General features: G+C 69.1%; 53 protein-coding genes and 1 pseudogene (2 of these 54 running past the window's edge). 29 read left to right on the forward strand and 25 right to left on the reverse strand.

Translation table 11 applies throughout. The annotated features are described in order from the left end of the window. On the forward strand, window positions 1-290 hold the final stretch of the coding sequence (locus tag ACM26Y_RS01060) for a crotonase/enoyl-CoA hydratase family protein (protein ID WP_010596001.1). Its footprint begins 472 nt before the window's first position; the window shows 290 of its 762 coding nt (coding positions 473-762); the start codon falls outside the window, past its left edge; the stop codon is at window positions 288-290. 73 nt (window positions 291-363) lie between these two features. Here ACM26Y_RS01060 and ACM26Y_RS01065 read toward each other — a convergent pair whose 3' ends face one another. Next, entirely contained in the window at window positions 364-759 is a 396-nt protein-coding gene (locus tag ACM26Y_RS01065) for a DUF1269 domain-containing protein (RefSeq protein ID WP_248957582.1), read from the reverse strand. A 276-nt stretch (window positions 760-1,035) separates the two neighbouring features. Between ACM26Y_RS01065 and ACM26Y_RS01070 the strand changes: the two genes are divergently transcribed. Genes ACM26Y_RS01070 through ACM26Y_RS01080 form a run of 3 tightly spaced genes read left to right on the forward strand, consistent with a single transcriptional unit; the run spans window position 1,036 to window position 3,442 of the window. After that, entirely contained in the window at window positions 1,036-1,440 is a 405-nt protein-coding gene (locus tag ACM26Y_RS01070; protein ID WP_416062428.1) for a hypothetical protein, read from the forward strand. A 30-nt stretch (window positions 1,441-1,470) separates the two neighbouring features. Next, entirely contained in the window at window positions 1,471-2,010 is a 540-nt protein-coding gene (locus ACM26Y_RS01075) for a potassium channel family protein (RefSeq protein ID WP_416062429.1), read from the forward strand. Between the two features lie 13 nt (window positions 2,011-2,023). Beyond that, window positions 2,024-3,442 carry a DUF2252 domain-containing protein gene (locus tag ACM26Y_RS01080; protein WP_416062430.1) on the forward strand — a complete coding sequence of 473 codons (1,419 nt, stop codon included), beginning with the start codon at window positions 2,024-2,026 and terminating at the stop codon, window positions 3,440-3,442. Window positions 3,443-3,517: 75 nt separating this feature from the next. On the opposite strand, the gene ACM26Y_RS01085 is transcribed toward ACM26Y_RS01080, so the two are convergent. The 3 genes from ACM26Y_RS01085 to ACM26Y_RS01095 all read right to left on the reverse strand — a co-directional run bounded on the left by ACM26Y_RS01085 (window position 3,518) and on the right by ACM26Y_RS01095 (window position 6,021). Further along, window positions 3,518-3,790, reverse strand: coding sequence for a hypothetical protein (locus ACM26Y_RS01085; protein WP_102031848.1), 273 nt, complete (start codon window positions 3,788-3,790; stop codon window positions 3,518-3,520). Between the two features lie 223 nt (window positions 3,791-4,013). Beyond that, a complete protein-coding gene (locus ACM26Y_RS01090; RefSeq protein WP_102031849.1) occupies window positions 4,014-4,484 on the reverse strand; it encodes a DUF6325 family protein in 471 nt (156 codons plus the stop codon). A 301-nt stretch (window positions 4,485-4,785) separates the two neighbouring features. Next, window positions 4,786-6,021, reverse strand: coding sequence for a cation:proton antiporter (locus tag ACM26Y_RS01095; protein ID WP_416062431.1), 1,236 nt, complete (start codon window positions 6,019-6,021; stop codon window positions 4,786-4,788). Between the two features lie 332 nt (window positions 6,022-6,353). Here ACM26Y_RS01095 and ACM26Y_RS01100 point away from each other — a divergent pair, with 332 nt between their 5' ends. Continuing rightward, on the forward strand, window positions 6,354-8,708 hold the full coding sequence (locus tag ACM26Y_RS01100; protein ID WP_416062432.1) for an arylsulfatase: 2,355 nt from the start codon (window positions 6,354-6,356) through the stop codon (window positions 8,706-8,708). A gap of 354 nt (window positions 8,709-9,062) precedes the next feature. Here ACM26Y_RS01100 and ACM26Y_RS01105 read toward each other — a convergent pair whose 3' ends face one another. After that, entirely contained in the window at window positions 9,063-9,476 is a 414-nt protein-coding gene (locus ACM26Y_RS01105; protein ID WP_054373417.1) for an SHOCT domain-containing protein, read from the reverse strand. A gap of 240 nt (window positions 9,477-9,716) precedes the next feature. On the opposite strand from ACM26Y_RS01105, the gene ACM26Y_RS01110 reads away from it, so the two are divergent. The 5 genes from ACM26Y_RS01110 (at window position 9,717) to ACM26Y_RS01130 (ending at window position 14,154) form a co-directional block, all read left to right on the forward strand. Further along, the gene (locus ACM26Y_RS01110; protein ID WP_416062433.1) at window positions 9,717-10,334 is read left to right on the forward strand and encodes a hypothetical protein; all 618 of its coding nucleotides are present in this window, start codon (window positions 9,717-9,719) and stop codon (window positions 10,332-10,334) included. Between the two features lie 76 nt (window positions 10,335-10,410). Next, entirely contained in the window at window positions 10,411-10,638 is a 228-nt protein-coding gene (locus ACM26Y_RS01115) for a hypothetical protein (RefSeq protein WP_054373396.1), read from the forward strand. A 71-nt stretch (window positions 10,639-10,709) separates the two neighbouring features. After that, a complete protein-coding gene (locus tag ACM26Y_RS01120; RefSeq protein ID WP_416062434.1) occupies window positions 10,710-11,171 on the forward strand; it encodes a hypothetical protein in 462 nt (153 codons plus the stop codon). Between the two features lie 131 nt (window positions 11,172-11,302). Next, a complete protein-coding gene (locus tag ACM26Y_RS01125; protein ID WP_203011346.1) occupies window positions 11,303-12,802 on the forward strand; it encodes a hypothetical protein in 1,500 nt (499 codons plus the stop codon). Next, complete coding sequence (locus tag ACM26Y_RS01130) at window positions 12,799-14,154, forward strand: diacylglycerol/lipid kinase family protein (protein WP_416062435.1); 1,356 nt, start codon at window positions 12,799-12,801, stop codon at window positions 14,152-14,154. Before ACM26Y_RS01125 ends, ACM26Y_RS01130 begins: the two co-directional genes overlap by 4 nt. Here the strand turns inward: ACM26Y_RS01130 and ACM26Y_RS01135 are convergent. Together ACM26Y_RS01135 and ACM26Y_RS01140 are read right to left on the reverse strand one after the other, a co-directional pair. After that, window positions 14,115-15,776 carry an MFS transporter gene (locus tag ACM26Y_RS01135; RefSeq protein WP_416062436.1) on the reverse strand — a complete coding sequence of 554 codons (1,662 nt, stop codon included), beginning with the start codon at window positions 15,774-15,776 and terminating at the stop codon, window positions 14,115-14,117. The two genes, ACM26Y_RS01130 and ACM26Y_RS01135, sit on opposite strands and share 40 nt — an antisense overlap. Window positions 15,777-15,878: 102 nt before the next feature. After that, window positions 15,879-16,700 carry a class II glutamine amidotransferase gene (locus ACM26Y_RS01140; protein ID WP_059174816.1) on the reverse strand — a complete coding sequence of 274 codons (822 nt, stop codon included), beginning with the start codon at window positions 16,698-16,700 and terminating at the stop codon, window positions 15,879-15,881. A gap of 499 nt (window positions 16,701-17,199) precedes the next feature. On the opposite strand from ACM26Y_RS01140, the gene ACM26Y_RS01145 reads away from it, so the two are divergent. Next, window positions 17,200-18,330, forward strand: coding sequence for an LLM class flavin-dependent oxidoreductase (locus ACM26Y_RS01145; protein WP_416062437.1), 1,131 nt, complete (start codon window positions 17,200-17,202; stop codon window positions 18,328-18,330). A 152-nt stretch (window positions 18,331-18,482) separates the two neighbouring features. On the opposite strand, the gene ACM26Y_RS01150 is transcribed toward ACM26Y_RS01145, so the two are convergent. Then, complete coding sequence (locus ACM26Y_RS01150; RefSeq protein WP_416062438.1) at window positions 18,483-19,241, reverse strand: SDR family oxidoreductase; 759 nt, start codon at window positions 19,239-19,241, stop codon at window positions 18,483-18,485. Next, window positions 19,238-20,125, reverse strand: a complete 888-nt coding sequence (locus ACM26Y_RS01155; protein ID WP_003939451.1) for a slipin family protein — start codon at window positions 20,123-20,125, stop codon at window positions 19,238-19,240. Before ACM26Y_RS01155 ends, ACM26Y_RS01150 begins: the two co-directional genes overlap by 4 nt. Before the next feature lie 182 nt (window positions 20,126-20,307). On the opposite strand from ACM26Y_RS01155, the gene ACM26Y_RS01160 reads away from it, so the two are divergent. Next, window positions 20,308-20,682 carry a glutaredoxin domain-containing protein gene (locus tag ACM26Y_RS01160; protein ID WP_416062439.1) on the forward strand — a complete coding sequence of 125 codons (375 nt, stop codon included), beginning with the start codon at window positions 20,308-20,310 and terminating at the stop codon, window positions 20,680-20,682. After that, entirely contained in the window at window positions 20,682-21,314 is a 633-nt protein-coding gene (locus ACM26Y_RS01165; protein WP_003939453.1) for a class I SAM-dependent methyltransferase, read from the forward strand. The genes ACM26Y_RS01160 and ACM26Y_RS01165 overlap by 1 nt, the downstream gene beginning before the upstream one ends. Window positions 21,315-21,437: 123 nt before the next feature. Here ACM26Y_RS01165 and ACM26Y_RS01170 read toward each other — a convergent pair whose 3' ends face one another. Further along, window positions 21,438-21,740, reverse strand: a complete 303-nt coding sequence (locus ACM26Y_RS01170; protein ID WP_003939454.1) for a metal-sensitive transcriptional regulator — start codon at window positions 21,738-21,740, stop codon at window positions 21,438-21,440. A 128-nt stretch (window positions 21,741-21,868) separates the two neighbouring features. Here ACM26Y_RS01170 and ACM26Y_RS01175 point away from each other — a divergent pair. Continuing rightward, a pseudogene (locus tag ACM26Y_RS01175) lies at window positions 21,869-23,246 on the forward strand (MBL fold metallo-hydrolase). Window positions 23,247-23,382: 136 nt separating this feature from the next. After that, window positions 23,383-24,153 (forward strand): thioesterase family protein, encoded by a 771-nt coding sequence (locus ACM26Y_RS01180; RefSeq protein WP_416063758.1) that lies wholly within the window; start codon window positions 23,383-23,385, stop codon window positions 24,151-24,153. Between the two features lie 39 nt (window positions 24,154-24,192). Here ACM26Y_RS01180 and ACM26Y_RS01185 read toward each other — a convergent pair whose 3' ends face one another. Beyond that, the gene (locus ACM26Y_RS01185) at window positions 24,193-26,586 is read right to left on the reverse strand and encodes an ATP-binding cassette domain-containing protein (protein WP_416062440.1); all 2,394 of its coding nucleotides are present in this window, start codon (window positions 26,584-26,586) and stop codon (window positions 24,193-24,195) included. Between the two features lie 55 nt (window positions 26,587-26,641). Continuing rightward, a complete protein-coding gene (locus ACM26Y_RS01190) occupies window positions 26,642-27,091 on the reverse strand; it encodes a helix-turn-helix transcriptional regulator (RefSeq protein ID WP_003937200.1) in 450 nt (149 codons plus the stop codon). A 188-nt stretch (window positions 27,092-27,279) separates the two neighbouring features. Between ACM26Y_RS01190 and ACM26Y_RS01195 the strand changes: the two genes are divergently transcribed. Together ACM26Y_RS01195 and ACM26Y_RS01200 are read left to right on the forward strand one after the other, a co-directional pair. Continuing rightward, complete coding sequence (locus ACM26Y_RS01195; protein ID WP_407040535.1) at window positions 27,280-29,070, forward strand: glycoside hydrolase family 15 protein; 1,791 nt, start codon at window positions 27,280-27,282, stop codon at window positions 29,068-29,070. Between the two features lie 95 nt (window positions 29,071-29,165). Next, complete coding sequence (locus ACM26Y_RS01200) at window positions 29,166-29,576, forward strand: VOC family protein (RefSeq protein WP_407040536.1); 411 nt, start codon at window positions 29,166-29,168, stop codon at window positions 29,574-29,576. 222 nt (window positions 29,577-29,798) lie between these two features. Here ACM26Y_RS01200 and ACM26Y_RS01205 read toward each other — a convergent pair whose 3' ends face one another. Together ACM26Y_RS01205 and mihF are read right to left on the reverse strand one after the other, a co-directional pair. Beyond that, entirely contained in the window at window positions 29,799-30,707 is a 909-nt protein-coding gene (locus ACM26Y_RS01205) for a cation diffusion facilitator family transporter (RefSeq protein ID WP_416062441.1), read from the reverse strand. 113 nt (window positions 30,708-30,820) lie between these two features. Next, complete coding sequence (gene mihF / locus ACM26Y_RS01210) at window positions 30,821-31,138, reverse strand: integration host factor, actinobacterial type (RefSeq protein ID WP_003937196.1); 318 nt, start codon at window positions 31,136-31,138, stop codon at window positions 30,821-30,823. 198 nt (window positions 31,139-31,336) lie between these two features. Here mihF and ACM26Y_RS01215 point away from each other — a divergent pair, with 198 nt between their 5' ends. The 3 genes from ACM26Y_RS01215 to ACM26Y_RS01225 all read left to right on the forward strand — a co-directional run bounded on the left by ACM26Y_RS01215 (window position 31,337) and on the right by ACM26Y_RS01225 (window position 34,456). Then, entirely contained in the window at window positions 31,337-31,966 is a 630-nt protein-coding gene (locus tag ACM26Y_RS01215) for a TetR/AcrR family transcriptional regulator (protein WP_248957412.1), read from the forward strand. 174 nt (window positions 31,967-32,140) lie between these two features. Beyond that, complete coding sequence (locus tag ACM26Y_RS01220; protein ID WP_416062442.1) at window positions 32,141-33,202, forward strand: phosphotransferase family protein; 1,062 nt, start codon at window positions 32,141-32,143, stop codon at window positions 33,200-33,202. Window positions 33,203-33,226: 24 nt separating this feature from the next. Then, entirely contained in the window at window positions 33,227-34,456 is a 1,230-nt protein-coding gene (locus tag ACM26Y_RS01225) for an acyl-CoA dehydrogenase family protein (RefSeq protein WP_416062443.1), read from the forward strand. 264 nt (window positions 34,457-34,720) lie between these two features. On the opposite strand, the gene ACM26Y_RS01230 is transcribed toward ACM26Y_RS01225, so the two are convergent. The 4 genes from ACM26Y_RS01230 to ACM26Y_RS01245 form a co-directional block, all read right to left on the reverse strand. Continuing rightward, the gene (locus ACM26Y_RS01230) at window positions 34,721-34,894 is read right to left on the reverse strand and encodes a hypothetical protein (protein ID WP_161628485.1); all 174 of its coding nucleotides are present in this window, start codon (window positions 34,892-34,894) and stop codon (window positions 34,721-34,723) included. 31 nt (window positions 34,895-34,925) lie between these two features. Then, window positions 34,926-36,467, reverse strand: coding sequence for an acyl-CoA synthetase (locus ACM26Y_RS01235; protein ID WP_416062444.1), 1,542 nt, complete (start codon window positions 36,465-36,467; stop codon window positions 34,926-34,928). 79 nt (window positions 36,468-36,546) lie between these two features. Continuing rightward, window positions 36,547-37,893 (reverse strand): MFS transporter, encoded by a 1,347-nt coding sequence (locus ACM26Y_RS01240; RefSeq protein WP_003937191.1) that lies wholly within the window; start codon window positions 37,891-37,893, stop codon window positions 36,547-36,549. 459 nt (window positions 37,894-38,352) lie between these two features. Then, complete coding sequence (locus ACM26Y_RS01245; protein WP_003937190.1) at window positions 38,353-39,276, reverse strand: AEC family transporter; 924 nt, start codon at window positions 39,274-39,276, stop codon at window positions 38,353-38,355. Window positions 39,277-39,301: 25 nt separating this feature from the next. On the opposite strand from ACM26Y_RS01245, the gene ACM26Y_RS01250 reads away from it, so the two are divergent. After that, window positions 39,302-39,829: a CGNR zinc finger domain-containing protein gene (locus ACM26Y_RS01250; RefSeq protein ID WP_416062445.1), complete on the forward strand. Its 528-nt coding sequence runs from the start codon at window positions 39,302-39,304 to the stop codon at window positions 39,827-39,829. Window positions 39,830-40,017: 188 nt separating this feature from the next. Here ACM26Y_RS01250 and ACM26Y_RS01255 read toward each other — a convergent pair whose 3' ends face one another. Then, on the reverse strand, window positions 40,018-40,143 hold the full coding sequence (locus tag ACM26Y_RS01255; RefSeq protein ID WP_416062446.1) for a hypothetical protein: 126 nt from the start codon (window positions 40,141-40,143) through the stop codon (window positions 40,018-40,020). 31 nt (window positions 40,144-40,174) lie between these two features. Further along, window positions 40,175-40,954: an acetoin reductase gene (locus tag ACM26Y_RS01260; protein ID WP_010596221.1), complete on the reverse strand. Its 780-nt coding sequence runs from the start codon at window positions 40,952-40,954 to the stop codon at window positions 40,175-40,177. 135 nt (window positions 40,955-41,089) lie between these two features. Here ACM26Y_RS01260 and ACM26Y_RS01265 point away from each other — a divergent pair, with 135 nt between their 5' ends. From ACM26Y_RS01265 to ACM26Y_RS01280, 4 genes are all read left to right on the forward strand, one after another. Then, window positions 41,090-41,761 carry an IclR family transcriptional regulator gene (locus ACM26Y_RS01265; protein WP_003937187.1) on the forward strand — a complete coding sequence of 224 codons (672 nt, stop codon included), beginning with the start codon at window positions 41,090-41,092 and terminating at the stop codon, window positions 41,759-41,761. Window positions 41,762-42,085: 324 nt separating this feature from the next. Further along, window positions 42,086-43,513, forward strand: coding sequence for a rifampin monooxygenase (gene rox, locus ACM26Y_RS01270; protein WP_416062447.1), 1,428 nt, complete (start codon window positions 42,086-42,088; stop codon window positions 43,511-43,513). 249 nt (window positions 43,514-43,762) lie between these two features. After that, window positions 43,763-46,084 (forward strand): cytochrome P450/oxidoreductase, encoded by a 2,322-nt coding sequence (locus tag ACM26Y_RS01275; protein WP_416062448.1) that lies wholly within the window; start codon window positions 43,763-43,765, stop codon window positions 46,082-46,084. Between the two features lie 26 nt (window positions 46,085-46,110). Beyond that, window positions 46,111-47,439 (forward strand): MFS transporter, encoded by a 1,329-nt coding sequence (locus ACM26Y_RS01280; protein ID WP_416062449.1) that lies wholly within the window; start codon window positions 46,111-46,113, stop codon window positions 47,437-47,439. 262 nt (window positions 47,440-47,701) lie between these two features. Here ACM26Y_RS01280 and ACM26Y_RS01285 read toward each other — a convergent pair whose 3' ends face one another. Both ACM26Y_RS01285 and ACM26Y_RS01290 read right to left on the reverse strand, forming a co-directional pair. After that, window positions 47,702-48,040 (reverse strand): metallopeptidase family protein, encoded by a 339-nt coding sequence (locus ACM26Y_RS01285; RefSeq protein WP_017681155.1) that lies wholly within the window; start codon window positions 48,038-48,040, stop codon window positions 47,702-47,704. 13 nt (window positions 48,041-48,053) lie between these two features. Then, the gene (locus ACM26Y_RS01290) at window positions 48,054-49,130 is read right to left on the reverse strand and encodes a septum formation family protein (protein ID WP_003937183.1); all 1,077 of its coding nucleotides are present in this window, start codon (window positions 49,128-49,130) and stop codon (window positions 48,054-48,056) included. A 48-nt stretch (window positions 49,131-49,178) separates the two neighbouring features. On the opposite strand from ACM26Y_RS01290, the gene ACM26Y_RS01295 reads away from it, so the two are divergent. Next, a complete protein-coding gene (locus ACM26Y_RS01295; RefSeq protein WP_407040540.1) occupies window positions 49,179-49,568 on the forward strand; it encodes an ankyrin repeat domain-containing protein in 390 nt (129 codons plus the stop codon). A 42-nt stretch (window positions 49,569-49,610) separates the two neighbouring features. Further along, entirely contained in the window at window positions 49,611-50,873 is a 1,263-nt protein-coding gene (gene serS / locus ACM26Y_RS01300; RefSeq protein ID WP_416062450.1) for a serine--tRNA ligase, read from the forward strand. A gap of 137 nt (window positions 50,874-51,010) precedes the next feature. On the opposite strand, the gene ACM26Y_RS01305 is transcribed toward serS, so the two are convergent. Beyond that, the gene (locus ACM26Y_RS01305) at window positions 51,011-51,403 is read right to left on the reverse strand and encodes a hypothetical protein (protein ID WP_040782735.1); all 393 of its coding nucleotides are present in this window, start codon (window positions 51,401-51,403) and stop codon (window positions 51,011-51,013) included. A gap of 31 nt (window positions 51,404-51,434) precedes the next feature. Next, window positions 51,435-51,854 (reverse strand): PaaI family thioesterase, encoded by a 420-nt coding sequence (locus ACM26Y_RS01310; RefSeq protein ID WP_371384623.1) that lies wholly within the window; start codon window positions 51,852-51,854, stop codon window positions 51,435-51,437. A 168-nt stretch (window positions 51,855-52,022) separates the two neighbouring features. Between ACM26Y_RS01310 and ACM26Y_RS01315 the strand changes: the two genes are divergently transcribed. Further along, a complete protein-coding gene (locus ACM26Y_RS01315) occupies window positions 52,023-53,201 on the forward strand; it encodes an MFS transporter (protein WP_416062451.1) in 1,179 nt (392 codons plus the stop codon). 11 nt (window positions 53,202-53,212) lie between these two features. Beyond that, window positions 53,213-54,184: a hypothetical protein gene (locus tag ACM26Y_RS01320; RefSeq protein ID WP_416062452.1), complete on the forward strand. Its 972-nt coding sequence runs from the start codon at window positions 53,213-53,215 to the stop codon at window positions 54,182-54,184. A gap of 29 nt (window positions 54,185-54,213) precedes the next feature. Here the strand turns inward: ACM26Y_RS01320 and ACM26Y_RS01325 are convergent, their stop codons facing one another. Beyond that, window positions 54,214-55,566 carry the 3' portion of an MBL fold metallo-hydrolase gene (locus ACM26Y_RS01325; RefSeq protein WP_003937176.1) on the reverse strand. 198 nt of this gene lie beyond the right edge of the window, so 1,353 of the gene's 1,551 nt are visible here — the last part of the coding sequence; the start codon falls outside the window, past its right edge; the stop codon is at window positions 54,214-54,216.

Raw genomic sequence — 55,566 nt, forward strand, 5'->3', positions numbered from 1 at the left:
GCGACCCGCTCACCGCCGAGGTGGCGCACGCGCACGGTCTGGTCAACACCCTCACCGAGCCGGGTGCGGCGCTGGACGGGGCGCGGGCGCTCGCCGCCCGCATCAGCGGCAACGGGCCGCTCGCCGTCCGGGCGTCCAAGCAGATCATGTCCTCGGCGGTGCAGTACACCGATGCGGAGGCGTTCGCGTCGCAGCGGGCGCTCGTCGAGCCCGTGTTCGCCTCCGCGGACGCACAGGAAGGCGCCCGCGCGTTCGCCGAGAAGCGCGCGCCGGTATGGCGCGCGGAGTAGAGAACTCCCGGAAACCGCTACGAGCCGAGGTCCGAGTTCTCGGCCTCGAGCTCGGTCAGTGCTCCCTGGCACTTCAGGTCTGGTCTTCGAGCACCTCGAGTGAGGCGACGAGTCGGGTGCCGTTGGGGCGCACGGTGGCCGCGAAGGGTGCGGCCCTGGTGTTCTCGTAGACGACGATCGCCGCCGAGCACCCGAGGTCCGCACCGGCCTCACCGACGTCGGTGTCGTCGACCAAGCAGGTGGCCGCCCCGGCGAAGAGGATCACGTCGATATCGTCCGCGAGCCCGATCTCGGAGACGTCGATCCCGCCCAGGGAGCCGTCGGTGTCCTGGCGGACGAAGGCGAGGTCCGGCACCGCGATGATCCCGCGCGCGACGAGGTCGTACGGCAACGGCAGGGCCGAGCCGTCGGTCTGCGGGAACTGGACGACGAGATGGTCGACGGGACTCAGGATGTCGGCATCGCTGATGAGATTTCTCTTTCCACTGTGCCGGGAACGGGTGGCCGGGCCGTGTCCGGCTGTGTCGATGCGGTGACTGGTGCGCACGACCGGCAGTGGCCGTTGTTCTCCGCTCGGCCGCAGACGACTCGCCCTTCGGTGGATGTGGTGACCGAAGACCTTTCGGATCCCTCCCGCGCAGCCATGCGGTCGTGATCGCACGAAGATCGTCAACTCGATGCGGGGCGACCGGTGGCGCGCGCACAATACCGTACGTCGGGCCGGATCGAAGGGAAGGCGAGTGGCATGTCCCAGGACACGAGTGTCAAACAGGGTGTGGCGGCCGGTACGTCCATCGGTGCCGCGATCATCCTCACCACGATCGGTATCCTGCAGATCTTCCAAGGGATCGCCGCAGTGGCCGAGGACGAGTTGTTCGTCGTCGGGATCGAGTACACGTACAAGTTCGACTTCACCACCTGGGGATGGATCCACATCGTGCTCGGTGCGGTGATCGCACTGGTCGGCCTTGCGCTCTTCACCGGCGCGACGTGGGCGAGGGTTGCGGCCATCGTGCTTGCGGCACTCTCGATTCTCGCCAACTTCATGTGGCTGCCGTACTACCCGTGGTGGTCGATCCTCATCATCGCGCTCGATGTAGTCGTCATCTGGGCGGTGTCGACGTGGAACCCGCGCCGGGACTCCTACTGACGGCACCGCCGGCAGGCCGGGACGTCGCCGATGACCGACGGTGACGCCCCGTCCGGCCTGCCGGACGTAGGAGGCCGACGGCTGCTCTGGCTGGCGGTGCTGCGGCCGCTGCTCACCACGGTGTTGCTGGTGATCGCGTACTTCGTGCTGCCGCTCGAGGACATCGACGATGTCTCCACCCTGACGGTGCTGATCGGCGGGACCCTCCTGGTGTGTGCAGTGTGCGCCTGGCAGATCCGGCAGGTGCTGCGGTCCCCGTACCCGGCCGTGCAGGCGATCGAGGCGCTGCTGCTGTCGGTCGCCGTCTACCTCGTCGGGTACTCGACGGTGTATCACGTCCTGTCGTACAACTATCCGGAAGCGTTCGACGAACCGCTCTCGCGGATCGACGCGCTGTACTTCTGCATGACCGTCTTTGCGACGGTGGGCTTCGGCGACATCGTCGCGACCACCGAGGGCGCGCGGGCGCTCGTCACGGCGCAGATGGTCGGCAACCTTGTCCTCATCGCGCTCGGCCTCCGGTTCCTGACCGCGGCCGTGAAGTGGCGCCAGCAGCAGAAGAAGACGTGAGAGGAAGATTCCGATGGCCGAGACCTCGAGAAGCGCAACCGCAGTCGAACACCTCACCAGAGAGGAGCGGGCGGAACGCGGCCGGGCCGCCCGCGCCCGGACCCCGCTCTCCGCGCTCGCCGAGTTCGAGACGAGCGGTCGGCCCGATCCACTCGACCTGCTGGAGCGGCAGGCGACGTCCCGGGTGCCGGAGCTGGTCCCCGTGCGGTACGGCCGCATGGCAGAAACTCCGTTTTCGTTCTACCGGGGTGCAGCGCTGGTGATGGCCGACGATCTGTCCCGCGGACCGACCACGACCGTCCTCACTCAGCTGTGCGGGGACGCGCATCTGAGCAACTTCGGTATCTTCGCCACCCCGGAACGCAAGCTGACCTTCGACATCAACGACTTCGACGAGACGTATCCCGGGCCGTTCGAGTGGGACGTCAAGCGGCTCGTCGCCAGTCTCGTGATCGCCGCGCAGGACAACGGTTTCACGAGCAAGCAGCAGGCGCGCATCGCCCGCGCCTGTGCCGCCGAATACCGCGAGACGATCGCCCGGCAGGCGGAGCGTGGGAATCTGGCGGTCTGGTATTCGCACATCGAAGCCGGCGCGGAACTCGCGGAGCTGCGCGACGAACTCGACTCGTCCATGAAGAAGCGCCTGCGCAAGACTCTCGAGAAGTCCCGGCACCGGGACAGCGTCCAGGCGCTGGCCAAGTTGACCGAGGTGGTCGACGGCCGGCGCCGGATCATCAGCAACCCGCCGCTCATCGTCCCCATCGAGGAGGTGCTGCCCGACGCGGACGCGGACGAACTCTACGCCGACCTGCACCAGCGCCTCCGCCAGTACCGCTCGACCCTCCAGTGGGACCGGCGGGTATTGCTCGAGCAGTTCGAGTTCGTGCAGGCGGCGCGCAAGGTGGTCGGTGTCGGTAGCGTCGGGACCCGGGCGTGGATCTTCCTGCTGCGCGGCACGGGTGACGACGACCCGCTCTTCCTGCAAGCCAAGGAGGCGCAACGGTCCGTGCTCTCGTACTACGTGGACGGACCGACGTTCGCCAACGAGGGCGAACGGGTGGTCAACGGCCAGCGGCTGATGCAGGCGGCCAGTGACATCTTCCTCGGCTGGCAGCAGGGCCCCGGCCCGGACGGGATCCGGCGCGACTTCTACCTGCGGCAGCTGCGCGACGGCAAGGGCTCGGCGGTCGTCGAGGCGATGACTCCCACCGGCATGACGCTGTACGGGCGGCTGTGCGGACGGGTGCTGGCGTACGGGCACGCCCGATCCGGCGACCGCATCGCGATCGCCGCATACCTCGGGTCCGGAACCGAATTCGACGACGCCATAGCGGCTTTCGCGGTCGCCTACGCCGAGCAGAACGTCCGGGACCACGCTGCGCTCGTCGATGCGATCGCCGCGGGGCGGATCACCGCTCAGCGCGGTCTCTGATCCGAGAGAGCGCCGCCCGCCCCGTCCCGGCGTTGCTGTTCGGACGCCTGCCGGACCGCCTCGCCGAGCTGGAGCTCAGGCTTCCTCCAACGCCTCGCCGATTCCCTGGAGCAGGCGGTGGTGGTGCGCCTCGGCCAGGAGGTGACCCGCGGTGATGGCAACCGCCACCGGCCACTCGAGGAGCTCGAGGGCCACCAGGGTGCCGACGCCTGCGAGGTATGCGAGCTGCTCGGGCGGCGGGAGGCTGATGTGGCCCATGACAGGCAGTTCCAGGACGAGGTGTTCGGCCTCACGCAATCGTTCGAGGGCGGGCCGGCGCGGCGACACCGCTGACGTCGTGACAGCCATGGCAGTCCCTTCCACTGTCGGGCTTACGGACGAGCCGGCCGTGTTCCGGCCGTCGGGTCAGCGCCGGTCTCTGCGGTCTTCTCGCCGATCTTCCCGGCGGTCGGAACGCCGGCGGACGCCGTGAGCGACCACCGCTGCGGTTGCGACAGTCGTGGCCGTACGAGCCACGGGCGCGGGCCCGATCACTGCGGCGCGGCGCATGCGCCTGGCTGCGAGAGGCATGTCAGTCTCCTTCCGATTCGTCGGCTTCGATCGCGGCCAGCAGGGCCTGCACGGGAATGCGGCCGCTGGCCACCAGCTGTCCCCCGGCACGGCGTACCGCCGATGCGAACGGTGCGGCCCACAGGTTCTCCCACACGAGCAAGGCCGCGGTGCTGCCGGGCTCGACGGCCGCGGCGACCGCCTCGACGTCCTCCTCGCTGAGCAGCATCGCCAGCTCGGCTTCGTAGGAGCGCAGCGCGCCGATCTCGGCTTCGTCCAGGTCGGCGAGCTCGAACGCTTCGAGTGATCCGTCGGTGTCCTTCTTCAGCAACAGCAGATCCAGGACGCGTACTGTTCCGCGTTCGACGAGTTCGTGGAGGGCGGGCGCGATCTCGCCCCTGAACCTGCTGCCCGGGAACTCCACTACGATCCAGTCCACCGGACCGAGTTCGTCGATGTCACTGTCGATTTGTCGTTCGACCTGTTCGGTCATCGCGTCGTCTCCTTTGCCGAGTTGCCGTCGATGGAGTGGCAAGGCCACGTACCCGTGGCGGGTTCCACGTCCGGTTCGGCGGCGTCCACGTGCCGCCTCGTCCCGGACGGCCGGCTTGTCGGAGAGTCCGATGACGACCTGGCAAGTCGGTCTGCCGGTGAATTCTACGCAATCGACGGTAGACCTGATGGCTGCGCCCGGAAAGGAGCTCGGTGAAGACCGCTCGATCCGGTGACCTACGGCGCCTGAAATGGACCCGAGCAGGACAGATCGGATATTCCGGACGCAGGTGCCGCGGCGTCTACGCCTCGTGTGCCGGCTTCCGTTCGGGTCGGGGGTGGCGGCGGAACCATGCGGCGTACCGGTCGGCGAGGGGGGCGGCGGTGACTCCGTGGGCGAGGACCGACAGGCCCACGGTGACGACAGCGGTGAGCAGTAGCAGGTCTTCGTGGGGCAGGGTACCGGGTTCTTCGAGAATCAGGATGACGAAGACGATGGTGGCCAGTCCGCGGGGGCCGAACCAGCCGAGGAAGGCGAGGGTGGGGGTGCGGGCATGGGTGCCGAGCAGCGACAGTGCGACGGGGACCATGCGCACGACGGTCAGGCTCAGCGCGGCGTACGCGAGTACCGGCCACGACAGGTGTTCGAGAGCCGGGCCGAGCAACACCGCCCCGAGGACGACGAACGTCACGGCGTTGAACACATCCCCGGCCTCGTCGATCAGTTGGGAGACCTCCCCGTCGGCGCGGCGCCGGATCGTCCCGAAGGTCAGCCCACCGACGAACGCGGCGATGAATCCCGAGCCGCCGAGGGGCAGGGCGACGGTGTAGGCCAGCGTGGCTGCGGCCACCGGCACGATCTGAACCCATAGGGGGTCGATCGTGCGGTGCCGGCCGGCGAGGATCAGTACCGCCGCCGCGACCGCCCCGGCACCTACCCCGGCGAGGATGCCGTAGCCGATCTGCTCGGTGACCAACCGTACGGCTGCACCGCCGCCGATTGCCCCGGACTCGGCGCGTGCGATCGCCAGTACGATCAGGAACAGCGGTACGCAGATGCCGTCATTGAGGCCGCTTTCGACGTTGAGTCCCTGGCGCACCCGCGTCGGCAGGATCGGCAGGGTGACCACCGCCTGCCCGAGAGCGGCGTCGGTGGGCGCGAGGAGCACGGCGAGCAGCAGCGCCTCGGGCCAGGAGAGGTCGCCCAGCACGAGTACCGCGGCGGCGAAGCCGGCCGCGATGGTCAGCGGTAGCCCTATACCGAGAAGTCGTGCAGGAAGCGAGATCTCGGACCGTAGAGCGGTCGGGTCCACACCAGCGGCGTCGGAGAACAGCACGAGGGCAAGGGTGACCTCGGCGAGGAGTTTCACCGTTTCGCTGGTCGCCTCGATGTCGATCAGCCCGGCAGCCTGTGCGCCCAGCACGAGGCCGCCGACGGTGAAGACCATCGGAGCCGTGACGGAAGTGCCCGCAACCCGTCCGGAGATCGCCGCGAAGACGAGCAAGATGCCGGCGATCGCCGGGAGTGCCCAGGTCATGCTGCCCCCTCCGCGGGCGGAGGGCGGTGGCGGGGTGCGCCGGCCGGCCATCGGCGTCCGCGCGGCAGAACGAGAGCTGCCACACCCGACCACAGTGGAACTCCCAGGAACACCAAGATGATCCACATCATGAGTCGGGTCCTTGCCTCGCCGCACCGGAGTTCCGGGACAGGCGCGACCGGAGGGGCGGCGTCGTCATATTCTGCCGAATCCGAGACATCGTGCGACGAAATTTCGGCGGATCGCGCCGTTTGCACGTGCGGCGATTCGGCCGGTCGATACGCTCGGAATGCCGGAAAACGACAGGTCTGCTCGAGATCGGGAGCGTTGCCATGGCAAGAACCCACCACGGAAAGATCGCGGTCGACATTCGTGATTCCGTCCCGGATTGGGCGCCGTATCTGCCCGCCCAGGCACCCGAGAACGCCCCGAACGTCCTGATCATCGCCTGGGACGACGTCGGGTACGGCAGTATGGACATCTTCGGCGGTCCGATCGAGACCCCGACGATGCGGCGGATCGCGGACCGCGGCGTGAAGTACTCGAACTTCCACACCACCGCGCTGTGTTCCCCGACCCGCGCGTCGCTGCTGACCGGACGCAACGCGACGACCAACGGAATGGCGACCATCGCCGAATTGAGCTCCGGATTCCCCGGCATCAGCACCCACATCCCGTTCGAGAACGGGTTCGTCTCGGAGGTCCTGGCCGAGCGGGGATGGAACACCTACTGCGTCGGCAAGTGGCATCTGACGCCGGGGGAAGAAATGAACATGTCGGCGGTCAAGTCCCGGTGGCCGCTGGGCCGCGGATTCGAGCGCTTCTACGGATTCCTCGGCGGCGAATCCAGCAGTTGGTACCCCGATCTGGTCTACGACAATCACCCGATCGACGCCCCCGGAACACCCGAGGACGGCTACCACCTGTCCAAGGACCTTGCGGACAAGGCGATCGGGTTCATCCGCGACGCCAAGACCATCGACCCCGACAAGCCGTTCTTCATGTACCTGGCCCCGCAGGCCGGGCACGCCCCGCACCACGTGTTCACCGAATGGGCCGACCGGTACAAGGGCAGGTTCGACCAGGGCTACGAGGCCATCCGCGTCGAGATCCTGCAGCGGCAGAAGGACCTCGGGTTGTTGCCTGAGAACACCGAGCTGTCACCGATCAATCCGCACGGGGAGCCGGCCACCACCGGGCCCGACGGTCAGCCGTGGCCGCTGCTCGACACCGTCCGGCCCTGGGACTCGCTCACCGCCGACGAGCAACGCCTGTTCGTCCGGATGGCCGAGGTCTTCGCCGGTTACATCTCCTACACGGACGACCAGCTCGGCCGGGTGATCGACATGCTCGACGCGAGCGGCGAGCTCGACAACACCCTCGTCGTCGTGGTTTCCGACAACGGTGCCAGCGGGGAAGGCGGACCCAACGGATCGTTCAACGAATGGCGCTTCTTCAACGGGATCCCCGACACCACCGAAACCACCCTGCCGCACCTCGACGAGCTGGGCACACCGGTGTCGTACAACCACTACAACACCGGCTGGGCGTGGGCCTTCGACACCCCGTTTCCGTACTGGAAGCGCTGGGCCGGCTACGAAGGCGGAGTCGCCGACATGTGCGTGGTCTCGTGGCCGGCGCGGATCGAGGCCTCGGCCGAACCTCGCTCGCAGTACGCCCATGCCGTCGACGTCGTCCCGACGATCTACGAGCTGCTCGGCATCACCCCACCCGCGGTTCTGAAGGGATACACCCAGAGCCCCCTCGAAGGAGAGAGCTTCGCGGCCTCGCTGACCGATCCCACAGCACGGGGCAAGGACGTGCAGTTCTACACGATGCTGGGGCAGCGTTCGCTGTATCACGAAGGGTGGCTCGTCTGTTCCGTGCATCCGCCCCTGTCCGGGTGGGGGCACTTCGACAAGGACGTGTGGGAGCTGTACCACCTCGCGGAGGACCGGGCGCAACTGCACAACCTCGCAGACGCCGAACCCGAGCGGCTGGAAGCTCTGAAGAGCCTGTGGTTCTACTACGCGGGTCGTCACCACGGGCTACCGCTGGACGATCGCAGCGCCCTCGAACAGGTGCTCGCCGAACGTCCCCACCCGGGCAAGAAGCGCGACCAGTATGTCTACTATCCGGACTGCGCGGACGTCCCGGAGGCGGCCGGCGTCGCCATCACCGGTCGGTCCTACACGATCGTCGCCGGTGTGCACGTGGACTCGGCCGCTGCCGAGGGAGTCCTGTACGCCCACGGCGGTCTGGCCGGTGGTCACAGCTTGTACGTCAAGGACGGTCGTCTGCGCTATGCCTTCAACTGGGTCGGCACGCACCTGCAGACCGTGGTCGCCGACCGGGACCTGACCCTCGGCGCTCACGTGTGCACCGCCGAATTCGCCGTATCGGGGAAGAACACCGATCCGGCAATGCCGGGTTTCGCCGGCACCCTGACTCTCTATGTCGACGATCAGCAGGTGGCCTCCGACGAGATCGTCACCCAGCCAGGGGCGTTCTGCCTCGTCGGGGACGGCATCTGCGTCGGGCGCGACAGTGCCTCGCCGGTCACCCCGGACTACGTGTCCCCGTTCCGCTTCACCGGGGGCACGATCGACAAGGTTGTCGTCGACGTCTCCGGCGAACGCTACGTCGACCACGAGGCGCAGGTGCGGGCCTGGTTCTCGATCGATTGACCCGCGTTGCTCAGCGACCGCGCACGATGCAGTAAAGCGCGATGAGGCAGGGGAACCCGATGAGGCAGGTGGACCTTTCCGTGCTTTCCCCTTGCCTGGCTGCGGGCCGATAGCGCCGGCAGTCGGTGCGCAGAGGTGTGATCCGCCCTCGAGGACCCGCCGGGGTGGGTGTCGGCACCGTCGTCCGTTCTCGCACGTTGCCGGTGATGTCCTCGGGGCAGAAGTCCTCCGACCCCATCCGGAAGGCCCCGCCCGGAACCACCTCATGTCGTTCGGTGCGCGGCCTACTGGTTGCCTGCTTCGAGCATCTCGGAACCGGATCGCCCGTCCTCGCGATGCCGTGCGGGACCGGCCCTACCGGACCTGCATGCCCGTCTCCCCAGCGGATGTCCGTCCCAGTGCCGTGGCCTTGAGTTGCTCGAACTCGGCCTCGGTGATCACTCCCGAGTCGTACAGCGCCTTCGCATCGGCGATGTGCTCGGCCGGGGACTTGCCGGCCACCTGCCGGATGTACTCGTCGGTGGCCTGCTTGGTCTCCTGCTGGGCGCGCATCGACCGCTCCGCCATGCCGCGGCCCCGGGCGATCAGATAGACGAAGGCGGTCAGGTACGGCAACAGGACCAGCCCGATGACCCAGAGGGTCTTGGCGAAGCCGGACACGGTGTGATCGCGGAACAGGTCGACCAAGATCTGGAACAGCACGATCAGGTAGGCCACGAAGGCGAAGACGATGACCGTGTACCACACGTAATCCCAGAACGAATCCATGATGTGCACCTCCTGTGTGCGGACCCCGGGTGGGGCGGAGCTCCCGAGGACCCGGGCGACTCACATCGAGAATCACACCGCGACCGGCCTCTCCCCAGGGGAGAAAGACCCTCGATCCCACCGCCGGGCGGCGGCTCCGGATCCCTCCCGCGACCACCCGAATCGAGCGGTGACCTTGTGCTCTACACCACTGGCCGCCGGCGGCGGAACACTGTAGTCGAGCAACGCAGGAGTATCGAGATGAACGCAGAGCAGCCCCTGGCCCTCCGGTTGTGGCGCCGCGCTCCGTGGAGCGGCAATCCCCTGATGCGACGATCCGAGCGAGTGGAATCCGCACTCGTCCTGATCGTGGCCCTGTTCGTGCTCGTCCTGATTCCGTTCGCCGCCGCCTACGGGACGGCGACCTACGCCCGGATCGGCCAACTGGCGATGCAGGAGCATCAGCAACGGCACCAGGTGGCGGCGGTCCTTCTCGGGGAACCGGCACCTGCGCGGGCCGATGCACTGACGGACACCGCGACACGGGGTCCGGGCAACCCGGATCGAGCGACCGCGCGGTGGACGACCGGAACCGGTGAAACACGCTCGGGCAGGGTGGAGGTGCCCTTCGGTGCGAAACCCGGCGAGACGATCGATATCTGGATCGACTCGAACGGTGATCCCGTCGCCGCGCCCAGAACAGGTTCGGACGGCGTCGTAGCCGGTGTCATTGCGGCGCTCACGGTGTGGGGGATGGGCTCCGGGGTCGCGCTGATGCTCCTGTACGGAGTGCACCGGGCAGGTGTGAAGCGGAGGATCTCGGCGCTGGATCGGGAGTGGAACGACGTCGGAAGGAGCCCGGGATGGTCGATGGGTTGACCGTCGGGATGCCGGCCGGCGCGAAGCGGCATGCTCGATCTTCTTGCCGGGTAATATCTTGCGTCGGGAGGCCCGGATGAGCGACTGGGTGTGCCGGCTGACGATGCCGAAGGATTCCGGCGACAGTCCGGCTCAATTGCATCTGGTGCTCCGCGACGATCTCACGGACGCGGAGGTGCTCGTCCGCGTCCTAGGCCTGGTTCACGAGTTCTACGGTCCCCGCGTGCAGGTCGACGATCTGAGGCCCGAGTCCTGGGCGCAGACCCGAGTCGCGTCCCGGCTCCGAAGCTCACCCGCCGGATGAGGAACGGAGGCGATACGGCAGGTCGTTTCAACGCAGATCACCGAGCCGGATCTCAGGGAAGGGGACGGGGCGTGTCCGAGGATGTGCGTGTCGGTCAGGGCGGTGCGCGCCACGGCGGCGTGAGCCGGGGCAGTACCGCCGAAAGGAGCGTCGGGCAGAAGATCGCGACGGGCATTTCGGTCGGTGCCGCCGTCGTTCTTGCCACCGTGGGAATTCTGCAACTGCTGCAGGGCATCGCGGCCGTCGCGGAGGGCGAACTGTTCGTGGTGGGGCAGAAATACACCTTCGAGTTCGATCTCACCACGTGGGGTTGGATCCACATCGTCACCGGTGCCGTCCTCATCGTGGTAGGCGCTGCCCTCCTCACCGGGGCCACCTGGGGGCGGGTCGCGGCGATCGTCGTCGCGGCCCTGTCGATCCTGCTCAACTTCATGTGGTTGCCGTACTACCCGTGGTGGTCGATCCTGATCATCGCTCTCGACGTGGTGGTCATCTGGGCGGTCTCGACCTGGGATCCACGGCTGGACTACTAGGTTCGCGTGAAGGCCGGACCGAGGTGATCGACCCCGGGCCGTCCACCGATCGGCGGAATATCAAAGGGTGCAGAGGTTTCGATCCCCCTGAAGCGCTTCGTCCGCCGCCGTGTCACACCGAGTGGAATGAGATGACGATGGACAGCGAGCCTACGCGCAGCGGCACGGGCACCGCTCCGCTCGACACCGCCGAACGGGCCGAGCTGGAGCGGTTGCGGGCCGAGGTGGCCGCACTGCGGGCGCGGACGGAGGCCGCACCCGAGGCGCCCCCGCCGTCGCCCCCGCCCGTGTCGCGTCCGCCGCGGCACGGGCTTCGCTGGACTGCGGTGGCGATCCTGACCGTGCTGGTCGCTCTGCTGGCGATCACGTCGGTGACGGCACGGTTCGTCCGCAGCCAAATCCTCGACACGGACCGGTACGTCACCACGGTGGCACCGCTCGGTTCCGATCCCGCGGTGCAGACCGAGATCGCGGGCACGATCACCGACGAGATCTTTGCGCGGGTCGATGTCGAAGGCCTCACGTCCGACGCGCTGACCGCCCTGACCGATGCCGTTCCGGCGACCGCGGACGCGCCGCGCGTGGACCGGGCGGTGGAGGGCCTCGCGCCGGTGATCGCCGGGCAGGCACGCAACTTCGTGTACGAGACGGTGCTGTCGCTGGTGCAGACCGACCAGTTCGAGGACCTGTGGATCCAGGCCAACCGAGCCGCGCACACCGGTCTGGTGGCAGTCGTCACCGGTGAGGGCGGGCCGTCCTCGGTGACGGTAGACGAGAGCGGCACGGTCAGCATCTCCCTCGGCACGATCATCGACAACGTCAAGGCTCGTCTGCTGGACCGGGGATTCACCTTCGTCGAGAGGATCCCCGACATCGACAAGCAGTTCGTGCTGTTCCAGTCCCCGGAACTGATCAAGGCGCAACGGGCGGTCAGTGCACTGGACACGGCGTCGGATGTGCTGCCGTGGCTCACGATCGCCGCCGCGGTGGCCGCGGTGGCAGTGGCTCCGCCCGGCCGTCGTCGTCGTGCCCTGGCGTTCGTCGGAGCGGCACTGCTCGTGGGGATGCTGATCCTCGCGGTCGCGCTGATCGTCGTCCGATCGCTCTACCTCGGCGACATTCCCCCGGACGTGCTGTCCCCGGACGCCGCCTCGGCGATCGTCGACACGGTGTTGGTGCCGCTGCGGACCGCGCTGCGGGCGGTGGCGGTCCTCGGCCTGGTGATCGCGGTCGGGGCGTACCTGACCGGGGGATCGGCCTCCGCGGCAGCCGTCCGTCGTGGATTCGGGCGAGGAATGGACGCGGTGCAGCGGTCCCGTAAGCCGCGACCACCGAACCAGGTGGAAGCCGGGGCCTACCGGGCCCGGACGGCGTTGCGGCTGGCGATCATCGGCGTCGCCGCGCTGATGCTGATGTTCTGGCGCTATCCGACCGGCATGGTGGTCGTGTGGATCGTTCTCGGTGCCCTGCTGGCCCTGCTTGCGCTCGAGGTGCTGATCCGGCCGGCACGAACCTGGGACCAACCGACTGAGGATGTGATGTCGGCACCGCCGACGGAGGGCGTGGTGTCGGCACCGCCGACGGACGAACAACCGACGGAGAAACTCCCGGGCACGAAGACGGGGACGTGAGCCCGGTGGACGCCGTTCCCGGTGACCACGTGCCGACCTCGCGCCGATGGTGGGCGCGGGCGGCGTTCGCCGCCGTCCTCGGCGCTGCCGCCGTTCCGGTGATCGTCGCGGGCCTGCGTGGCGCCCTCGCGCTCCTGGCGGTGAGCGTGGCGGTGGCAGCGGTGACGGTCGCGGCCCTGTACTGGTTCCTCGCGACCCGTGGGCTGCTGCGTGCGCTGTCGCTGGGTCTCGCGGTGGTCGTCCCCCTCGCCCTGCCCGTGCTGTTCGTGCGGGAACGCGTGCTCTGGGTCGCGTTGGTGTCGGTCGCGCTGGTGCTGCTCGCCCTGGCGTGCGCGCGGGCGGCCCTGCGCCGTGACACCGGGATGCCCGAGTACCCCGCCCCGCCGGTCCACCGCCCGTTCCTGGTGATGAACCCCCGTTCGGGGGGCGGCAAGGTCGTGAAGTTCGATCTGCAACGCAAAGCCGAGGAACTCGGCGCCGAGGTGGCCCTGCTCGCCGGACCGGGCCCCGTCGACGTCGAGGCCCTGGCCCGGCAGGCGGTGGAGCGGGGTGCCGACCTGCTCGGCGTCGCCGGAGGTGACGGAACACAAGCCCTGGTGGCGGCGATCGCGGCCGAGCACGGGCTGCCGTTCCTCGTGATCAGCGCCGGCACGCGGAACCATTTCGCGCTGGACCTGGGACTGGACCGGGAGGACCCGGCCGCGGGCCTGGACGCGCTGCGGGACGGGGTGGAACTCCGCGTCGATCTCGGCAGGATCGGAGAACGGGTATTCGTCAACAACGCCTCGTTCGGCGTCTACGCCGACGTGGTGCAGAGCCCGGAATACCGGGACGACAAGGCCGGTACGGCCCTGCGGATGATGCCCGACCTGCTCGCCCGCGACAGCGCCACCCGGCTGCGGGCCCGCATCGACGGCGACACGACGGTGGAGGGCGCGCAGGCCGTCCTGGTGAGCAACGACCCGTACGCGACCGACGACCTCGCGGGGATGGGACGCCGGCCTCGGCTGGATCGCGGGGTGCTCGGGGTGGTGACGATCTCGGTAGCCGGCGCGGGGCAGGCGGTCGACCTGCTGCGCCGCACACACAGCCGGGGGCTGGTTCAGCGCGTGGCCACCGAGGTGATCGTCGACGCGGAAACCCCGGAGATACCGGTCGGAGTGGACGGGGAAGCGCTGACGCTACCAACACCGGTGCGCTGCACCGTCGAACCACAGGCGCTGCGGGTGCGGGTGCCCCGACGGCGTCCGGGAACCCTGGTCTCGGCACCGACCTGGGACTGGGTGCGGCTCCGGGACCTGGCCTTACGGCCTCAGCGTTCGTCGTCGTCGGTCTCGTCGGGCCTGCGCTGACCTTCCCCGGGCCGCGAGCCTACCGGCACGCGCGGCAGCGATCCGGTGCCGAACAGGGCGGCGACGGCGAGCAGCGCCGTGACGGCGAAGGCCACCTGGAGCGCCTCGAGCCGCGCGTCCGAGTTGACCTCGACGATCGCATCCGCGGTGGACTCGTCCACCCCGGCATCGGCCAACGCTCCCTCGAGCTGGGTGTCGGACAGGAACGGCACCCCGGCAGCCATGTCCGTGGTGGCCTGCTGCTGCACCGACTCCGGTACCGCCGGGTTGTTCTCGATACCGGCGATGACGGAGGTGGTCAGGGTGGCGATGAGGATGGACCCGATCAGGGCGGTTCCCAGTGATGCTCCGAGATTGGTCGCCGTGTTCTGCAGACCGCCGACCTCGGCGCTCTGCGAGTCCGGCACCGCGGACACAGTGACCGCACCGAGCTGGGAGGCCAACGCCCCCAGGCCGAGACCCATCAGCAGCATCGGGATCGACACGACCGCCGCGCTGGCGCCGGGATCCATTCCGCCCACAAGGATGAGGATGCCGACGGCCATGGTCCCGAGACCGAGCCGGACGACGAGCCGGGGATTCGCGTGAGGTCGCAGCTGCGGGATTCCGATGGCCGCCAGGACCAGAGCGATCGACAGCGGAAGGATCCGCACGCCCGTCTCGAGCGCACTGAGTTCGAGAACCACCGACAGGAACAGAGGGACGGAGAAGAACACTCCGGCCTGGATGAGGAACTGGGCGAAGAACATACTCAGCCCCCCGGTGAGCTGGCTGTTCTTCAACAGCGCGGGATCGACCAGCGGTTCGCCGCCCGTCTTCGCCAGGTACGTCTCCCGGCGCAGGAACAGGTAGATCACGAACAGGCCGCCGAGCAGCAGCCAGATGACGGGGGACAGACCCAGAATCTGCGGTCCGCCGGGTTTGGTCTGGATCCAGCCCCACTCGCTCGAGCGCAGCACGCCGTAGACGAACATTCCCAGGCCGACCACCGACAGGAGCGAGCCGACGAGGTCGAGCCGGATCCGCTGGGGTGGAATGTCTTCCACGCGGCGCAGCGTGAGCAGGATCAAGAAGACGACGACGACCTCACCGAAGAAGACGTAGCGCCAGGACGCGAACGTAGTCACCGCCCCACCGAGCAGCGGCCCCACCGCGACTGCCGCAGCGCCCGCGGCGGCCACCAGTCCGTAGGCAGCGGGACGGCGTTCGGCGGAGAAGTTCGCGGCGACAAGGGAGACGATCGCGGGCATGATCAGGGCCGCACCGATGCCCTCGAGCAGGGACCAGCCGATGAGCAGGACAGTGAGATTCGGTGCGATGCCGGTGACGAACGAGCCGGCACCGTAGATGATCAGTCCGAGCCCGAACGCGCGGCGCCGGCCGAGAATGGTGCCGACCTTGCCGCCGGTGATCATCAGGGTCGCCATCACCAGCGTGTAGAGGGTGATGGCGGTCTGAATGCCGGTGATGGTGGTGTTCACGTCCGCGGCCACGGTCGCCATCGACACGTTCATCACGGAGCTGTCGAGCGTCATCAGGAACTGGCCCGCAGCCAGCACCGCGAGCACCAGGGCGGAACCCGAGGCCGTCGCCGGCCCCTTCTGCGAACTCTCGAGACTCATGGCATCGACCTCTCGGGGCCCTCGGCACTGCTGCGTTCACGCAGGTTAGACCATCGCATGCTGCCGACGCACGGCTACAGGGCACAACGTCCCCGATCTCGGCTACACCGGCTCGAGCGGCCGGAACCGCCGGATGTCGTTGCCCGCGGGGCCGACCACGGCGGCCGAGGACTCGGGCATCTCGTTCCATGCGCCCGGCAGATCGCGGAGCGGTTCGGACACGACGAACCGGGCGTCGATGCCCAGGCGATGGAACATCTCCACCTCGGGGTGCAGCTCGCGGAGCTTGGCGACCTCGGTGGAGTAGAACAGCGACCGGGTCCGGCCTTCGGTGGAGTAGCGGAACACCCAGATCGTGTCGCCGGCCGTGGTGGCCACGGTCATCTGTACGGGGTCGTCGATTCCGTGGTCGCGGGCGACCTTCTCGACCATCCCGACCGCGCGGCCGACCGCGGTGAACGGATCGTCCCGGAGACCGAACGTGAGAGCGAGGAAGAACAGCACCTCGGAGTCCGTGGTACCCGCGACGTCCGGGTACAGCGACGGATCCACGGCCATCATCAGTTCTCGTTTGATCTCCCGGAAGCCGAGGATCTCGCCGTTGTGCATCCACAGCCATTCCCCGTGCCGGAACGGGTGGCAGTTGCTGCGCTGCACCTGCGTGCCGGTCGAGGCGCGCACGTGCGCGAACAGCAGCGGGGTGCGGATCTGCCCGGCGATCTCCCGCAGGTTGTGGTTGTTCCACGCCGGATCGATGCTCTTGAACAGGGCCGGCTCGGAACCTATTCCGTACCAGCCGATTCCGAATCCGTCACCGTTGGTGGTGGTGGCTCCGAGATGGGAGTGCAGGCTCTGGTCGATGAGCGAATGCTCGGGCTTGAACAGCAGGTCCTCAACGAGGATCGGCTCGCCCGAGTAGGCCATCCATCTGCACACCCGGCCATTGAAACACTCCGCCGACGCCGGTGTTCCCGTTTCCCGATCCGAGCCGAGTGCTGCGCTGCAGCATTGTGCGCCTCGCGACCACCGAGCCGAACCGTGGTCGGTGCCGAGCGCCCTGCTGACGATCCTGGACAACCGGTACCAGTGATCGGCCACACGCCGTAGCCTCGATATGGACTGCCCCCCACCTCGTCCGGAGGGACGATCGCCATGGAAGTCGGAGCGGACGAAGTGTCCGAGGAGCGTAGAGCGGCTACGCACCCGAGCTGTCGAGTTCCGATCAGTCGAGCGATCGGCGCACTTTCGGCCGAGGGCAGTCTCGTCGAACGAGCCGGCGCAGCGTTGCCGCACCTGACGGTGTTGAGGAATGCGCCGCCGTTAGGGGCGGATTCGTTTCCTTCCAACAGAACCGGAACGTAGGCGTTCTCATGGTCGGCAGCCGGGGGACCGCCGATCTACGAGGAGGAGTCGAGGGGAGCCGATGGCACCGTCCACGATCGAGACCGGAATCTACGTCCCGCCCAATCCGCCGTGGGGCAACGTGCGTGCCGTCACCGCCTTGGCGAGGTGGGGTGGGCTGTCGTCGCTGTTCGTCTGGGACCATTTCCAGGAGTTCTATCCCACCGTCCTGTGGGACGAGACGTTCACCCCTTTCAGCGACAGCGTCTCGAGTCCGCACGAGGTGTTCGACTACCAGACCCTGCTCGGCGCCTTGGCCGGCCGGACCGGGAAGATGCAGCTGGGAGTGGGAGTGAGTGAGCCGATCCGACGCCACCCGGTGCTGCTGGCCCAGGCCGCGCTGACCCTGGCCCATCTGACCAGGCGTGCACCGATCCTCGGGCTCGGCTGCGGGGAGAAGATGAACACCGAACCGTACGGGCTGTCGCGGCGCCGCGCGGTCGACCGGCTCGACGAAGCCCTCCGGATCGTCCGCCGCTGTTTGGACTCACGCGGCCCGTTCGACTTCGCCGGTGTGCACTTTCACCTCGACGGGGCGTTGATGGACCTGCAGGCGCCGCCGGGGCGGACCCCGAAGGTCTGGGTCGCCGCCCACGGACCCCGGATGCTGGAGCAGACCGGCCGCTACGGCGACGGATGGCTACCGATGACCATCGCCCTGAACACCCCGGACGAGTATGCGGCGAAATTGGCGCGCATCCGCTCCGCTGCTCGAGGTGCCGGCCGGGATCCCGACCGGATCGTGCCGGCCCTGTTCGCCTACGTCCTCGTCGCCCCCACACAGAAGCGGGCGCAGGCGATGCTGCACAGCCGGATGGTGCGGTACTGGGCGTTGCTGTTCTCCGCCGAGCACTGGACAGCCGCCGGGGCGGTCCATCCGTTCGGCTCGCAGTTCCGAGGTTCGGTCGACATGCTCCCGGAACACTACGACCGGACCACACTGGAGAAGGCGCTCGAGGCGGTACCCCCCGAGGTCGCCGAGAGGGGATTCCTCGTCGGCACACCGGGACGGATCGCTGCGCGGTTGCGGGAGTTCGGAGATGCCGGCTTGCGGCATGTGGTGGTCGGTCCCACGTCGTCCTACCTGTCGGTGCAGGACTGGGCGTTCGCCGCGCCCGGCGTGCATCGCATCGCCGCTCTGTTACGAAAGTGAGTGCGGCGCCCACGCCGGGTGAACACTGCCCGAGCCGGGCACGGCGATCAAGTGGGCGTAGGGAAACGGAACGGTGCTGCACCGCCGGAGAGCCGCCTCGTTCGGTCCGGTCGTCCGCCACGGCTGGCCGGTCTTGGGCTGTCGCGCCGGAGCTACCGCGCTGCAGCGGAATCCGCCGTCTCCAGGTTCAGCACCGAGCCGGTGGTGGCGCCCCCGTCGACGAGGAATTCGGAGCCGGTCGAGTAGGTGGCCTCGGTGACGACGAATCGCACCATCCGGGCCACCTCCTCGGGACTGCCGAAGCGGGGGATCGGCTGCGTGGCGGCGATGCCGCGGTCCATTCCCGCCGTCATCGGTGTGTCGATGGGGCCGGGGTGCACCGAGCACACCCGGACCCCGTCGGGGGCGAACTCGAGCGCGGCGGTCTTCGTGAGGCCGCGCAGGGCCCATTTGCTCGCCACGTAGGCGCCGAGGCCGGCGTAGCCGATGAGGCCGGCCGTCGAGGAGACGTTGACGACGACCCCGCGCCCGCGACGCAGCGCCGGGCCGGCGACGTGCATTCCCAGCCACTGGCCGACGAGATTGACCTGCAGCACGCGTTCGAACTCGACTCGGGTCTGCTCCTCGATGGTGCCGACGGCCAGGATGCCGGCGTTGTTGATCAACGCCCGCAACGGACCGATGGATTCGGCCACGGCGACCGCCTCCGACCATTGCGCTTCGTCGGTCACGTCGAGGTGCACGAACTTCGAGCCGTTGCCGAGTGTCGCGGCGTGGCGGGTGCCTTCGTCGTCGAGCACGTCGGCGACGACGACACCGGCGCCTTCACCGGCGAGGATCGTGGCGACGGCGGCGCCGATGCCGCGGCTGCCCCCGGTGACGAGGACCGAACCTCCGTCGAGTTCCGTCATGACCCCAACCCCTCGTGTGCCGATACCGTTGGTGCCGGGGTGCCGTTTCGGGCGATCTCGGATTCCGGTGGTCGTGCGCTGTCCGCGGCGCTACGCGGCGGACCCGCCGTGGCGGCGGTGATCTCGCGGTCGAGGAATGTCTTCAGTTCGGAGATGGCGCTCATCATGGGGGCCGGGAACACCACGGTCGTGTTCTTCTCGACGCCCAGTTCCACCAGTGTCTGCAGGTTGCGCAACTGAAGGGCGAGCGGGTGGGCCAGCATCGTGTCGGATGCCTGCCCGAGGGCGGTCGCGGCGATCGACTCGCCCTCGGCGGCAATGATCTTGGCCCGCTTCTCCCGCTCCGCCTCGGCCTGCCGCGCCATGGCCCGCTTCATGCTGTCGGGCAGCTGGATGTCCTTCAGTTCCACCAGCGTCACCTCGACGCCCCATTCCAGAGTGGACACGTCGAGAAACTCGCGGATGTTCGCGTTGATCACGTTCGTCTCGGACAGTGCCTCGTCGAGCGTGTGCCGGCCGACGACCCTGCGCAGCGTGGTCTGGGCGATCTGATCGATCGCCGCTGCCACGTTCTCGATCGCGACGACCGACTTCACGGCATCGATGACCCGGAAGTACGCCACGGCAGAGATGTCGACACTGACGTTGTCGCGGGTGATGATGCCCTGGGACTGGATCGGCATCGTCACGATCCGCAGGGACACCTTCGTCAACCGGTCGACGAGAGGGATGATCAGATGCAGTCCGGGCTCCTTGACACCGATGAGCCGGCCGAACCGGAACAGCACGCCCTTCTCGTACTGGGTCACCACATGCACGGCCTGCGACAGGACGAACAGCGCGACCACCAGGAGCACGCCGGCCAGGACGATCCACGCGGCCACGGCTTCTCCTTCCGCATCGCTTCGCGGCTGTGGTTCCACGGTCCACCCCTGGGGCATCGCCGGAAAGGGTCGAAGGTCACCGTGCCGGGAACGGTGTCGGACGCGCAGCGCGGACCGGGCCGGTACAGTGAAGCCGGTATACCCCCTTGGGTATGCCGAGCCTACGTGGAGGGAGTGTCGGGATGACATCGGCCGACTTCGTCGACGGCGTCGAGGTGCTGTGGCGACCGGGGTGCCCGTTCTGTTCGGGGCTGCGCCGGGGTCTGCGCAGGCGCGGCATCGAGACCGTCGAGACCGACATCTGGCAGGACCGGACCGCCGCCGAACGGATCCGCGCGGTGACCGGCGGTGACGAGATCGTGCCGACCGTCTTCATCGGACCGGTTGCACTCGTCAATCCCTCTGTGCGAGAAATCGAATCGGCGATCGAGCGGTATCTCCCCCGCCGGGTCGGCGAGCTGGTCGGGCCCCGGCCGACGACGCTGTGGTCCCGACTGTCCGAGACGTTCCGCAACCGGCCGCTCGAATCCCCGTCCCGACGATCGAAGGAGTCGTGATGTCCGAACATCCCCAGGACGAAGAACTCTGGGACGAGCGCTACCGCTCCCGTTCCGCGCTGTGGAGCGGTGAGCCCAACCGTCACCTCGTGGGGGAGGCGGCCGATCTCGCACCTGGACTCGCCCTCGACGTAGGTTGCGGCGAGGGTGCGGACGCCATCTGGCTCGCGCAGCGCGGCTGGCGGGTCGACGGCGTGGACGTCTCCGGCGTCGCCCTGCAACGCGCCGCCGAGCATGCGGAGCGGGCCGGCGCCGAGGTCGCCGGCCGCATCTCGTGGCTGCACGAGAACCTGACGGCCTGGGATCCGGGCCGAGGGCGGTACGACCTCGTCTCCGCGCAGTACATGCACCTGCCCCAGCCGGAACGTGATGTCCTCTTCCGGCGGCTCGGGGAGGCGGTCGCCCCCGGCGGCACGCTCCTGGTCGTCGGACACCATCCCTCCGACCTGCAGACAACCGTGCCACGTCCGCCGCGACCCGAGTTGTTCTTCACGGGGGCGGACGTCGTGGCGCTGCTCGATCCCGACGGCTGGGACGTCGTCACCGACACCGCCGTCGCGCGGCCGGCCACCGACCCGGACGGACGGGTCGTCACGGTGCACGACACCGTGGTCAGGGCCCGACGGCGCTGATCCCGTCGAACATCGTCACCGGGCGGTAGCCCTCAGTGTCACCGGGCGGTAGCCCTCAGTGTTGCCGGGCGGTAGCCCTCAGTGTCACCGGGCGGTAGCCCTCGGCGTTGCCGGCGGTAGCCCTCAGGCCAGTGCGAGGAAGAGGCGCTCGAGCTGCTCCTCGGTGAGCCGGTCGGGGCACGTGTCGTCCTCTTCGTCGAGCATGCATCGACGAAGCTGCGCGGCAACGATTTTGAAGCCGGCACGGTCGAGTGCCCGGGAGACTGCGGCGAGCTGGGTCACCACGTCCCGGCACTCGCGGCCGGATTCGAGCATGGCGATGACACCCGCGAGCTGCCCCTGGGCGCGGCGCAGCCGGTGCAGAACCTGGGTATCGGCTTCGGGGGTGACGGCGGTCCGGGCGACGGGGGCGGCAGGAGTGTTCATCGTGGTGCTTCCGGTTAGGGGGCGCGGGGTCCGTTTGGATACCCCATGGGGTACTTGACATACCCTAGGGGGTATGTGGCAGGGTTGTCCACATCGAGGACGAAATCGACTCATACGGAGGAACCACGATGATTCTCGAGCAGTACTACATCGAGTGTCTGTCGCACGCGTCGTACCTGATCGGTGACGAGGGCACCGGCCGGGCGGTCGTGGTCGATCCGCGCCGCGATGTCGGCGAGTACCTCGACGACGCGCGTCGGCACGGGTTGACCATCGAGGGTGTGATCAACACCCACTTCCACGCCGATTTCGTCTCCGGGCACCTGGAACTGGTGGAGGCGACCGGCGCGTGGATCGGGTTCGGTGAGGCCGCCGAGACCGACTACCCGATCCGCCGGTTGCGCGACGGCGAGCACCTCTCGCTCGGGGAGGTGGACCTCGAGATCCTGGCCACCCCGGGGCACACCTGGGAGTCGATCTCGGTGCTGGTGCGCGAGCATCCGGGCGCCACCCCGACGGCGGTGCTGACCGGCGATTCGCTGTTCATCGGCGACGTGGGCCGGCCCGATCTGGTGAACCTGGGGGAGTCGTCGACCGAGGATCTGGCCCGGGCGATGTACCACACGGTGCACGAGAAGCTGCTGACCCTGCCCGATGCGGTCACCGTGCTGCCCGCGCACGGCGCCGGCTCGTCGTGCGGGAAGAACCTGTCGACCGAGCTGACCTCGACGATCGGGGAGCAGCGGGTGAGCAACCCGTCGGTGCAGCCGATGAGCGAGGAGGCGTTCGTGGCGCTGGTCACCGAGGGCCAGCCCGCGGCCCCGTCCTACTTCTCGGTCGACGCCGCGATGAACAAGCGGAGACACCCGCTTCTGGTGCAGGATCGCGCGATTCCCGAGTTGAGCCCGGAACGGGTCGAGGCCGAGCTCGCCGCCGGGACGCGGGTGCTCGATGCGCGCAGTGTCGACGACTTCGCCGCGGGGCATCTGGCCGGGTCGGTCAACGTCGGGTTCGACGGGCGGTTCCGAGACCGGCGGGATGGTCGCCGAGGTGGGGGAGCCGATCGTGTTGATCACCTACCCGGGGCAGGAGCAGGACGCGGCGGTGCGGCTGGCCCGGATCGGGTCGGACAATGCGTTGGGGTATCTGACGGTCGGGCCGGACGGGGTGTTCCCGGCGGAGCTGGCGGGGCTGGTGGTCCCGGCGCCGCGGACCACCGTCGCCGAGCTCGAGGCGTTGCTCGCCGCGGATGCGGTGACGTTGGTCGACATCCGCAATCCCGGGGAGCGGGAGGTCGGGACGATTCCGCAGGCGGTGCCGATTCCGTTGGCGCAGCTGCGGGCGCGGCTGGCGCAGGTGCCCACCGGTAAGCCGATCGTGGTGCACTGTGCCGGGGGGTGGCGGTCGAGTGTGGCCGCGTCGCTGCTGCGGGCGCAGGGCTTCGAGAACGTGTCGGACCTGCTCGGCGGGTACAACGCCTGGGCCGACGCCCACGTCCCCGCCTGACCGGCGCCGCAATTCACGACAGCCCGCCCCTGGTCGACCAGGGGCGGGCTGTCGCCGTCCCGCACCGCCCGGTCCGCGGAGGATCGTGCCCGCCTGGGATCATGCCTGGACGAGTCCCCGATTTCTGGAGCAGCAGATGGCCTACTTCGAACGGATCGGTCCGGCCGCGTTCCGGCCGACCCATCACGTGGGCGGCGCCTGGAACCCGCAGGAACAGCACATCGCGCCCGCCCTGGGGCTACTGGTCCACGCCGTCGAATGCGACCGGGACGCCCGCCGCGACGACGGACTGGTCGTCGCGCGCCTGTCCTACGACATCCTCGGCACCGTCCCGGTCGACACGGTCGAGACCACCGTGACCGTCCTGCGTCCCGGGCGCACCATCGAGCTCGTCGAGGCCGTCCTCGCGCACGACGGTCGCGCCGTGGTACGGCTGCGGGCCTGGCTCATGCAGCCGCGCCCCACCCCGGCGCTGGAAGCGACGTCGCTGCCGCGGATCGACCCGCCCGAGGCCATGGCCCCGTGGGACGCCTCGACGGTGTGGCCGGGCGGGTTCATCGCCTCCACCGAAGTCCGCCGCACCCAGCTCGAGCCGGGCCGGGCGGCGTACTGGGTGCGCACGCCGCTGCCCCTGGTGCTCGACGAGAAGGTCAGCGCGCTGGCCGGTGCCGCCGGACTGTTCGACATCGCCAACGGCATGACCGTGCGGGCGTCCCCGGACGACGTCGCCTTCCCCAACGTCGACCTCACCGCCCATCTGTTCACCGAGCCTCGTGGTGACTGGCTCGGCTTCGACACCACCGTCTCGTTCGGTCCCGACGGTCTCGGCCTGACGAGCAGCGTCCTCCACGACACTCGCGGTCCCGTGGGCACCGTGTCCCAGATCCTCACTCTCCGCCCCAACTGACCGTCGTGCCGGCGGGACGTACGCACGCGACAGGCACGGTCAGGCGCCGACGTAGGCCGCGAGGTGTTCGCCGGTGAGGGTGGACCGCGTGGCGACGAGGTCGGCGGGCGTGCCCTCGAACACGATCCGGCCACCGTCGTGGCCGGCGCCGGGTCCGAGGTCGATGATCCAGTCGGCGTGCGCCATGACCGCCTGGTGGTGCTCGATGACGATGACCGACTTGCCGGAGTCGACCAGCCTGTCGAGCAGACCGAGCAATTGTTCGACATCCGCGAGGTGCAGACCGGTCGTCGGTTCGTCGAGGACGTAGACACCGCCCTTCTCGGCCATCCGGGTCGCCAGCTTGATTCGCTGCCGTTCACCGCCGGACAGCGTGCTGAGCGGCTGGCCGAGGCTGAGGTAGCCGAGCCCCACGTCGGCGAGCCGCTCCAGGATCTTGTGCGCCGCCGGGATCCGCGTCTCGCCCGCCCCGAGGAACTCCTCGGCCTCGGTCACCGGCATCGCGAGCACGTCGGCGATGTTGCGGCCGCCGAACGTGAACTCCAGCACCGCGGACTGGAACCGCTTGCCTTCGCATTCCTCGCAGGTGGATTCGACGGTGGCCATCACTCCCAGGTCGGTGTAGATGACCCCGGCGCCGTTGCACGCCGGGCACGCGCCCTCGGAGTTGGCGCTGAACAATGCCGGCTTCACGCCGTTGGCCTTCGCGAACGCCTTCCGGATCGGGTCGAGCAGCCCGGTGTACGTTGCCGGATTGCTTCGCCGCGAACCCCTGATCGCCCCCTGGTCGACCGTGACCACGCCCTCGCGCCCGGCCACCGAACCGTCGATCAGCGAGCTCTTCCCGGAACCCGCCACGCCGGTGAGGACGACCAGCACGCCGAGTGGGATGTCCACGTCGACGTTCTGCAGGTTGTGCGTGTCGGCGCCGCGCACCTCCAGCACCCCCGACGGGGTCCGCACCGCGGGCTTCACCGACGCGCGGTCGTCCAGGTGCCGCCCGGTGAGCGTGCCACTGGTACGCAGCCCCTCGACGGTGCCCTCGAACACCACCTCGCCGCCCTCGGTGCCGGCCCCCGGCCCGAGGTCGACGACGTGGTCGGCGATCGCGATCGCCTCCGGCTTGTGCTCGACGACGAGCACGGTGTTGCCCTTGTCGCGCAACTGCAGCAACAGGTCGTTCATCCGGGCGATGTCGTGCGGGTGCAGTCCGATGGTGGGCTCGTCGAAGACGTAGGTGACGTCGGTGAGGGAGGAGCCGAGGTGTCGGATCATCTTGGTGCGCTGGGCTTCTCCCCCGGACAGGGTGCCCGCCGGCCGGTCGAGGGAGAGGTATCCCAAGCCGATCTCGGTGAACGCGTCGAGGAGGTGCTGCAACCCGGTGAGCAGCGGAGCCACCGACGGCTCGTCCAGGCTGCGGACCCAGTCCGCCAGGTCACTGATCTGCATGGCGCAGACGTCGGCGATGTTCCTGCCGTCGATCTTCGACGACAGGGCCTCCTGGGCGAGCCGGGTGCCGTTGCACTCGGGGCAGGTGGAGAAGGTCACGGCCCGTTCCACGAACGCCCGGATGTGCGGCTGCAGAGCATCGACGTCCTTGGACAGCATCGACTTCTGGATCTTCGGGATCAGCCCCTCGTACGTCAGATTGATCCCGTCGACCTTGATCTTGGTCGGTTCCTTGTAGAGCAGGTCGTGCAGCTCCCTCTTGGTGTACTTGCGGATCGGCTTGGCCGAGTCGAAGAATCCGCAGCCCCGGTAGATCCGGCCGTACCAGCCGTCCATGCTGTAGCCGGGGATCGTGAGCGCGCCCTCGTCCAGCGACAGGTTTTCGTCGTACAACGCGGACCGGTCGAAGTCGGTGACCGAACCCATCCCCTCGCAGCGGGGGCACATGCCGCCGAGCCGGTGGAAGGTTGCCTTCTCGGTCTTCGTCCTGCCGACGCCGCGCTCGACCGTGATCGCACCGCTGGCTTTCACCGAGGGGACATTGAACGAGTACGCGTTGGGGGAACCGATGTGCGGTTGCCCCAACCGGCTGAAGAGGATGCGCAGCATCGCGTGCGCGTCCGTGGCGGTGCCGACGGTGGAGCGGGGATTCGAGCCCATCCGCTCCTGGTCGACGATGATCGCCGTCGTCAATCCTTCGAGCAGGTCGACGTCGGGACGCGCCAGGGTCGGCATGAAACCCTGTACGAAGGCACTGTAGGTCTCGTTGATCAGTCGTTGCGACTCCGCGGCGATCGTGCCGAACACCAGCGAGCTCTTGCCCGAGCCGGAGACCCCGGTGAACACCGTCAACCGGCGCTTCGGGATCTCGACGCTGACGTCGTGGAGGTTGTTCACGCGCGCACCGTGGACGCGAATCAGATCGTGGCTGTCGGCAGTGTGCAGCGTGGGGGATTGCGTGTCCGTCTTCGTGGCCATGCTCATGGTGTCTCCATCCGCCGGGAGGGGAAAGCTCGGGTCAACGGTGACGTCATGGCGGTCAGGCTAGTTGCGGCTCCGCAGCCCCCGCTTCTCGATTCCTGATCGGTCGGGTCACGGTCTTCGCGACACACGACGGCATTCCCGCCGCCGCGTGCGCCGCCTGACGCCGGTAGACACTGGGCGGCACACCGACCAGCTCGGTGAAGCGGGTGCTGAAGGTGCCCAGCGACGAGCAGCCCACCGCGAAACACACCTCGGTGACACTCAGATCGCCGCGACGCAGCAGTGCCATCGCGCGTTCGATGCGCCGCGTCATCAGATACGCGTACGGCGACTCCCCGTACGCCGCCCGGAACTGCCTGCTGAGGTGTCCCGCCGACATGTGCACCCCGCGAGCGAGCGCCTCGACGTCCAGCGGCTGGGCGTACTCCCGATCGATCCGATCACGAACGCGGCGCAGCCGCGCGAGATCGCGCAGGTGCTGCGCGTCAGCAGGTCCCCCGGTCACCTACGCGATCGTGCCACGTCGCAGCGGAGTTGCCCAGCGGTAGCGGGGCCCTGTTTGTACCCCGCGGTTTCGCCGGGCTCGGCATACTGGACGGGCACAGCGCCCGTGGACGGCTACGTCGCGCTCATGGTCGGTGCCTGTCCACACCGGCGGGGCGATGTGCCGGCACCCCGGGAGGTCGATGGGTGATGCAGCAGCGTATCGAGGACTATGCGTTGGTCGGTGATCTGCACACTGCGGCGCTGGTGGGCCGGGACGGCTCGATCGACTGGTTGTGCCTGCCCCGGTTCGATTCTCCGGCGTGTTTCGCGGCGCTGCTCGACGGTGAGGAGGCCGGACGATGGTTGCTCGCCCCCGCTGACGGCGGGGTGTGCACCCGGCGGGCGTACCGCCGCGACACCCTCGTTCTGGACACCGAGTGGGTCACCGCGACCGGGACCGTGCGGGTGACCGACTGTATGCCGGTGCGGGCCGAGGCCGCCGACGTCGTCCGTGTCGTCGAAGGACTGACGGGATCGGTGCGGATGAGCACCGAGGTGCGGCTGCGCTTCGACTACGGGCACGTCGTGCCGTGGGTGCGCCGCCTTCCCGGATGTCTGACCGCGGTCGCCGGCCCGGATGCGGCCTGGCTGCGCACCCCGGTGCCGTTGCACGGCCACGACATGAGGACCACCGCGGAGTTCGAGGTCCGGGCCGGCGAGAGTGTCCCGTTCGTGCTGACCTATGCGTTGTCCTACGGGCACACCCCGCGTCCGCTCGACGCCCTGCGGGCGATCGCCGACACGGAGGCGTATTGGACCGAGTGGATCGAGCGGTGCGACTACACCGGGGAGTACTCCGAGGCCGTGCATCGTTCCCTGATCACCCTGGAGGCCTTGACCTATCGGCCCACCGGGGGCATCTTGGCTGCGGCCACCACCTCATTGCCCGAGCAGATCGGCGGCAGCCGGAACTGGGACTACCGGTACTGCTGGCTGCGGGACGCCACCTTCACGCTGCAGGCGCTTCTCGGCTGCGGATTCGTCGTCGAAGCCAAGGCTTGGCGCAACTGGCTGGTGCGGGCGGTGGCCGGTAACCCGGCGGACCTGCAGATGATGTACCAGCTCGACGGAGCCCGGCGTGTCCCGGAATACGAGCTGTCGTGGTTGTCCGGTTACGAGAACTCGGTGCCGGTGCGCATCGGCAACGCCGCCGCCGAGCAGTTCCAGCTCGATGTGTGGGGTGAGGTGCTCGACGGACTGCACCAGGCCCGGCAGAGCAGCCTGCGCGGTGACCCGGCCTGGGACATCGAGGTGGCGTTGCTGGATTTTCTCGAGAGTCATTGGCAGGAACCCGACAACGGTCTGTGGGAGGTGCGCGGGCCGAGGCGCCCGTTCGTCCATTCCAAGGTGATGGCGTGGGCGGGGGTCGACCGGGGGATCCGGGCAGTCGAACGGTTCGGGCTTGCCGGGCCGGTCGATCGGTGGCGCGTGCTGCGCGAGCAGATCCGCACCGAGATCCTGGCGAAGGGATTCGATTCCGATCGCGGCACCTTCACCCAGTTCTACGGCAGCCGCGGCGTGGACGCGGCGGCGCTGCTCATTCCCCGCACCGGATTCCTGCCGTGGGACGATCCGCGCGTGCTGAGTACCGTGGCCACCGTAGAGCGCGAACTCGGTCACGACGGCTTCTTGCTGCGGTATCGGCCGGAACTCGACCACGTCGACGGCATCGTCGAGCCGGAAGGAGCGTTCCTGGCCTGCAGCTTCTGGCTCGCGGACGCGCTGCACGGGGCCGGCCGCACCCGCGAGGCTCGGGCGTTGTTCGAGCGGTTGTTGTCGGTGTGCAACGACGTCGGGTTGCTCGCCGAGGAGTACGATCCGCACGCCCGTCGGCAACTCGGCAACGTGCCCCAGGCATTCAGCCATGTGGCGCTGGTCAACACCGCACGTCACCTCGCCGGCCATGCCGTTCACACCCACCGTCCCACCTCGCGGTGATCACTGTGTAGCCGTCCTGGTGCGGCGAACTGGTTGCCTCGATCGATCAGGAATCGAGAAGCGCGGGACGCGGAGACGCTCCTACTCTGCTCGTCATGGATATCACCATTCACACCAGCTTCCTGCCGCACGACGACCCGGAGGCGTCGCTCGCCTTCTACCGCGATGTTCTCGGCTTCGAGGTCCGCAACGACGTCGGGCAGGGCAAGATGCGCTGGATCACAGTCGGTCCCGCAGGTCAGCCCGACACGTCCATCCTTCTGGCGCCACCGGCCGTCGACCCGGGCATCACCGACGACGAGCGTCGTACCATCGCCCAGATGATGGCCAAGGGCACCTACGGCTGGATCCTGCTGGCCACCCGCGATCTCGATGCCACGTTCGAGAAGGTGCAGGCCGGGGATGTCGAGGTCGTGCAGGAGCCGACCGAGCAGCCGTACGGCATCCGCGACTGCGCCTTCCGAGACCCGGCGGGCAACATGGTCCGTATCCAGGAACGTCGCTGAGTCGCGCGACGGCGCCGAAGTAGACGAAAGTCCTTGCATCGATGGTGATCTGGTATCCGTAGTCCACGTGCCACGGTAGCCGCGCCTCCGCCCCCTCCGCGTCTCCGCGCCGTCGCCCAACGTCCCGACGGGTGCCGCCAGGATCGCTCGGCGCGCCTCCGGTTCGCTCGCGCTCGAGGTGTCGAACTCTCGCTCGACCGGGCCGCGACGAGGTGGCTGCCGTCAGGCGTTCTCCGGTCCGGCCGGTTCCACGTGGATGAAGGTCTCGGTGTGCGGCAGCACCGCGTCGATCGCCGCCTCGATGCGGTCGGCCATGTCGTGGGCGGTCCGCACGGTCCAGTCGCCGGGCACGGTCACGACGACGAACACCTGACGCTGCCGGCCGGATTCGACGGTGCGCAGCGGCGCGAACTCGACGGGGCACTCGGCACGGAACCGGTCCAGTACGGCGTTGACCTGGTCCTGTTCGTGCTGGGGGAGGGCGGCGCTCAGCAGGCCGCTGACCGAGCCGCGAAGCAACCGGTACCCGGTCCACAGGATGTTGACGCCCACGGCGAGCGCCACGATCGGGTCCAAGGGCTCCCAGCCGGTGACGGCGACCAGGGCGATGCCGACGATCACTCCGGCGGAGGTCCACACGTCGGTCAGCAGGTGCTTGCCGTCCGCGACGAGCGTGATCGAGCGGTGCGTGCGTCCCACGCGCAGCAGGGTGAGGCCGACGCCGAGGTTGATCACCGAGGCCACGGTCGACAGGGCCAGTCCGAGCCCGGGCTGGACGAGCGGAACCGGGCTGATCAGGCGTTCGATCGCGGTCCAGATGATGGCGGTGGCGGCGACGAAGATCATCGCGCCCTCGACCAGAGCGGAGACGTACTCGGCCTTGCCGTGGCCGAAGTGGTGGCTCGCGTCCGGGGGGCGGGCCGCCACCCGCAGCGCGATCAGCGCCACCACCGCGGCGACGAGGTTGACGCCGGATTCGAGGGCATCGGAGAGGAACCCGACCGATCCGGTCGCCCATGCGGCGCTCGCCTTGAGGGCGATGGTGACCACCGCGGCGGCCAAGGAGAGCAGCATGAATCGGAACAACAGCCGGTCCTGCTGTTGCCGCGATTCGGGCACGGACGTCGTCATCCGACTCCTCCCGCTCGGTCGGTTTCCGTGGTCGCGGAGCGCGTGGTCGACGCGCCCGCGCAGGTGTTCCCCCTTCGGGACGCGGGAACACCTGCGCCGGGCCGAACGACGGGTCAGGCGGCCGTCGTGGCGTCGAGCAGCGCCTGACGCTGGTTGGCGCCGAGGCCCCCGATGCGGCGGGTGTCCGGGATCGACAGCTGCTCGAGGAGCTTGGCGGCCTTGACCGCGCCGACTCCCGGCAGCGCCTTGATCAGGGCGGAGACCTTCGTCTTCTTCACGACCTCGTCGGTCTCCGCCTTCTCGAGCACGGCCGGGACGTCGAGCTCGCCGGCCTTGACGGCGGCGAGCAGCTCGCTGCGGGCCTTGCGCACTTCGGCGGCCTTGGCGAGTGCGGCGGTGCGCTGTTCGTCGGTGAGAACGGGTGCTGGCATGACGCCCCCTGTGTTGTCCGATGGTGAGCGGCCCCGGGCGAGGCTGCCGCGGCTGATGCTGCCAGGTCGGACCGACATCCGTCGGTTCGGCACGCGGAGACGGCCGTCTCGGGATTCGCGGGGCGGATCCGGCCGATTCGGGCACCCGCCCTGCGACTACGCTGTCAGCGGTTCACGACCGGCGGGACGGAGTAGACGATGAGCGCGGCGAAGGCGGCTACGGTCGGGACCGGTAACGGCCGGCAGGCGATCCTCGACTCGGCGTTGCGGAACATGAACGAGCGCGGGTACCACGGCACCTCGATGCGGGACATCGCCCGCGACGCCGACATCACCGTCGCCTCGATCTACCACCACTTCAAGTCCAAGCAGGAGATTCTGCAGGACATCATGACCCGGGCGCTGCACGATGCGATCGCCATGACCCGGGGGGCGTTGCTGCGGGCGGGTGGTTCGCCGGACGCGCAGTTGCAGGCGCTGGTGCGGGCGTGGGTCATGTTCCACACCACCCGGCAGCTCGATGCGCTGGTGGGTGCGACGGAACTGCGCAGCCTGAACGAGGCCGGTCGCCGGCTCGTCGTCGCGCTGCGCGACGAACAGGAGGGCCTGTTCCGCGACGTCGTCGAGCGGGGCGTCGAAGAGGGGGCCTTCGAGGTGGAGTTCCCGCGCGATGCGGTGCGCGGGATCATCAACATGGGCCAGTCGGTGTGCACCTGGTGGCGGTCCGACGGGCCGCTGCGGGCGGAGGAACTCGCGGACCGCTACGCGGATCTCGCCTTGGCGATGGTGCAGCACCGCCCCCGTCGCGTCGGCGCCCCTGCTTCCTAGCGGTCGATCGGCTGCCCGGTCTCGAGCGTGGCAGTCTTCCCTCTCTCCGTCAGCGTTTCCTCAGTTCGGATCCTCTCGTCGGCACCGAGGTTGACACCGAACGCTCGTTCGGTGACTCTGTAGGTCACCCGAACGATCGTTTGGCCGACAGGCCGACGCAGGAAGGAATCCGCGATGACTGCATCGCCTGCGGGCGCCGTCGCCGGCCTCGATCTCGACGCCCTGACCGCCCACCTGCAGCGCGTACTCGACGGTGGAGTCTCCGGGGCACTGACCGCCTCCCTCATCGGCGGTGGCCGCTCCAACCCCACCTACCGCCTCGCCGACGACGAGCACGTATGGGTGCTGCGCCGACCGCCGTACGGACACGTCCTGCCGAGCGCGCACGACATGCGGCGCGAGTTCACCGTCATCGACGCCCTCGGCGGCACGTCCGTGCCGGTGCCCCGCGCGGTGCACCTGTGCGAGGACGAGAGCATCCTCGGCGCGACCTTCTATCTGATGGAACTCGTCGACGGTGTGGCCGTCGGCACCGTCGACCAGGCCTCGGCCCTCACCCCGGACGAACGCCGCCGCCTCGGATTCTCGCTCGCCGACACGCTCGCGGCGCTGCACGACCTCGACCCCGGCGCCGTCGGGCTCAGCAGCTTCGGCCGCCCGGACGGCTACCTCGAGCGCCAGCTCGGCCGGTGGGCGAAGCAGTGGGAGGCGTCCCGCAGGGTCGACCGGCCCGAGGTCGCGGTGCTGCTCGACAAGCTCTGGCGCGCGCTGCCGCAGACCCGCCACCCGGGGATCGTCCACGGCGACGTCAAACTCGACAACGTCCTCGCTACGCCGCAGGACCGCGGTCACATCGCCGCCGTACTCGACTGGGAGATGGCCACTCTCGGCGACACCCTCGCCGACGTCGGAATCATGCTGAGCTTCTGGGACGTTCCCGGCGCGACACCCAACCCCATCACCCGCGGCCTCGCCACCCTCGACGGCTTCCCCACCCGCGCGGAGCTGCTCGAACGCTACGCCGGAGCGCGTGGCATCGACCTCGCCGACATCGACTGGTACATCGTCTTCGCCGACTTCAAGATCGCCGTGATCCTCGAGGGTATCGGTGCCCGCCACGAGCGGGGCGAGACGGTGGGAGCGGGCTTCGACGGCATCGCGGACATGGTCGGACCGTTGCTCCGGCGCGCCCTCGATCTCGCCGCCACCTCGGCCCTTCCCGCATTGCGCCGCTAGGCGACCACTCGAACCGGAGGAACAATGGATTTCGAATACAGCCCCAAGGTCCGCGAACTGCAGGACCGCCTCACCGGCTTCCTGCAGGAACGCATCCTGCCGGCCGAGCCGATCGCCACGCAGCAACTGGCGAGCAAGCCCGACTACTGGGGTGCCCCGCCGATCATGGCCGACCTCAAGGCTTCCGCCAAGCGGCAGGGGCTGTGGAACCTCTTCCTCCCCGAGGCGGGCGGGGCCGGCCTGACCAATCTCGAATACGCCCCGCTGGCCGAATTGACCGGATGGAGCCCGCATCTCGCCCCGGAGGCGCTCAACTGCGCCGCACCGGACACCGGGAACATGGAGCTGCTCGCCCGCTACGGCACCGACGCTCAGAAGCAGCAGTGGCTCGGCCCCCTGCTGGAAGGTGAGATCCGGTCCTGCTTCTCGATGACCGAACCCGACGTCGCCAGCTCGGACGCGAGCAACGTCCGCCTCGAGATCGCCGACGACGGCGACGAGTGGGTGCTCACCGGCCGCAAATGGTGGTCCACCGCCGCACTGCGGGAGGACTGCCGCGTCGCGATGGTCATGGGCGTCACCGACCCCGACGCCCCCGCCGGCTCGAAGCACTCGATCGTGCTGGTCCCGATGGAGACCCCGGGCCTGGACATCGTCCGTTCCACGACCGTGCTCGGATTCGACGACCGGCACGAGGGCGGGCACGGCGAGATCGTCTTCGACCGGGTGCGGGTGCCCAAGGAGAATCTGCTCGGCCCGCGCGGCCAGGGTTTCGCCGTCGCGCAGGCCCGCCTGGGTCCGGGCCGGATCCACCACTGCATGCGTCTGATCGGCATGGCCGAACGCGCCGTCGCGCTGATGACGGAACGGGCGCGCACCCGCGTCGCATTCGGCAGGCCGCTGGCCGACGAAGGGGTCGTGCAAGCCACCGTCGCCGACGCGCGCATCCGGGTGGATGCGGCTCGGCTGATGGTGCTGCGGGCCGCCTGGCGGATGGACGTCGAGGGCGCCAAGGCCGCCCGGCACGACATCGCCGCCGCCAAGGTGCTGGTGCCGCAGACGGTGAAGGAGATCGTCGACGACGCCGTCCAAATCTTCGGCGGTGCGGGCCTGTCCCAGGACACTCCGCTCGCGATGCTGTACTCGCAGGCACGGTTCCTGCAGATCGCCGACGGCCCCGACCAGGTGCATCGCCGGTCCCTCGCCCGCGCCGAGTTCGCCGCCACCCCGGTGCTGCACGAGGTGCGCGGATAGGACCACCCGGGGGCGCCCAGTCGACAGACCCCCGGAGCAACTCGTGCAGGTGCCTCCGCCGCTCGGATAAACGCGCCCCGTGAGTGCCGCACTCGGCGGCAGTCACGGGGCGCGTGCGGCGCTGTGGGCGGTGACCAGCGCCCCGTGCACGCAGGGGCGGTGAACAGCGCCCCGTGCACGCATGGGCGGTGAACAGCGCCCCGTGCACGTAGGTGCGGTGACCAGCGCCCCGGGCCGGTAGTGCCCGTCAGAGGGATCGCGCGATCACACCCCCATCGCGGCAACGATGCCGGCCGGATCCACCACGCGCACCGGACTGGTGGTGCGCAGCTCGCCGAGCACGCGTCCGGCGATCGCAAGGGGTGCCGAACCGGCCGGGACGCGACCTCGAACCGACGATTCGGCCTGCCGCTCGCAACGAGCGGCAGGCCGAATCATATTCGTAGTCGACAGGATTCGTGGTCCGGTGTCACACCGGAGTGTCGACGAAGCGCTCCTTCAACTTGCGCTTGACGAGCTTGCCGGTCGGTGTGCGGGGCATGTCGTCGCTGAACACGATCCGGCGCGGAAGCTTGTACTTGGCGAGGCGGCCGCGGAGGTGGTCGGCCAGTTCGGCGGCGAGCGTGTCGTCGCCGTCGACGCCGGGAGCGGGCTGGATCACCGCGGTCACGATCTCACCCATCTCGGCATCGGGCACCCCGATCACGCCGGCGTCGAGGACCTTGGGGTGCTCGACGAACGCGTTCTCGATCTCCTGCGGGTAGATGTTGACCCCGCCGGAGATGATCATGAACGAATCGCGGTCGGTGAGGAACAGGTACCCGTCCTCGTCCAGGTAACCGACGTCGCCGGTCGTCGTCCACGCCGGGTGGCGCGGGTGCTGGGCATCGCGGGTCTTCTCCGGCGCGTTGTGGTATTCGAACGGCAGCACGTCGCGCTCGAAGTAGATCGTGCCGATCTGCCCCGCGGGCAGGTCGTCGCCGTTCTCGCCGCAGATGTGGACGATCCCGAGCGCGGCCCGGCCCACCGTTCCGGGCTTGCGCAGCCATTCGTCCGTGTCGACCAGGGTGAGGCCGTTGAGTTCGGTGGAGGAGTAGTACTCCGACAGGATCGGACCCCACCACGCGATCATCTGTCGCTTGACCTCGATCGGGCAGGGGGCTGCGGCGTGCACGGCGACCTGCAGGCTGGACACGTCGTAGCGGGCGCGCACGTCCTCGGGGAGTTTGAGCATGCGCACGAACATGGTGGGCACCCACTGGCTGTAGGTGACGCGGTACCGCTCGATGTACTCGAGGGCCTTCTCGGCATCGAAGCGGTCCATCACGACCACCGTGCCGCCGAGGGCCTGCACCGCGGCGCACGTGCGCAGCGGCGCCGCGTGGTACAGCGGTGCGGGGGACAGGTACACGGTCTCCGAATTCACGCCCCACACCGAGGCATTCATTGCGGTCATCGTGTCGCCGGGTTCGTGGACCTGGCGGTCGGGCAGGGCGGGCTTGATGCCCTTGGGGCGGCCCGTGGTGCCCGACGAGTAGAGCATGTCCGTCCCCCGCGGCTGATCCGCAAGTGCCACGTCGGACTCGGCAGCTGCGGCCGCATCCAGGTCGGCATACCCGGGAAGCGTGCCGCCGAAGCCGAGGCGGTGCTCGGTGTTCGGCAGCAGGGCAGGGAGCTCACCGGCGATCTCCGTGAGCGCGGCGTCCACGATCACGGCCTTCGCGCCGCAGTCGTCGACGATGTACGCGGCCTCGCCGGGGGTGAGATGCCAGTTCACCATCGTGACGTAGAGACCCGACCGCATCGCCGCCCAGTAGATGTCGAACACCCGGGGTGTGTTGGTGGCGAGCACCGCGACATGATCGCCGCGGCACAGTCCCAGCGCGCGGAGGTGGCGGGCGATGCGGATCGAATCGGCTTCGAGTTCGGCGAAGGTGACCGTCCGGCCGGTGTCGGCCATGATCACGGCGGGCTTGTGTGCAGCGGTGTCGAGATAGGCACCGGGATACATGGGTTCTCCAGGGTTCGTTCGGTGGGCGACGAGCTCAGTGGCAACGAGCTCAGTGGCAACGAGCTCAGTGGCAACGAGCTCAGGGGCGCCGACGGGCGAGGGCCACCAGGCAGGCGAGGGCGAGGACCGAGAGCGCCGCGATGAGCAGACCCACGCGCCAGAGGTTGGCGACCTCCCCGTTGATCAGCGCGACCATCGCCATGGGTGCCATGCCACCGAGGATTGCCGCGGCCTGGTATCCCAGAGATGCTCCGGAGTAACGGATCTCCGGCGGAAAGAGCTCGGCGAACAGGGCGGCCTGCGGTCCGGTCTGGAACGACATGACCACGCAGGAGACGATGAGCGCGACGGCCAACGGCAGGATGTCACCCGACGACGACGCCCCGATGAGCAGCCACATCGGCACGGCCCACAGACCCATGCCGACGATGCCGATGCCGTAGATCAGCTTGCGGCCGTAGCGGTCCGACAGGTAGGCGGTCAGCGGCACCATCGGTACGAGGACGCCCGCGGCGATCAGGATGATCGCCAGCACGTCCGAGCGCGCGATGCCGAGGTTCGTCGTAGCCACCTGCACCGAGCCGGTGATGGTGATGTAGAACATCACGATGCCGACCAGATAGGTGCCGCCCGCCATGAGCACGGTGCCACTGTTGTGCCGGAGGACCTCGAGGACCGGGGAACGTCGCTGGGCCGGCGCGGCCGCGAGCTTGGCCTCGACCTGCTGGAACTCGGGGGTCTCCTCGAGGTAGCGGTGGATGGCGAACGCGACGAAGAGCATGAACAGGCTGATCCAGAACGGCACGCGCCAGCCCCACGACGTGAACGCCTCGGGTGAGACCGCCCACGCCACCGCCAGGAAGACCGCGTTACCCATCACCACGCCGATCGGGATGCCGAGCTGGGCGAAGCTCCCGTAGAAGCCGCGGCGATCGGCCGGAGCGTACTCGGTGGCCAGCAGGACCGCGCCACCCCACTGCGCCCCGACGGCCAGGCCCTGGCAGATGCGGAGCAGGACCAGCATCGCGGGAGCGAGCCAGGTGATCGACGTGTTCGGCACGAAGCCGATCAGGGTGGTCGCGACACCCATGAGCAGGATGGCGGTCACGAGCACCGGCTTGCGCCCGTACTTGTCGCCGAAGTGGCCCGAGACGATCCCGCCGATCGGGCGGGCGACGAAACCGACGGCGACGGTGGCGAACGAATTGAGTGCGGCCACGACCTCGCTGCCGGTGGCGAAGAACGTCTTGTTGAACACGAGCGCCGCAGCGGTGGCATAGATGAAGAAGTCGTACCACTCGAGGGACGTCGACACTGCTGCGGCGAACGCGGCCTTACGGGCCGCCCGCCGCGTGTTCTGCGGGGCGGCGTGCTGTGGCGCGCCGGGCGTCGTCTCCTGCGCCTGTGAAACCGAGGGGGTGGCCATGGCTGCCCTTCCTGCGAACGTATGTTGCCAATCGATCGTTCGGTTAGCAGTCGACAAGTTATGTGACGCGCCGCACAAAGTCAAACTCGTGTCGGGGCGCGGGGACGCACCCGGTGGGAGCTTTCCGGCGGGGGGTTCGCGGGGCCGGCGTCCCCTGGTGTGTGTGGCGCACCGCCTGGAACTGGTCGGATGGCATTGGGAGCTGCCGAAGGGACGGTGACCGGGGCAACTCCCGTCCTCGTGGGCGCGAACAGTGCGAGGGCGCGTGGATGGGGTCGGATTCTCTACTGAAGCTTCCGTGTCCTCAGCCGACCGACTGTTTACTCGGCCGGACTGGGGAGCGTGGGGCGGGACGTTGCCGCGAGGTGTCTCGCCGTCGGCGATGATTGGGCGGGCATGTCGCTTCCGGCGGTGCAGCACGGTGCTGCGCTCACGCGTCACGTCGTTGCAGGCCGTGGGTCATGTCGCTGTGGTCAGGTGCAGGACCAGCGGCAGAGTCGCCGTGGAAAGGACTGTCTGCGCTCCGGTGATGGATGCCATCAGTTGCGCGTCGCCCCCCATGCGGCCGGCGAGGATGTACGCCGAGGGCGCGGTGGGGACGGCGCAGATGAGCACGACGGCGGTCAGGGCCGCGGCGGTCAAGCCCAGTGCACTTGCGAGGGCCGCGGCAGCCAGCGGAAGGGCGATCAGTTTGATCGTCGACGCGATGGTGATGTCGAGGCCGTCGCGCAGCCGCACCCGAAGAGTGATCGCCGCCCCTGCCACGAGTGTGCCGGTGACGAGTGCGGGTTCTGCCAGCATCTCGACCGGCACCGCGATCGCCGAGGGCAACCCGATTCCGGTGAGGTTGAGCGTCAAGCCCGCGAGGCATCCCAGGATCAAGGGGTTGGTGGCCAGGTGGCGCCACGTACTCGTCGTCGCAGCCTCGTGATCGCGGGCACCGAAGAACGACAGCGCGGTGACCGAGACGACGTTGACCAACGGAACCATCACCGAGGCCGCGAGTGCGAACGCGGCCACCCCGGCGGTGCCTTCGAGCGCCGAGGCGAACACCAGTCCGATGTAGGTGTTGATGCGGATGCTTCCTTGCACCAGCGAGGTGAGCTGCGGCCCCTCGGCCCGAAGCGGTCGACGCAGGGCGACGAGCAGCATCGACACGGCCAGGACCGGGATCGACAGGCTGAGAAGCAACGGAACCGGCGAGACCTCCCGCAGCGAGGTCCGTGCGATCGATTCGACGAACAACGCAGGCGTGAACACGTGGTAGCTCAGCCACTCCATTCCACGCCAGAAGCCGGCGTCGGTGACGACACGGCGACGGAGGACAGCGCCCAGGGCGAGGACGAGAACGACAGGAAGGACGGCGGTGGTGACCAGGTGCACGCGACCACCGTGATGCAATCGGTCAGTGCAGTTCAACCATGACAACATGACCGGCGCGCTGCTGGCCGCGGACCTCGTGAACCTTCAGGCGCGGGGCGTGTGGACCGTCCCGGAGGTCGAGGCGGTGCTTCGCGAGCACGCGATCCGGTGGTCGGATGTCGGCGAGAGCGACTTGCCGGCGTTGCGCCGGTGGTCGACCCGGCTCCGGACGGTGTTCGTGGCACCCGACGAGGAGCAACGCTGCCGATCGATCAACGCCCTGCTGCTCGACGGGGTAGCCAGCGTGTACCTCACCACTCACGACAACCGCCGTCCCCATCTGCATTTCACGCCGGACGAGAACGACGTCGTCGGACGCGTGACGGCGGTCACCGCGGGCGGGCTCGCGATCTTCACCGTCGAAGCCGAGGGGGGACGGCTGGGCGCATGCGCGAACGCGGGATGCAGTCTTGTGTTCGTCGACACCAGCCGCAACGGCCGCCGGGCGTACTGCAGCGCCCGTTGCGGAAATGCGGACGCGGTACGCCGCCACCGAGCCGGGAAGTTCCGCTGAACACTCGTGCCGACGGCGCGACTCGTGCGCGGCCACATCGTCACGCAACCGGTCGACGCAGTACGAGCGTTACGCGCCGGTCTTCCCGGCCCGGCGGAACTGCCGGAGCTCGCCGACCTGTGGCGGCGGGGTGCAGCGAGGACGGGAAGAACGGCGCCGAAGTCCGCCGCCGAACCGGAACCCGCCGATCAGTCGGGTCGGTCCGCGAGCTGCTCGGAGAGCTCGAGCAGCTCGAGGCAGTGCTTCGGTGCCATCATGTGGTCGAGGAACACGAGCAGGGGAACCGCCAGTGCCCGTACCGTTCTGGTCAACACGGGAATGTCCTTCCGGTGCAGCGGGTTCGGGTCACCGATAGACCAGGCCACCGTCGATCAGCCCGGACTGCCCGGTCATGTAGTCGGAGTCCGGGCCCGCGAGGTAGGAGACGTAGGCCGCGACGTCCTCCGGTGTCTGCGCCCGGCCGAGCGCGATGCCGCCGACGAACTTCTCGAACGTCGCTCCCTTCGGCGCCCCGGTCAGTGCCGCGAAGCGTTCGTCGATGGTGACCCACATGTCGGTGCCGACGACGCCGGGGCAGTAGGCATTGACGGTGATCCCGTCGGACGCGTACTCCTTGGCCGCCGCCTGCGTGAGCGCCCGGACGGCGAATTTGGTCGCGGAGTACACCCCGAGCATCGCGAAGCCTTCGTGACCGGCGATCGAGGACGCGTTGACGATCTTGCCACCGTGCCCACGCTCGCGGAACTTGGCGGCGGCGACCTGGATGCCCCACAGCACACCTTCGACGTTGACCGCCATGATCCGCGACACCTCCTCCGGCGTCACGTCGGCGATCGGGTTGACCTGTGCGATGCCGGCGTTGTTGACGATGATGTCGAACCCGCCGAGTTCGGCCTCCGTCCGGTCGACGGCTGCTCGGATCTGCTCGCGGTCGGTCACGTCCGCGACGACGGAGATCGCCTTCGAGCCGGCCGCCCGCACCTCGCCCTCGACCGCCGCCAGCTTTCCGCCGTCGACATCGAGCAGTGCGACGTCCGCACCGTCGGCCGCCAGGCGCAGCGCGATCGCCCGTCCGATGCCCTGTCCGGCGCCGGTGACCAGCGCGACCTTGCCTTCGATGCCCATGCCGACTCCTGTCCGTAGTGACCTGTGTCACTCGAAGGCAATCAGTGCGGCACGCGGTGCTCAAGCGTTGCAATGCGCTGCATCGGGGACGATGCCCGCGCCGGTAGGGTCGGATCCGGACGGACGGAGGACACCATGAGTACGCTGCAGACGCTCGATCGTGGTCTGCGCGCGCTCGACATCATCTCCCGGTCGCCCGCCGGAATCACGGTCGCGGACCTCGCCAAGGAGCTCGAGATCGCGCGGGCGATCTGCTACCGGATCGTTGCCACGCTCGAATCCCACTCGCTGGTGGTGCGGGCCGACGACGGCCGGATCCGGCTCGGCGCCGGTGCCGCCGTCCTTTCGTCGCGGTTCGTGCCGCAGTTCCAGCACGCGGCCGGTTCGGTGCTGCACGAGCTGGCCGAACGCACGCAGGCGACGGCCTTCGTCTCCGCCGCGCAAGGGGACGAGTGCATCGTCATCCTCGTCGCGGAGCCGGAGGGGGCGCTCCTGCACGTGGGGTACCGGGTGGGCAACCGGCACCCGCTCGACCGCGGTGCGGCCGGGATCGCGATCCTCGCGCTGCGGCCCGAGGACGCCCGCGACCCCGACGCGGTGAAGCAGGCCCGGGAGCTCGGCTACAGCGTCACCCGGGGGCAGCTCGAACACGGCGCCGTGGGTGTCGCTGCCGGGGTGCGCGCGCCCCGGGGGGCCGGTCTCGAATGCAGTGTGGGGGTGGTGGCCATCGCCGGTCTCGACGTCGACGCCGCGGCGCTCGCCGTCCAGGACGCGGCCGCGCGGCTGAGCGTTCTGCTCACCGACTGACACTCCCGCCACCGGACACGAGTCCGGGGACCGACGGAACTCCGGTGCGCATCGAATGCGGTGCGGAAGAAAGAACGGCCGGGACGTCTTCGATTCCCTGCCCCTTTCAACGTATATCGCGCACGGGGCCTTGCCGCAAGGCCCCGGTCGTGCTGCAGAATCGCCAGTCGAAGCCGGGACCTGCGGAAAGTGGGGATTCGCAGGTGGGATCGGCCGGCGGACGGGATCCCGAGGGGAGTCGCGCCGCCGGGTGGGGGTCTGCGGGCGTGGGGTGCCGGTCCGCGTGGAGGGGTGGCCGAAATTCAACCAGTGAACGGGGTTTTCATGATCGATGTGATCGTCGTCGGCGGTGGGCCGACCGGTTTGATGCTGGCCACCGAGTTGCGGCTGCACGGCGTGCGCACGCTCGTGCTGGAGAAGCTGACCGCACCGAGCGGGCAGTCCCGCGGGCAGGGGCTGCACGCGCGCAGCGTCGAGATGATGGATCAGCGCGGCCTGCTGGATCGGTTCCTCGCCGTCAGCGAGAAGTTCCGGGTCGGCGGGCTTTTCGGCGGAATCGTCAAGCCGTGGCCGGACCGGCTGGACACGGCGCACCCGTACGGCCTCGCCACTCCGCAACCGGTCACCGAGCGGTTGCTCGACGAGCGTGCCCTCGAACTCGGTGCCGAGGTCCGGCGCGGCTGCGAGGTGGTCGGACTGAGCCAGGACGATCACGGGGTGACGGTCGAAACGGCCGACGGCGCTCGGCTGCGCTCGCGGTACCTCGTCGGCTGCGACGGCGGCCGCAGCACGGTGCGCAAGCTGCTCGGCGTGGGTTTTCCCGGTGAGCCCAGCAGGGTCGAGACGCTGCTGGGGGAGATGAGGATGACCGAGGACCCGGCGACGGTGGCCGCCGTCGTCACGGAAGTCCGCAAGACCCAGCTGCGGTTCGGTGCGGTACCGCTCGGGGACGGGATGTACCGCGTCGTCGTGCCCGCCGACGGGGTGAGCGAGGACCGCGCGGCCGCACCGACCCTCGGGGAGTTCACGCAGCAGCTGCGGTCGATCGCCGGCACCGACTTCGGTGCACACTCGCCGCGCTGGCTCTCCCGCTTCGGTGACGCCACCCGGCAGGCCGAGCGCTACCGGGTCGGCCGGGTGCTGCTGGCCGGCGACGCCGCGCACATCCATCCGCCGACCGGGGGGCAAGGACTCAACCTGGGCATCCAGGATGCGTTCAACCTGGGCTGGAAACTGGCTGCGGCGGTGGACGGCTGGGCGCCGGAGGGGTTGCTGGACAGCTACCACGCCGAGCGCCACCCGGTGGGGGCCCGCGTGCTGGCGAACACCCGCGCGCAGATCGCGCTGATGGGAACCGATCCGGGCGCGACCGCGCTGCGGGAACTGTTCTCCGAGCTGATGGATTTGGAGGAGGTGAACCGGCACATCACCGAGATGATCACCGCCGTCGGGGTCCGCTACGACTTCGGCGAGGGGCACGAGCTGCTCGGCCGGCGGATGCGGGACGTGGCGCTGAAGCGAGGCCGTCTCTACGAGCTGATGCACGGCGGCCGTGGGTTGCTGCTCGATCGGACCGGCCGGTTGTCGGTGGCGGGCTGGGCGGATCGCGTCGACCACGTCGTCGACGTCGGCGAGGAACTGGACGTGCCCGCGGCGCTGCTGCGGCCGGACGGCCACGTGGCGTGGGTCGGTGACGACCAGCAGGATCTGCTCGGGCGGCTGTCCGAGTGGTTCGGTGCCGCCGCCGGCTGAGGGCGCGATCGTGGCTGTACCGGCCGAGCGGGTGTTTCTCGGGACGTCCGGTTTGCCGGGTTCCGGTGTCGGGCACAGGTTGCCGGGCGCGGGGGAGAGGCGTGTTCCCTCGAGCGGAGTCCGCCGGATGTGACCGCCGCTGCGGCTTGACCTCCTCTGTGACGCCCCTTACTCTGCTCCTTGTCCTCATATAGGACGAAACTGTTCGATAAAAGTAACAGTGCAGGTTGAGAGGTTTTCGGTGTCAGTATGAGTGCATCAGTTCCGGCGTCGGCGTCCGCGTGCCCCGTCGATCACACGGCCCTGGCCGGCGGCTGTCCGGTGTCGGCGAACGCCGCGGCGTTCGACCCGTTCGGGCTCGCCTACCAGGCCGATCCGGCCGAATCGCTGCGCTGGTCCCGCGACGAGGAGCCGGTGTTCTACAGCCCCGAACTCGGCTACTGGGTGGTCACCCGCTACGAGGATGTGAAGGCGGTGTTCCGCGACAACCTCGTGTTCTCACCGGCGATCGCCCTCGAGAAGATCACCCCGGTCTCCGAGGAGGCCACCGCGACCCTCGCCCGCTACGACTACGCCATGGCGCGGACCCTCGTGAACGAGGACGAGCCGGCCCACATGCCGCGCCGCCGCGCGCTCATGGACCCGTTCACCCCGAAGGAACTGGCGCATCACGAGCCGATGGTGCGGCGTCTCACGCGCGAATACGTCGACCGCTTCGTCGAATCCGGCAAGGCCGACCTCGTGGACGAGATGCTGTGGGAGGTTCCTCTCACCGTCGCCCTGCACTTCCTCGGCGTGCCGGAGGAGGACATGGCGACGATGCGCAAGTACTCGATCGCCCACACCGTGAACACCTGGGGCCGTCCCGCACCCGAGGAGCAGGTGGCCGTCGCCGAAGCGGTCGGCAAGTTCTGGCAGTACGCGGGCACGGTGCTCGAGAAGTTGCGGCAGGACCCGTCGGGACACGGCTGGATGCCCTTCGGGATCCGCATGCAGCAACAGATGCCGGACGTCGTCACCGACTCCTACCTGCACTCGATGATGATGGCCGGCATCGTCGCCGCCCACGAGACCACGGCCAACGCGTCCGCGAACGCGTTCAAGCTGCTGCTCGAGAACCGCCCGGTGTGGGAGGAGATCTGCGCGGATCCGTCGCTGATCCCCAACGCCGTCGAGGAATGCCTGCGCCACTCGGGATCGGTCGCGGCGTGGCGACGGGTGGCCACCGCCGACACCCGCATCGGCGACGTCGACATCCCCGCCGGTGCAAAGCTCCTCGTGGTCAACTCGTCCGCCAACCACGACGAGCGGCACTTCAATCACCCCGACGAGTTCGACATCCGGCGCCCGAACTCGAGCGACCACCTCACCTTCGGGTACGGCAGCCATCAGTGCATGGGCAAGAACCTCGCCCGCATGGAGATGCAGATCTTCCTCGAGGAACTGACCACGCGGCTTCCCCACATGGAACTCGTGCCCGATCAGGAGTTCACCTACCTGCCGAACACCTCGTTCCGCGGTCCCGATCACGTGTGGGTGCAGTGGGATCCGCAGGCGAATCCCGAGCGCACCGACCCGGCCGTGCTGCAACGGCGCCATCCGGTCACCATCGGCGAGCCCTCGACCCGGTCGGTCTCGCGCACCGTCACCGTCGAGCGCCTGGACCGGATCGCCGACGACGTGCTACGCGTCGTCCTGCGAGACCCCGCCGGAAACGCGTTGCCCGCGTGGACTCCCGGCGCCCACATCGACGTCGACCTCGGTGCGCTGTCGCGGCAGTACTCGCTGTGCGGCGCGTCCGACGCGTCCACCTACGAGATCGCCGTTCTCCTGGACCCCGAGAGTCGCGGCGGCTCGCGCTACGTCCACGAACAGCTCCGGGTGGGGGGCTCGCTCCGGATTCGCGGCCCCCGGAACCACTTCGCGCTCGACTCCGACGCCGAGCACTACGTGTTCGTCGCCGGCGGCATCGGCATCACCCCCGTCCTGGCCATGGCCGACCACGCCCGCGCCCGGGGGTGGAGCTACGAACTGCACTACTGCGGCCGGAACCGTTCCGGCATGGCCTATCTCGAGCGGGTCGCCGGGCACGGGGACCGGGCCACCCTGCACGTCTCGGAGGAAGGCACCCGGGTCGACCTCGCCGTCCTCCTCGCGACGCCGGTGCCCGGCACCCAGATCTACGCGTGCGGGCCCGGACGGCTGCTCGCCGGACTCGAGGACGCGAGCCGGCACTGGCCCGACGGTGCGCTGCACGTCGAGCATTTCACCTCGTCCCTCACGGCACTCGACCCGGACGTCGAGCACGCCTTCGACCTCGAACTGCGCGACTCTGGGCTCACCGTGCGGGTCGAGTCCACCCAGACCGTCCTCGATGCGTTGCGCGCCAACAACATCGACGTACCCAGCGACTGCGAGGAAGGCCTCTGCGGCTCCTGCGAGGTCACCGTCCTCGACGGCGAGGTCGACCACCGCGACACCGTGCTCACCAAGGCCGAGCGGGCAGCGAACCGGCAGATGATGACCTGCTGTTCGCGTGCCTGCGGCGACCGCCTGACCCTCCGACTCTGACTCACCCGATCCGAAAGGGACCCGCCATGGGATCCACGCTCGACCCGATCGCCGTGCGCACCGCGCCGGACGTGCCACGCAGCAGCTTCAAGCGGGTTCTCACCGGCAGTATGGCCGGTGCCGTGCTCGAGTGGTACGACTTCGCGATCTACGGCATCCTCGCCGCCACCGTCCTCGGTCCGCTGTTCTTCCCCGGCTCCGACGGCATCACCAAACTGCTGCTCGCCCTCGCCACTCAGGGACTCGGCTTCATCGCCCGACCGCTCGGCGGCATCGTCTTCGGTCACCTCGGTGACCGGTTCGGCCGCAAACCGATGCTCGTGATCACGTTCGTGATGCTGGGTACGGCCACCGCGTCGATCGGACTGCTGCCGACCTACGAACAGATCGGCATCTGGGCGACGGTTCTGCTCGTCGCGCTGCGCATGATCCAGGGTTTCGCGCTCGGCGGTGAATTCGGTGCGGCGGTGCTGCTGGTGAGCGAGTACGGCGAACCGAAGCGCCGCGGCTTCTGGGCGTCGTGGCCCCAGGCGGGCGCACCGTCGGGGACCGTGCTCGCCGCCGTGGTCGTCTCGATCCTGGTGCTGCTGCTTCCGGCCGACGCGTTCGACGCATGGGGCTGGCGGATCGCATTCCTGTTCGCGGTTCCCCTCCTGGTCATCGGCTTCTGGATCCGGCACGGCGTCGAGGAGTCCCCGGTGTTCCGGGCGGCGCAGTCCGCCGCGGCGGACCGCCCCGAGTCCCGGTCGAGCATCGTCGAAGCGCTGTCCCGTCCGCGCCCGCTGCTGATCGGCATCGGCATGCGGCTCGGCGAGAACATCGCGTTCTACGTGTACACGATCTTCGTCATCGCGTACGCCACCACCTATCACGGCTTCGCCCGGGGGGACGTGATGCTGGCCGTGACCTTCGCGTCGGTGTTCCAGTTCGTCGGCATGATCGGTGGCGGGCGCTGGTCCGACCGGGTCGGCCGCCGCGTCGCGATGCTCGTCCCGGCCGTGGTGCTCGTGGTGTGGGCACCGGTGTTCTTCTGGCTCGTACAGATGCAGAGCGTGCCGTTGTTGTGGGTGGGGGTCTGCGTCGGCGCCTTCTTCCACGGCGCTCTCGCCGGTCCCGAGGCTGCCTGGATCACCGAGCTGTTCCCGACCCGGTACCGGTACGCCGGCTCCTCGCTGGTGTTCCAGGGCTCGTCCATCATCGCCGGTGCGCCCGCGCCGTTCATCGCCGTCTGGCTCGTCGACCGGTTCGGGGTCGGGACCGTCGTCGCGTATCTGGTGGTGACCATGATGATCACCGTCGTCGCGGTGCTGAGCAGCCGCGAGACCAAGGGCATCGATCTCGACCGCATCGAGTGACCGGTGGCTGTTGCCGGGCGCCCGTCGCCCGGCAACAGCACTGCCGGTTACCCCGTCCGGACCGCCGTCCCGCGGTACGGTCGGACCGGAGGTGATCGACACATGGAAGAGATCGCGAAGATCGTCGGTATTGCTTTCGTCTACATCGTCGTCGCAGAGGTGATCATCGGAACGCTCGCCCTGCTGATCATTTCGACGATCAACCCGCACTTCCTGCAGCGCAAGCCGAAGTACGGCGCGACGGGACCGCGCTACGGAGCCACTAGCCCCACCCCAGCTCGTGCAGACGAGCATCCTCGATTCCGAAGTAGTGAGCGATCTCGTGAATGACCGTCACCGCGACCTCGTGCACCACGTCGTCGTCGGAGTCGCAGATGTCGAGAATCGCGTCGCGGTAGATGGTCACGGTGTCCGGTAGCGCACCCGCATAATGGCTGTCGCGCTCGGTGAGCGCGATCCCGTGGTAGAGCCCGAGCAGATCGGGCTCTTCCTCGTTCCTGGGCTCGACCAGCACCACCACGTTGTCGATGGCCCGCGCGAGTTCCGGGGGGATCAGATCCAGGGCCTCGCCGACGAGTTCCTCGAACCGCTCGTCGCCCATCCGTGCCCTCACCTCAGGAGCCCGGCAGGGGACCCGCGCCCGGCAGCGGGGTCGGCAGCGAGCGGCCCTCGGGCGCGGCGGGCGGCGGCACCGGCGGCTGGCCGTCGATGAGGATGTCGCCCTTGGCCGAGCCGGTGACCGACGCGAATCCGCCGCCCTCGACCTGCTTGCCCACCGAACAGTTGACCTTGCGGCTGCCCGCGAGCCAACTGTCGAAGTCGAGGTTGTCCCAGAACAGCGTGAGGGTCTTGTTGCGTAGCGCGTCGGGACTGCCCAGGTAGGCGTTGGCGTTCTCGGTGCACGTCCCCTCGAGGTACCGGTCCTGGTCCTCGACGCTGGGCAGACCGCCGGGGAACTGCCCGGACAGATCCACGACGGAGATCACCTCGAAGGCGTGTGGCTGGGCGCAGTCCACCGGGTCCGCCGGCACGCCGTTGTTGATGCCGATGCACGTGCCCACGTCCCAGACCTTGGACTGGTCCTGGTCGGCCACGCTGCCTTCGATCGGCAGCAGGTTGCCGGTGGTCGAGGAGAACTGCAGGCCGCAGCGCAATGTCCGCTCGCCCGCCGCCCAGCCCGCCTCCCCGGGGTTGATCAGGCCCACGCTGAACTTGCCGTGCGGGTCGAACCGGCCGTCGAGATAGTCCATCGCGGCCGGTGCGCACAGTTCGTCGCGCAGCTCGGTGAAACGCAGCACCGACGGGAAACGCGACCCGGGACCCCACTCGGCGCCCGGGTACACGCTCAGATCGATGTCCTTCACCACCTCGAACAGGTGCGACTCGGCGCAGTCCACCTTCGCGAGGTCGCTCGCATCGAGTTCGGTCCAGTTCAGGCAGTCCCCGGCGACCGCAGTGCCGAAGGCCTCGCCGGCCACCGCGCCGGTGGTCACGACGGCACCGGTCGAATCGCCGGGTTCGTCGTCGGACCCGCCGAATCCCGCTACCACCGCCGTGACGACGGCCGCGAGCACCGCGCCCGCGGCAACCAGCATCAGGGCGCGACGGGTCAGTTTCGCGGACGGGGCACGCCGGACCCGCGACCCGGACGGTGCCGTCCGGTCGGACTGCTGCTCACTCTCCTCGGCCATCACCGTCCATCATGCCTGTGCACGGAGCCCCGGGTAACTTCAGTGCCCATGACGGACCCCATCGATCCCGAAGTTCAGGAGATCGCGCAGCAACTGTTCGATGCCGCCCGCGCCGGGCACGTCGAGACCCTCGCCGCCTACGTCGATGCCGGGGTGCCGGTGAACCTGTGCAACGAGAAGGGCGACACCCTGCTCATGCTGGCGTCCTACCACGGTCACGCCGACGCGGTGCGGGCGCTGATCGAACGGGGTGCCGACGTCGACCGGCTCAACGACCGCGGTCAGTCGCCGATCGCCGGCGCCGTGTTCAAAGGGGAGATCGACGTCGTGCGGGTGCTCACCGAGGCCGGAGCCGACCCGCGCGCCGGGCATCCGAACGCCGTGGACTCGGCGAAGATGTTCGAACGCGAGGACTGCCTGCAGCTGTGGGCGCAGTAGGCCGCAGTCGCCTGCAGGTGGCGCCGAGTAGGCTGTGACCTCGTGATCGACCTCAAGTTCCTCCGCGAGAATCCCGACGCCGTCCGTGCCTCGCAGCGCACCCGAGGCGAGGACCCCGGTCTCGTCGACGCGCTGCTCGAGGCCGACGCGGCCCGCCGCGCCGCGGTGCTGGCCGGCGACAACATCCGTGCCGAGCAGAAGGCACTGGGCAAGAAGGTCGGCCAGGCCTCCCCGGAGGAACGGCCCGCGCTGCTCGAGGGCGCGAAGGAACTCGCCGCGAACGTCAAGAAGCTCGAGGCCGAGCAGTCCGCCGCCGAGGAGGCGCTGGAGCGCGCGCACATGGCGATCTCCAACATCGTGCAGGAGGGTGCCCCCGCGGGCGGGGAGGACGACTTCGTCACCCTCGAGACCGTCGGCGAGCTGCCCACCTTCGACTTCGAGCCGAAGGACCACCTGACCCTCGGGGAATCGCTGGGGCTGATCGACATGGAACGGGGTGCGAAGGTTTCCGGCGCCCGGTTCTACTTCCTCACCGGCTACGGCGCCCTGCTGCAGCTCGGCATGCTGCAACTCGCGGCCCAGCGGGCCGTCGCCAACGGCTTCCAGATGATGATCCCCCCGGTGCTCGTGCGCCCGGAGATCATGCAGGGCACCGGCTTTCTCGGCGCCCACGCCGACGAGATCTACCACCTCGCCGACGACGACCTGTACCTCGTCGGCACGTCGGAGGTGCCGCTCGCCGGCTACCACTCCGGCGAGATCCTCGACCTGTCGGGCGGCCCGAAGCGGTACGCGGGCTGGTCGTCGTGCTTCCGTCGCGAGGCCGGCAGCTACGGCAAGGACACCCGCGGCATCATCCGGGTCCACCAGTTCGACAAGGTGGAGATGTTCGTCTACTGCAAGCCCGAGGACGCCACCGCCGAGCACCAGCGGCTGCTCGCGTGGGAGCGCGACATGCTCGCCGCGATCGAGGTGCCGTACCGGGTCATCGACGTCGCCGGCGGCGACCTCGGCTCGTCGGCGGCCCGCAAGTTCGACTGCGAGGCATGGGTGCCCACCCAGGAGCGTTACCGGGAGCTGACCTCCACCTCGAACTGCACCACCTTCCAGGCCCGCCGCCTCGGCGTCCGGTACCGCGACGAGAACGGCAAGCCGCAGATCGCCGCCACCCTGAACGGCACCCTCGCCACCACGCGCTGGCTCGTGGCGATCCTCGAGAACCACCAGCAGGTCGACGGCTCCGTGCGCGTCCCGTCGGCGCTCGTGCCGTTCGTCGGACGTGAGGTGCTCGAACCGCCGGCGTGAGCCGTCCCGTGCGTGTGGGGCCGGCGGCGGGGTGGTGGCCGAATGTGACATCGCGTCGATCTGACCGAACCGATGTGACATTCGGCCCCGGAAGGCAGGCCACGGAAGGCAGGCCACGGACGGTGGGGCGGGCGGGTTCAGCTGCCCGGGTCGCAGCCGACGGCCACGTACGCGTGCAGGCCCTCCGGATCGTCGCGCAACAGGTACTCGTAGTCGCTCGTGCCCAGCACACTGTCGTTCGCATCCCGGAAGGACCAGCGCACCCGGGCCCGCACGATCTTCTCGGTGACCGGGGAGAGGTCGAGCAACTCGTGCCCCACACCGGCGAGACCGTGCTCCCGGTAGGTCTGGTTGCTCTGCGCGAGGGCCTGGGTGATCTCCTTCCGGGTCGCCAGCGATCCGGCGAACGAATCCGTGAGGATCGTGCCCGGTTCCCCCCACAGCGCGGCCGAGGCCTCGGCGTCGAACCCGGCGAGTGCCTCCCCGTAGAGGGTGAAGAAGCGGTCCAGTGCGGTGCGTTCCACGCTCATGTTCTTCAGTGTGCAGGCCCGGCGACGGTTGTCAGCGCAGAATCAGGCACGTGGTCGACGCGGTCGCGAGCAACCGGTCGTTCTCGTCGCGGGCCTCGCCGCGGGCGGTGGCGGTGCGACGGCCGCTGTACTCGCAGATGCCGTGCACGCGCACGACGCCGCTGCCCGCCTGGATGCCGCGCAGATACCGCACCTGCAGGTCCAGGGTCGTGTAACCGACACCGGCCTCGAGCGTGCTCGACACACTGAAGCCCATGGCGGTGTCGAACATCGTCGCGATCACCCCGCCGTGCATGCTGCCCACCGCGTTGGCGTGGAACTCCTGCGGCTCCATGCTCACCTCCACCCAGCCCTCCCGGGCGTCGGTCACCCGGAAACCGAGGGTGCGCGACGTCGGATGGTGCGGGATGGAGCCGTCGATCAGTCCGCGCAGGAAGTCCAGGCCGTGCATGTCGCGGTTCGCGGCGGACGTCGGGGCGGGGTCGTCCCAGGTGTAGGTGCGCTGGCGTTCGGTCACCTGCCGACCGTATCGCGCGGTGACAAACCCGTCCGCGCGTGTCACGCTGGAGTCATGCGACACCGATGTTGATCCGGCTCCGCTCCTTCCCTGACCGTTCGTGTGGTGGCGTACGCGGCCACCCGCGAACTCGTGCCGCTCTACGGCCTGTACGCCCTGCTGTTCGAGGACTACGGCCTCGGTACGGGCGAGATCTCGTCGCTGTTCGTGCTGTGGTCCGTCGTCGCGTTCGTCGCGGAGGTGCCGTCGGGCGCGTGGGCCGACACGGTGTCCCGTCGCGGTCTGCTGCTGCTCAGCTCCGCCCTGTTCACCGCGGGCTTCGCACTCTGGCTGCTGTTCCCCGGCTACTGGGGGTTCGCGGCGGGCTTCGTGGCGTGGGGGATCAGCGAATCGCTGAAGTCCGGGACCTTCGAGGCCCTGGTGTACGACGAACTGTCCGCGCGTGGGGAGGCGCACCGGTTCACGGCGGTGCTGGGCTACGCGAACGCCGGCGAGACGACGTGCGTTCTCGTCGCGACGCTGTCGGCCGCCCCGCTGTACGCGCTCGGCGGCTATCCGCTCGTCGGATGGCTGTCGGTGGGAATCACCGTGGCCAACGGGTTGCTCGTGCTGACCCTGCCGTCCGCACCCCGCGACACCTCGGCGGACGAGACCGGTTTCGTCCCGGGCGGTTTCGTGACTCGCTATCGTGCGGTGCTGCACGCCGGGACGGCCGAGGCGCGACGCAGCGCCGCCATCCGGCGCGTGGTACTGCTCGCGGCGCTGCTGTCGGCGTGCCTCGCTTTCGAGGAGTATTTCGCGCTGCTCGCGCGCGAGGGTGGGGCGAGCACGTCCGCGGCGCCGGCGCTGGTGGCGATCACCGTGGCGGGACAGGTGCTCGGCGCCGCGACCGCCGGCCGCACCGCGGCGACGACCGGTCGCGCGATGGGGGCGGTGATCGCCGTCGGTGGCCTGCTGCTGGCGACCGGGGCCGTGCTCGGCGGAGTGGTCGGCTTCGTGGCGATCGGGATCGGCTACGGGGCCCTGAACAACGCGATGATCGTCGCCGAGGCGCGGATGCAGGACACGATGAGCGGAACCGCCCGCGCGACCGTCACGTCGGTGTCGGGCGTCGTCGGTGAGGTCGTGTCGGTGGCGGTCTACGCCGGATTCGCACTCGGAACGGTGTGGCTGCCGCTGGCGGCGGTGCTCGCGGCATGGGCGGTGCCGCTGCTCGGCCTGGCCGCCGCCGCGGTGCGGTGGCTGCCGCCGTCTCAGAGCCCTCTCAGATTGCCGGACTAGCGTCCTCCGCCGTGCGTGCCAGTCTCCTCCCCGTCTTGTTCGTCGCCGCCGGTCTCGGCCTGATCGGCACCGGCAGTGCCTTCGCCTACGCCGACGCGCCCACCGTCGCGACGACGACCGAGGTGCCGCCCCCGTCGACCAGTGACCCGCTCACCGACACCCGCGACAACCTGCAGCAGGCCGGCCTGCCGCTCGCTCTGCTCGGCGGCGGAATCGGGCAGCTCACCGACGGCAGCCGGCAGCTCGACGACGGGGCGCACCAGCTCGCCGACGGACTCGCGCAGGCCAGTGCGGGTGGGCAGCAACTCGCCGACGGGCTCGGGCAGCTGCAGGGCGGAGTGGACCAGCTCGGCGACGGTGCGACCCAGGTCAGTGGCGGCGTCGACGAGGTCGTCGACCGGCTCGGTGGTTTCGGAGAGATGCAGGCGGGCGTCACCGAGCAGCTGACGGCCGTCGCCGGCACCTTGCGGCGCTCACCCGACCCGGTGTCCCAGGAAGCCGCCGCCCGGCTCGACGGGCTCGTCGGCCGGCTGGACAGCGAGGGGCTCGGACCGGAGACGCTCGCGCAGCTCGAGCAGTTGCGCGGCGGCGCACGGCAGCTCGCCTACGAATTGAGTGACCCGGACGCGCAGTTCGTCGCCGGCGTGACGCAGGCCGCCGACGGCTCGCGGCAGCTGCGCGACGGACTGATGCTCCTCGACGACGGCGGCCGGCAACTCGTCGACGGCACCGGGCAGCTCGTGGCCGGAGTGGGTCCGGTCACCGGGGTGATCGAGGGTGTCTCCGACAATGTGCGGGAAGCGACGGCCGCGCTGCCGAAGTCGCCGGCCGCTTCGTCATCCGACGTTGTAACGGTGGAGACGACCGGCGAGCGGCAGTGGTGGCCGTTCGCACTCGTCGCGTCGGGGGCGCTGGTGCTTGCCGTCCCCGCCCTGGGTGGGGGCCGAATGTCACATCGCGTCGATCACATCGACCCGATGTGACATTCGGTCACCACACGTGGCGCGAGGGGTCAGAGTTTGCGGGAGCGCAGCTCGTGGCCGCGGGAGGTCTTGCAGCGGCCGGTGACGAGGTCCCACTGCCAGCCGTGCAGGTTGCAGGTGAGGCTGGTGCCCTCGACGACGCCGAACTTCGACAGATCCGCCTTCAGGTGCGGGCAGCGGCGCTGGATCTCGAAGCCGCCCAACTCGATCGACGCGGAATCGTCGTGGGCCTCGGCGAACCAGCCGTCCGCGTAGGCGATCCGCTCGTCGGTGAGGCACTTGAAGAACGTGTACAGGAATTCGTTGTAGCCACCCACCCGCCACGCCTCGAACCGGGTGGACAGGAAGATGGTGTTCACCCAGTCCGGCTCGTCGTCGCGCAGGACCGTGCGCACCAGCTCCGGGGGAATCCGGAAACCGTAGCGGTACTTGCCTTCTCCCTCGATGGGTTCGCGGACGACCCGCTTGGGGAAGTCCAGCACGACCGTCTCCTCACCCATCACCAGGCCGACGGGGTAGCCGATGCCGTCGCAGATCAGATCGGACTGCGCCATGATCGGCTCGAACTTCGCCTTGAGCGGACCGATCAGCGGCTCACCCTCGGCAGGGGCCCACGTCGCCTTCTCGGCCTCGAGCACCGGGGCCAGGCGCTGGGCCATCTCCTCGATGTACGCGGCCTTGTCGGTGAAGATCTTCTCGACGTCGGCATCGGGAATCGGATGGGTCAGCGTCATCGACTCGCTGCCGTGCACGTCGAGGACCGAGCCGGGGATCATCAGCACGCCACCGTCGTTGCCGTGCAGGCGCATCTGCTCGAGGAAGACCCGCTGGTCGGGGAAGATGTTGCCCTCGTCGCCGTGGTCGTCGTTGAGGTGGCGCAGCGCCGGATCGAGGAACACCGGCGGACCGGCCGACGGGACCACCCACGTCGCACCGACCTGGTCGATGTAGCTGCGGCAGCGATCCATGCCGCGCTGGCGCTTCTGCTTACCGAAGTTCGCCTTGGTGCGCTTCGGGATGTCGTAGACCATCGGGTACCAGATCGCGCCCGAGTACTGCAGCAGGTGGACGTCGATCGTCCCGAACGCCTCGAGCATCGTGTCCATCTCGACCGGGCGGGCGTCGTTCATGTTGAACACCGTGGTCTCGCCGTCCGAGACGACGAGACCGGAGTCGCCGATCGGCCCGTCCGCGGGCGCGCGCAGGGCGATGATCATCACGTCCAGCTCGCCCTTGGGTCCGCTGACGGTGTGCTTGACGGAATCGGTCGTCTCGAGGAACTTCGTGAACCCGAGCTTCTCGAGCTCGCGGCGCAGGTCCGGAACCGGGAAGTCGGGCAGCAGCACCGTCGCGTCCTTGCGGACGTGCTTGCTCAGGTTCTC

This window comes from Rhodococcus indonesiensis, from assembly GCF_047782815.1.
Classification (GTDB): domain Bacteria; phylum Actinomycetota; class Actinomycetes; order Mycobacteriales; family Mycobacteriaceae; genus Rhodococcus; species Rhodococcus indonesiensis.

Excerpts from the sequence above, each read along its gene's own strand:
- ACM26Y_RS01070 (WP_416062428.1), top strand. The coding sequence starts at position 1,036 with ATGTCCCAGGACACGAGTGTCAAACAGGGTGTGGCGGCCGGTACGTCC.
- ACM26Y_RS01075 (WP_416062429.1), top strand. The coding sequence starts at position 1,471 with ATGACCGACGGTGACGCCCCGTCCGGCCTGCCGGACGTAGGAGGCCGA.
- ACM26Y_RS01080 (WP_416062430.1), top strand. The coding sequence starts at position 2,024 with ATGGCCGAGACCTCGAGAAGCGCAACCGCAGTCGAACACCTCACCAGA.
- ACM26Y_RS01085 (WP_102031848.1), bottom strand. The coding sequence starts at position 3,790 with ATGGCTGTCACGACGTCAGCGGTGTCGCCGCGCCGGCCCGCCCTCGAA.
- ACM26Y_RS01090 (WP_102031849.1), bottom strand. The coding sequence starts at position 4,484 with ATGACCGAACAGGTCGAACGACAAATCGACAGTGACATCGACGAACTC.
- ACM26Y_RS01095 (WP_416062431.1), bottom strand. The coding sequence starts at position 6,021 with ATGACCTGGGCACTCCCGGCGATCGCCGGCATCTTGCTCGTCTTCGCG.
- ACM26Y_RS01100 (WP_416062432.1), top strand. The coding sequence starts at position 6,354 with ATGGCAAGAACCCACCACGGAAAGATCGCGGTCGACATTCGTGATTCC.
- ACM26Y_RS01105 (WP_054373417.1), bottom strand. The coding sequence starts at position 9,476 with ATGGATTCGTTCTGGGATTACGTGTGGTACACGGTCATCGTCTTCGCC.
- ACM26Y_RS01110 (WP_416062433.1), top strand. The coding sequence starts at position 9,717 with ATGAACGCAGAGCAGCCCCTGGCCCTCCGGTTGTGGCGCCGCGCTCCG.
- ACM26Y_RS01115 (WP_054373396.1), top strand. The coding sequence starts at position 10,411 with ATGAGCGACTGGGTGTGCCGGCTGACGATGCCGAAGGATTCCGGCGAC.
- ACM26Y_RS01125 (WP_203011346.1), top strand. The coding sequence starts at position 11,303 with ATGACGATGGACAGCGAGCCTACGCGCAGCGGCACGGGCACCGCTCCG.
- ACM26Y_RS01135 (WP_416062436.1), bottom strand. The coding sequence starts at position 15,776 with ATGAGTCTCGAGAGTTCGCAGAAGGGGCCGGCGACGGCCTCGGGTTCC.
- ACM26Y_RS01140 (WP_059174816.1), bottom strand. The coding sequence starts at position 16,700 with ATGGCCTACTCGGGCGAGCCGATCCTCGTTGAGGACCTGCTGTTCAAG.
- ACM26Y_RS01145 (WP_416062437.1), top strand. The coding sequence starts at position 17,200 with ATGGCACCGTCCACGATCGAGACCGGAATCTACGTCCCGCCCAATCCG.
- ACM26Y_RS01150 (WP_416062438.1), bottom strand. The coding sequence starts at position 19,241 with ATGACGGAACTCGACGGAGGTTCGGTCCTCGTCACCGGGGGCAGCCGC.
- ACM26Y_RS01160 (WP_416062439.1), top strand. The coding sequence starts at position 20,308 with ATGACATCGGCCGACTTCGTCGACGGCGTCGAGGTGCTGTGGCGACCG.
- ACM26Y_RS01165 (WP_003939453.1), top strand. The coding sequence starts at position 20,682 with ATGTCCGAACATCCCCAGGACGAAGAACTCTGGGACGAGCGCTACCGC.
- ACM26Y_RS01170 (WP_003939454.1), bottom strand. The coding sequence starts at position 21,740 with ATGAACACTCCTGCCGCCCCCGTCGCCCGGACCGCCGTCACCCCCGAA.
- ACM26Y_RS01180 (WP_416063758.1), top strand. The coding sequence starts at position 23,383 with ATGGCCTACTTCGAACGGATCGGTCCGGCCGCGTTCCGGCCGACCCAT.
- ACM26Y_RS01185 (WP_416062440.1), bottom strand. The coding sequence starts at position 26,586 with ATGAGCATGGCCACGAAGACGGACACGCAATCCCCCACGCTGCACACT.
- ACM26Y_RS01195 (WP_407040535.1), top strand. The coding sequence starts at position 27,280 with ATGCAGCAGCGTATCGAGGACTATGCGTTGGTCGGTGATCTGCACACT.
- ACM26Y_RS01200 (WP_407040536.1), top strand. The coding sequence starts at position 29,166 with ATGGATATCACCATTCACACCAGCTTCCTGCCGCACGACGACCCGGAG.
- ACM26Y_RS01205 (WP_416062441.1), bottom strand. The coding sequence starts at position 30,707 with ATGACGACGTCCGTGCCCGAATCGCGGCAACAGCAGGACCGGCTGTTG.
- mihF (WP_003937196.1), bottom strand. The coding sequence starts at position 31,138 with ATGCCAGCACCCGTTCTCACCGACGAACAGCGCACCGCCGCACTCGCC.
- ACM26Y_RS01215 (WP_248957412.1), top strand. The coding sequence starts at position 31,337 with ATGAGCGCGGCGAAGGCGGCTACGGTCGGGACCGGTAACGGCCGGCAG.
- ACM26Y_RS01220 (WP_416062442.1), top strand. The coding sequence starts at position 32,141 with ATGACTGCATCGCCTGCGGGCGCCGTCGCCGGCCTCGATCTCGACGCC.
- ACM26Y_RS01225 (WP_416062443.1), top strand. The coding sequence starts at position 33,227 with ATGGATTTCGAATACAGCCCCAAGGTCCGCGAACTGCAGGACCGCCTC.
- ACM26Y_RS01230 (WP_161628485.1), bottom strand. The coding sequence starts at position 34,894 with ATGATTCGGCCTGCCGCTCGTTGCGAGCGGCAGGCCGAATCGTCGGTT.
- ACM26Y_RS01235 (WP_416062444.1), bottom strand. The coding sequence starts at position 36,467 with ATGTATCCCGGTGCCTATCTCGACACCGCTGCACACAAGCCCGCCGTG.
- ACM26Y_RS01240 (WP_003937191.1), bottom strand. The coding sequence starts at position 37,893 with ATGGCCACCCCCTCGGTTTCACAGGCGCAGGAGACGACGCCCGGCGCG.
- ACM26Y_RS01260 (WP_010596221.1), bottom strand. The coding sequence starts at position 40,954 with ATGGGCATCGAAGGCAAGGTCGCGCTGGTCACCGGCGCCGGACAGGGC.
- ACM26Y_RS01265 (WP_003937187.1), top strand. The coding sequence starts at position 41,090 with ATGAGTACGCTGCAGACGCTCGATCGTGGTCTGCGCGCGCTCGACATC.
- rox (WP_416062447.1), top strand. The coding sequence starts at position 42,086 with ATGATCGATGTGATCGTCGTCGGCGGTGGGCCGACCGGTTTGATGCTG.
- ACM26Y_RS01275 (WP_416062448.1), top strand. The coding sequence starts at position 43,763 with ATGAGTGCATCAGTTCCGGCGTCGGCGTCCGCGTGCCCCGTCGATCAC.
- ACM26Y_RS01280 (WP_416062449.1), top strand. The coding sequence starts at position 46,111 with ATGGGATCCACGCTCGACCCGATCGCCGTGCGCACCGCGCCGGACGTG.
- ACM26Y_RS01285 (WP_017681155.1), bottom strand. The coding sequence starts at position 48,040 with ATGGGCGACGAGCGGTTCGAGGAACTCGTCGGCGAGGCCCTGGATCTG.
- ACM26Y_RS01290 (WP_003937183.1), bottom strand. The coding sequence starts at position 49,130 with ATGGCCGAGGAGAGTGAGCAGCAGTCCGACCGGACGGCACCGTCCGGG.
- ACM26Y_RS01295 (WP_407040540.1), top strand. The coding sequence starts at position 49,179 with ATGACGGACCCCATCGATCCCGAAGTTCAGGAGATCGCGCAGCAACTG.
- ACM26Y_RS01305 (WP_040782735.1), bottom strand. The coding sequence starts at position 51,403 with ATGAGCGTGGAACGCACCGCACTGGACCGCTTCTTCACCCTCTACGGG.
- ACM26Y_RS01310 (WP_371384623.1), bottom strand. The coding sequence starts at position 51,854 with ATGCACGGCCTGGACTTCCTGCGCGGACTGATCGACGGCTCCATCCCG.